The organism is Leifsonia tongyongensis (genome assembly GCF_010686705.1).
In the GTDB taxonomy this organism is placed as follows: domain Bacteria; phylum Actinomycetota; class Actinomycetes; order Actinomycetales; family Microbacteriaceae; genus Diaminobutyricibacter; species Diaminobutyricibacter tongyongensis.
Map to the genome: position 1 here is coordinate 283,800 of NZ_JAAGWY010000004.1, position 57,671 is coordinate 341,470.

Sequence of the window (57,671 nt, forward strand, 5' to 3'; positions counted from 1 at the left end):
CTCGTCAAAGACGGGATCGGGCGCATCCGGATGCGGGTCCACGAGCGCGGCAGCGGGGAGACGCTCTCCTGCGGCACGGGGGCCGCGGCCGCTGCACTCGCGACCCGCTACTGGGCGGGAGACGGCGCGCCGAACAACTGGCGCGTAGACGTGCCGGGCGGCACCGTCGGGGTGCGGATGTTCCCGACAGAGGACGGCGAGCACGTAGCGCTCTCGGGCCCGGCAGAACTCGTGTTCGAAGGCGAACTCGAGCTGGCCTAGGCCTCCTGCATCAGTCGTCCGGCGCAGCCTCGGCGCGACGACGGGCGCGCAGCACCCGGTATCCCTTGCTCGTCGCTGCGCGCGTCACGGTCAGGCTCGACGCGAACGTCGTCTGCATCCAGCGATGCAGGGAATCCGAGCCCAGGTTGCGCTGCACCACGAGCCAGGCGTCGGAGCCGGGCTCCAGCCGCGGCATCCACTGCTCGAGAAGGTTGTGGAGTTCGTTCTTGCCGACGCGGATCGGCGGGTTCGACCAGATCGTGGTGAATCGCACCGAATCGGGAACATCGCCGGGCAGTGCGGCGTTGATATTCGTCAGACCGAGTGTGCGCGCGTTGAGGCGCACCACATCCAGTGCCCGGTTGTTGACGTCGACGGCCCAGACCGTCGCATGAGGGGACTCGAGAGCCAGTGTGAGTGCAAGCGGCCCCCAGCCGCAGCCGAGGTCGAGAAGGTCGCCCCCGGGCGGAGCCGAGGGCACATGGTCGAGGAGCACACGCGTGCCCGTGTCGACGCGCTCCGGGCTGAAGATCCCGTTGGCCGTGGTCAGTTCGTACGTCTGACCGGCCAGCCGCACGGTGAACGGGCGGAGCCCCGGATCGCTCTCGGGCGCAGAGGTGAAGTAGTGATCGCCGCCGGCCATAGAGGAAACGTACAGGACAGGAACGAACTAGGGTTAACCCAGATGCAGGATACCGAATTGAACGAGCCGCTCAGCGGTGATGAAGCACGTGCCACCGACGTCGATGTCGTGGCGCGTGTACTGGCGAACGCCGAGACGCACGCTGCGGGCGTGTCACTGTTCACGAGCGGCGCGCAGGCGCTGCAGCGGTCGGCCGTCGACGACACGTCGCACGATGGCGACCAGTTCGACCGTGAAGACCGTGCGGCGCTCCGTCGCGTCTCCGGCCTCTCGACCGAGCTCGAGGACGTCACCGAGGTCGAGTACCGGCAGCTGCGCCTCGAGAACGTGGTGCTCATCGGCGTGTACTCGCAGGGTTCTCTGCAGGACGCCGAGAACTCGATGCGCGAGCTGGCCGCGCTGGCGGAGACCGCGGGCGCTGTCGTGCTCGATGGGCTGCTGCAGCGACGACCGCATCCCGACCCCAGCACCTATTTCGGAAAGGGCAAAGCCCAGGAGCTCGCGGGGGCCGTTGCCGCGCTCGGAGCCGACACGGTGATCGCCGACACCGAGCTGGCACCCAGCCAGCGTCGTGCGCTCGAGGACGTCGTGCGTGTCAAGGTCATCGACCGCACCGCCGTCATCCTCGACATCTTCAGCCAGCACGCCAAGAGCCGCGAGGGCAAGGCGCAGGTCGAACTCGCGCAACTCGAGTACCTCCTCCCGCGACTGCGCGGCTGGGGTGAGTCGATGTCCCGCCAGGCCGGTGGACAGGTCGGCGGCGCCGGAGCGGGCATGGGTTCGCGTGGCCCCGGTGAGACGAAGATCGAACTCGACCGTCGGCGCATCCATTCACGCATGGCGAAGCTGCGCAAGCAGATCGCCGGGTTCAAGCCGGCACGTGAGGCCAAGCGCGCGAATCGTCGCCGCAACTCCGTGCCGTCCGTCGCGATCGCCGGCTACACGAACGCCGGCAAGTCCAGCCTGCTCAACCGGATCACGAAGGCGGGCGTGCTCGTCGAGAACGCGCTGTTCGCCACGCTCGACTCGACGGTGCGCAAGTCCATCACGGCCGACGGGCGCCTGTACACGCTGGCCGACACGGTCGGCTTCGTGCGCAACCTGCCCCATCAGCTCGTCGAGGCGTTCCGTTCGACGCTCGAAGAAGTGGCGGATTCCGATGTGATCGTCCACGTGGTCGATGCATCGCATCCGGACCCTGCGAGCCAGCTCGCGACGGTGCGCGACGTGATCGGTGAAGTCGGCGCGCGCGACCTGCCCGAGATCGTCGTGTTCAACAAGGCCGACCTGGTCGGCGACGACGAACGTCTGGTGCTCCGCGGGCTCGAGCCCGGGGCGATCTTCGCGTCGGCACGCACCGGCGAAGGCATCGACGACGTGCTGGCCGCGATCGCACGCCTGCTTCCCGACCCCTCGATCGAGCTGGAACTCGTCATCCCGTACGACCGCGGCGACCTGATCTCGGCCCTCCATGAGCGCGGACGGGTCGTGTCGACCGAGTACGTCGCCGACGGCACCAAGGTGACCGCACGCGTCCTGCCCGAGTACGAGGCCGTCTTCAGCGCGTTCGCTGTGGCCTGAGCACACCTGTGTCGTCACATGACGACACACGCCTGTCGGCGACACCTCTCGCTTGCTAATCTGCCTATCAATCGTTGTTGCGCAGGAGAATCTGGGCGACATGGAGCGACAGCCGAGCCCGGCACCCGCCCGCGAAAGCCTTCGGGCTCATGACCCTCCAGGGACGTGCGCGGCAAGCCTGCGGCCACCGTCCTGAGGATCCGGTCATCCCGATCACACCTGGACGGAAGACATGCGATGAGCGACCACGGATCCGCACCGGCACCCGCCGGCGACGCCCCGTGTGCCGGCGGCGTCCCCTTCTCCTTCGAGCTGTACCCGCCGCGTAATGCGCGGGCAGCCGCCGCACTCCCTGCGACGATCGATCGCCTCGCGGCCGCGCATCCCGAGTTCATCTCGGTGACGTACGGCGCGAACGGATCCTCGCGTACATCGTCTCTGGATGTGCTCCGCTACATCCTCGCGAACACCTCCGTGAGCCCGATGGCTCACCTCACCTGCGTGGGTTCGTCGCACGCCGAGGCGAACCGACTCATCCGCGAGTTCCTCGACGCCGGGGTGCGCAGCTTCCTCGCCGTGCGGGGCGATCCGCCCGCCGACGCTGCGCCGGGCGACAGCGGGCTCGGCGACCTGAGGAGCGCCGGCGAGCTCGTGCAGCTGATCCACCGGGTGCAGGCGGAGCGCGTGCCGTACGAGGAACTGCTGGTTCCCGGTATCCCGACCGCCCGCGAGGTGCGGACGGAACGCGAGCATGTGCGCATCGCCGTGGCGGCCTTCCCGAACGGGCATCCCACCTCGCGTTCGGCGAGCCAGGACATCGACACGCTTCTTGCGAAGCAGGCCGCCGGCGCGAATCTGGCCATCACCCAGCTCTTCTTCCACCCGGAGGACTACCTCGCGTTCGCACAGCGCGCCAAGGATGCGGGGGTCGAGTTCCCGATCCTCCCGGGGATCATGCCCGTGACCAGTCCTGCCCGGCTGCGGCGGATGCTCGAACTGAGCGGTGAGGACCTCCCGAGCGAGCTCGCGATCCAGCTCGAGATCGAGCCGACGGAGGAGGGGCAGCGCGAGATCGGGATCGCCTGGGCGAGCCGCGTCGTCGCACAGCTCGTTGCCGGGGGCGCCCCGGGCATCCACCTCTACACCTTCAACCAGCACGAGGCCGTTCTGGCCGTCCTCGAACGCACCGGACTTCTGCACAGCGCCAGCGCCACCTGAAAGAGAGAACCGCATGACCGACACCACTCGATCCGCCTTCCCGGTGGGAACCATCCTCGGCTACCCGCGCATCGGGCGCCGCCGCGAACTGAAGAAGGCCGTCGAGGCCTTCTGGGGCGGAACGATCACCGCCGACGAGCTCGAAGCGCAGGCCGCCGAACTCCGCGGTGTCACCCGCGAGCGCCTCGCGGGTCTCGGACTCGGGCGTGACGACGCCTCCATCCCCGAGAGCTTCAGCTTCTACGACCAGGTGCTCGACGCGGCCGTGACCCTGGGCGCTCTGCCGTCGCGTTTCGCCGGGCTCGCGGATGCATCCGGTCACGTCGACCTGGCGGGCTACTTCACGATCGCTCGCGGCGAGGGGGAGCACGCGCCGCTCGAGATGACGAAGTGGTTCGACTCCAACTATCACTACCTGGTGCCGGAGATCGGTCCGGAGACGTCGTTCCGTCTCGCTTCCGACCGCATCGTGGCCGAATTCGAGGAGGCTCGCGCCGCGGGGTTCGTGACCCGCCCGGTCATCGTCGGCCCGGTGACGTTCCTTCTCCTGAGCAAGCCGAGCGACGAAGCCCCTGAAGGCTTCCGCTCCCTGTCGCGTCTCGCTGACGTCCTCCCGGTCTACCAGGAGCTTCTCGCTCGTCTCGCCGCCGCCGGCGCACCGTGGGTGCAGCTGGATGAGCCCGCCCTCGTGAGCGAGAGCATCGAGGATCCGCGCTCCGAGGTTCTCGACGCCGTGCGTTCCGCCTACGCGGCCCTGGGCGGTGCGGCCGAGCGGCCTGCGATCTTCGTCGCTGCTCCCTACGGCAGCCTCGATGACGCGTTGCCCGTTCTCGCGGCCTCGCCGGTCGAGGCGATCGGGCTCGACCTGGTGCGTGGGACGGTCCCGTCGGGGCTCGACGCAGCCACCGCATCCGCCCTCGCTGGCAAGACCGTCGTCGGCGGGGTCATCGACGGTCACAACATCTGGCGTGGAGACCTCGAAGCCGCGTTCGGCAAGCTGACCTCGCTTCTTGCGCTGTCGCCGGATGTCGCCGTCTCCACCTCGACGTCGCTCCTGCACGTTCCGCACGACGTCGACGACGAGCCGGCGCTGAGCGATCAGCTGAAGTCGTGGCTGGCGTTCGCGGACCAGAAGATCGGGCAGGTCGCGACGCTCGCGGTCGGTCTGGTCGACGGTCACGAGGCGGTTCAGGATGCGCTGCGTGCCGCATCCGCCGCCCTCGCCGACCGCCAGGCCGCACCTGGTGTCCGTGACACGGCCGTCCGCGCCCGCACGGCCGCACTCACCGAGTCCGACTTCTCACGTGGCGACTACGGCGATCGTCTCGCGGCTCAGGAGGAGGCGCTCGGCCTGCCCTTCCTGCCGACGACCACCATCGGGTCGTTCCCGCAGACCGGCGACATCCGCCGTGCGCGCGCACAACTCGCGAAAGGCCTGATCAGCGAGGCCGAATATCTCGGCCTCATGCGCGATGAGATCAAGCGCGTCGTCGACCTGCAGGAAGAGATCGGCATCGATGTCATCGTGCACGGCGAACCCGAGCGCAACGACATGGTGCAGTACTTCGCCGAGAACCTCGACGGTTTCGCGGTCACGCAGAACGGATGGGTCCAGTCCTACGGCAGCCGGTGTACCCGCCCCTCGATCCTGTGGGGCGATGTCTCGCGGCCGAAGCCGATCACGGTCGACTGGTCCACCTACACGCAGAGCCTCACCGAGAAGCCGGTCAAGGGGATGCTGACCGGTCCGGTGACGATCCTGGCGTGGTCGTTCGTCCGCGACGACCAGCCGCTCGGTGAGACCGCTCGCCAGGTCGCGCTCGCCCTCCGCGACGAGATCGGCGACCTGGAGGCATCCGGGATCCGCATCGTGCAGGTGGACGAGCCCGCGCTGCGCGAACTGCTTCCGCTGAAGCGTGCCGCGCACGCCGACTACCTCGACTGGTCCGTTGGGTCGTTCCGCCTCGCCACGGCCGGGGTGCGCGACGAGACCCAGATCCACACCCACCTCTGCTACTCGGAGTTCGGCGTCGTCATCGACGCGATCCGCAACCTCGACGCCGATGTGACGAGCATCGAGGCCGCGCGGTCGCGGATGGAGGTCGTGCACGACATCCAGACCAGCGGCTTCGACCACGGAATCGGGCCGGGCGTCTACGACATCCATTCGCCTCGCGTGCCAAGTGTCGCCGAAGTGACCGAGCTGCTGGAGACGGCGCTGGCCGCCATCCCGGGCCGACAGCTCTGGGTGAACCCCGACTGCGGGCTCAAGACCCGCGGCTACGACGAGACGGTGGCGTCGCTGAAGAACATTCTGGAGGCGACCCGGGTCGTCCGTGAGAAGGCGGGCGTGCCGGCGTAACCCGCCGGTCGCCCGCCGGGTGACAGGATGGGCACCATGGTCGAGATCTCCGACGATGAGTTCGAACGCATCGTCACCGAAGAGTACGACGCCATCCCCGACGACTGGTTCGGGCAGCTGGACAATGTCGCCATCCTCATCGACAACCAGCCGAGCGGACAGTATCCGCGCCTCTACGGGCTCTATACGGGGCATCCGCTGACCCGGCGCGGCGTGTACGGCTACGGTGAACTGCCCGATCGCATCACCCTGTTCAAGAACAACATCCAGGAGCGGAGCGCCGACGTCGACGAGCTCCGGCGCCGGGTGCGGGTGACGCTCATCCATGAGATCGGCCACTACTTCGGGCTCTCCGACGAGCGCCTCCGCGAGCTCGGCTGGGCGTAGGCCGCGCGACCGCGAAATACTCCCGCTGCGGTACATCGCGTGACCCGGGGGCTGACGAGGCGTCGTGTCGATCGGGGCACGATCGAGGCATGAACGAATTCCCCTCCGCCCCTCCGGACTCCGCGCCCTCGCCGGACGGGGCGGCCATCCGCCTGGTGGGCGTTTCCAAGAGCTACGGCGGCGTCGAGGCGATCCGGTCGCTGGACCTCGACCTCGCGCGCGGCGAATCGGTAGCACTCCTCGGCCCCAACGGCGCAGGCAAGAGCACGACGATCGGGATGATGGTCGGTCTCGTGACGGCAGACCGAGGCCGCGTGCAGGTCGCCGGCACATCGCCGCGGACTGCGGTAGCACGCGGCGCCATCGCCGCGATGCTTCAGGACACCGGATTCATGGGGGGAGTCACCGTGGCCGAACTCGTCGGCTTCGCGGCGAGTATCTACCCCCGCTCTCTCGCCGTCGGCCGTGCGATCGACCTCGCCGGTCTGATCGGTCTCGAGCGTCGCCGCGTCGACCGGCTCTCCGGCGGCCAGGCGCAGCGCCTCCGCTTCGCGATCGCCGTGGTGGCCGATCCCGAGATCCTCATCCTCGACGAGCCCACCCGGGCGCTCGACGTGCAGGCGCGCGCCGAATTCTGGGAGGCGATGCGCGCGTTCGCCGCCACGGGGCGAACGCTCGTCTTCGCGACCCACTACCTCGACGAGGTCGACGGGAACGCATCCAGGGTCGTCGTGCTCGCCAACGGCTCGATCGTCGGCGACGGGCGGCCCGACGAGATCCGGAGGCGCACGGGCACGACGATGGTCCGCGTCAGCGTGGCCGACACGGGCTTCGATTCGCAGCGCCGGCTGGAGGAGCTCGCCGGCGTCGCGGAGATCGCGCGCAGCGGCGAGCGTTTCTCCCTCCGCACGACGGACGCGGACGCGACCGTGCGCGAACTGGCCCTGTCCGGCCTGTCGTGGCGTGCCCTCGAAGTGGCGCCGCCCAGCCTCGACGAATCGTTCCTCACCCTCACCCAGGAGGCGTCATGACTCTCTCGCTTCTCCGTCTCGAGACGGTGCGCATGCTGCGCGACCCCAAGTACCTCGCGCTCGCGGTCGCCGCTCCTATCGGCTTCTACCTTCTCTTCGCCACGCTCTTCGGCGGTGGCCCGACGCCACCAGGCGAGCTTCCGGGAACGATCGAGATCATGGTCGCGATGGCGGCCTACGGAGCGATCTGGGCTGTGCTCTCCACCACCGGGCCGAGGATCGCCGAGGAGCGCCAGACGGAATGGCTGCAGCAGCTGCGCTCGATGCCGATCTCTGCGGGCACGGTGCTCGGCTCGAAGGTGGTCGCCAGCGTGCTCACGGCGCTGCCGGCGATCGTCCTCGTCTGCCTGACGGCGGCACTGGCGAAGGGAGTCACCCTGACCGCCGGGCAATGGATTGCCCTTGTCATTGCCCTCTGGCTCGGGAGCACGACCTTCGCAGCCCTGGGCATCGCGATCGGCTTCCTCGTCGGCTCCGACGTCGCCTACCCGCTGAGCTACGGGCTCTACATGGCGATGTCGGCGCTCGGCGGCCTCTGGGTTCCACCGGCCATCCTGCCCACCGGCCTCAGCGACGTCGCATTGTGGATGCCGACCTACCGGCTGGCGACGCTCGGCTGGGAGATCGCGGGCGGGAAGCTGCCCGATCTCACGAGCATTGCGATCCTGGTCGCGTGGACGGCCGGGCTGGCCGGGGTGGCGTTCCTCGCCTATCGCCGTCCCCGCATCCGTCGCCACCGCATCCGTCGCCCACGTGCGTCGCAAACCCCCGTCGTCGTCGTGCCCGCCCCCGATAGGCTTGCACGGTGACGAGCCCGGCCGCGGCGTCCGCCAGCCCCCATCGCATCACCGCGTTCCAGGTCGACGTGCTGATCGCGCTGGTCGTGCTCGCCGTCGTCGTGGTCGGGATCTACGCCGAGCTCGCCGCAGCGCCGCCCGCGGAGTACCCGGCGATCGTCGCCTTCCCCGCCGGTGCCTACCTCCTCGGCCTCGTGGCGACGGCGCCGCTCGTCGTCCGTCGGCGTCACCCGGTCGCGATCTCGTTCGTGGTCATCGCTGCGATCGCGGTCTACCATTTCGCCGGGTACCCTGGCGCATCTCCTGCGCTCGTCCTCTTCGTGACGTCGTATTCGATCGGCGCCTTCGGGCGCTCGACCTGGCGTTCGATCCTCGAGGCTCTGGGCTTCATCGTCGCGTGGCTGATCATTCCGTCGCTGCCGCCGCATCCGGTCGAATGGTTCTCGTTCGCCGTCACGGGGCCCGCTCTGGGCATGGCGTGCATGGTAGCGCTCGGCGCGACGGCCGCAGAGGTCAGGCGGAACAACGCGCTGAGCGTCGCGGCCGCCGCGAGCCGGGCAGAGGCACGGATGCGCGAGGAGCTGGCCGACGAGCGGCTCGGCATGGCACGGGAACTCCACGACGTGCTCGCGCACACGATCTCGGTCATCTCGGTGCAGGCCGGTGTCGCGCTCGACGCGCTCGACGACCGGCCGGATGCGGCCCGTGCGGCGATGCTGACGGTGCGCGGCCTGTCACGACAGGCGATCCCAGAGCTGAGGCGAACCCTGGAACTGCTCCGGCGCGATCCGTCCCTCGGCGATGAGACCGCGCCCCAGCCCGGACTCGCCGAACTCCCCGACCTGCTGGCCGGGATCGAGGCGTCAGGGCTGGTGGTCGAGACGCGCATCTCGACCGAGGGAGCCGTTCTCAGCCCGTTCGTCGAACTCACCGCCTACCGCATCGTCCAGGAGGCGGTGACGAACGTGGTGCGGCATGCAGAGGCGACCACCGTCCGTGTCGACGTGGAGGCCGACCTCGACGCGCGGGCGCTGCTGGTGACGGTCGAGGACGACGGCCGGGGTGCGCAGATCGACGATGCCGGGCACGGGCACGGGCACGGTCACGGTCTCGGGCTGCTGGGGATGCGCGAGCGGGCAGCGTCACTCGGCGGAACGCTCGAAACCGGCCGATCATCGTCCGGCGGCTTTCTCGTGACGGCCGCGCTGCCGATCGGGGAGCCGGCGTGATCCGGGTCGTGCTCGTCGACGACCAGGCGCTCATCCGCGAGGGATTCCGCGCGATCCTGGAGCGCAGTGACGACATCGAGGTGGTCGGCGAGGCCGCCGACGGGCTCGAAGCCGTCGACATCGCCCGCCGGACCCGGCCCGACGTGATCGTGATGGATGTGCGGATGCCGCGCCTCGACGGCATCGCCGCGACCGCCTCGGTCATCTCCGACCCTGCACTGCCGGACACGCGTGTGCTCGTCGTCACGACCTACGAACTCGATGCGACCGTGTTCGAGGCGCTGAGAGCGGGAGCGAGCGGATTCCTGCTCAAAGATCTCGAACCCGACGACCTGCGCCGGGCGGTGCGCGTCGTCGCCTCGGGCGAGTCGCTTCTCGCACCCAGCGTCACGCGACGCCTGATCGCGCGGTTCACGACACTGCCCCGGCGGGACGCTGACGTCGACGAGCGACTGGGACGCCTGACCGAACGAGAGCGGGAGATCGTCGCACTGGTCGCATCCGGCCTCAGCAATGCCGAGATCGGTGAGCGGCTCTTCATCAGCCCGGCGACGGCCAAGACCCATGTGTCGCGGGCGATGACCAAGCTCGGAGCCCGGGACCGGGCGCAGGTCGTGGTCTTCGCGTACGAGTCGGGGATCGTCTCGGCGCCGGGGCCCTGATCGTCAGGCGCTCTGTCTGTCAGGCGCTCTGTCAGACAGCACGGAGCACCGCGACGACCTTGCCGAGCACCTCGGCGAAGTCGCCCACGATCGGCTCGAAGTTGGAGTTGCGGGGAAGCAGCCACGTGTGCCCGTCGCGCTGGCGGAACACCTTGACCGTGGCCTCGTTGTCGAGCATGGCGGCGACGATGTCGCCGTTCTCCGCGGTCTTCTGCTGGCGCACGACGACCCAGTCGCCGTCGCAGATAGCGGCGTCGATCATCGACTCGCCGACGACCTTCAGCATGAAGAGGTCGCCGTTGCCCACCAGCTGCCGGGGGAGCGGGAAGACCTCTTCGACCTGCTGCTCCGCCGTGATCGGCACGCCCGCGGCGATGCGGCCGACGAGCGGGACCATCCTGGCGTCACCCACGGGAGTCTGGTTCTCGAAGTCGAGGCTCTCGGATGGGGCCTGCGGCACATCGATCAGGATCTCGAGAGCCCGAGGCCGGTTCGGATCGCGCCGGAGGTAGCCGCTGAGCTCGAGCTGGTTGAGCTGGTGCGTCACGCTCGACAGGGAGGACAGGCCGACGGCGTCGCCGATCTCCCTCATGCTCGGCGGGTAGCCGCGCTGGCTCACGGAGCGTGCGATCACATCCAGGATGGCGAGCTGCTTCTCGCTCAGGTTCTTACGCCGGCGGGTGCCGCCGCGTTCCCGCCCTGCTCCGTTGTCGTTCGTCACTTTCCCGTCCCTTCGTGACCGCCTCCGCCCCGTTCCGAGGCTGCGCCGGAACGAATGTCGGTGGTGCCTGGTTGAGTGAACTCCAGACAATCGAAACTGTATCCACGATGCAGCGCTGAAACAAACATGTGTTCGAGTGTGTTGCGATATTCGTCACTGAATCAGTGTTTTGCGGATTGGTTGAAGTTTCGAACATTCGAAGATATATTCGGAACACAGCTTCGCATCCGGCCCTCCCGGCCGAGAGTCGGATGCGAATACTCCCAGGAGGTCAGGCCATGACTGCAGCGATTCAGATGCCGACGCACTTCGCCGGTGCGACGTCCCGCACTGTGCCGTCCCGCACTGTGACGTCCCGCCCCGTGCCGTCCCGCACTGTGACGTCCCGCCCTGTGGGCGTGGCGACCACGCACCTCCGGCTGACGCGACGCGGTCGCGCCGTGATCACGACGCTGGCGGCCGTTCCTCTGGTGATCGGCGCCTTCCTCTTCGCGATGAACGGCGGAGGAGCGGTCGCGACCGGTTCGAGTGAGCACACGCAGTTCTCGTACGTGACGGTGCACTCCGGTCAGTCCCTCTGGAGCATCGCCGAGAAGATCGCGCCGAGCGCAGACCCGCGTGACGTGATCGCCGACATCGTCTCACTGAACCAGCTGCAGTCGGCCGTCGTGACCCCCGGGCAGCGCATCGCGATCCCGAGCCAGTACGGCGGGGGCCGTTGAGTACTGAGCGCTGAGCACTGCCCGAGGCAGGGCGGCTGGTGAGCCGCATTAGCATTGTGTGGTGACTTCGCTCTCCAATCTGCCGATTCGCGATGACCTGCGGGGAAAGACTCCCTACGGCGCGCCCCAGAAGACCGTCCCGGTCGCGCTGAACGTCAACGAGAACACGCATCCCATCCCTGATGATGTGGCCGCCGACATCGTGGCAGCAGTCGCCAATGCGGTCCACGGGGTCAACCGCTACCCCGATCGCGAGTTCGTCGAACTGCGCGAAAGTCTTGCCCGCTATCTCGGGCACGATCTGACGCCGGCCCAGATCTGGGCGGCGAATGGATCGAACGAGGTGCTCCAGCACGTGCTCCAGGCCTTCGGCGGGCCCGGCCGTACGGCGCTCGGGTTCGCCCCGACCTACTCGATGTACTCCCTCCTCGCCGCGGGCACCGGCACGCAGTGGCTCGCCGGTCCGCGCGACGACGACTTCGAGCTCAGCGCCGAGACTGCGGTCCGGGAGATCCAGCGGGTGGATCCGGACATCGTCATCCTGTGCGCTCCGAACAATCCCACCGGTACGCCCCTGTCGATCGAGACCATCGCTGCCGTCTACGAGGCCTCTCGCGGCATCGTCGTCGTCGACGAGGCCTACGCCGAGTTCATGCCGACGGGCAGCCCCAGTGCCCTCAGCCTGCTGCCCGGGCGTGAGCGGCTCCTTGTTTCGCGGACGATGAGCAAGGCGTTCGCCTTCGCCGGTGCACGCGTGGGCTACCTCGCCGCGGATGCAGCCGTCACCGACGCGCTGCGACTGGTCCGACTGCCGTATCACCTCTCCGCGCTGACGCAGGCGGCGGCAGTGGCGGCGCTCGCACACTCTGACGAGATGCTCGCCATGGTCGGCGAGATCTCCGCCCAGCGCGATCGCCTCGTCACCGAACTCGCTGCCCTCGGCTATCTGCCGCACCGCAGCGGAAGCAATTTCGTGCTCTTCGGCGGGGTGCGCGACCCCCACGCGACCTTCCAGTCGTTGCTCGCCCAAGGGGTCCTCATCCGTGACATCGGAATCCCGGGTCACCTGCGCGTGACGGCCGGTACGGAAGCCGAGACGACGGCTTTCCTGACCGCGCTCGCCTCACTAGGACATGCAGACGAGGGCACTGTCCCGACGACACTAAACTCGCAGGCATGACCAATCGCACGGCCACGATCCAGCGGGAGACCAGCGAGTCGAGCATCCAGCTCACCGTCGACCTCGACGGGAAGGGACTCGCCGATGTGCAGACGTCGGTGCCCTTCTTCGACCACCTGCTGACCGCGTTCGCGAAGCACTCGCTCACCGACCTGAGGGTGCGTGCGAGCGGTGACGTCGAGATCGACGTCCACCACACGGTGGAAGACGTCGGCATCGTGCTCGGCCAGGCCATCCGTGCGGCGCTCGGCGACAAGGCGGGCATCTCGCGCTTCGGCGACGCCCTCGTGCCCCTCGACGAAGCACTCGTGCAAGCCGTCGTCGACATCTCGGGGCGCCCTTACCTCGTGCACACCGGCGAACCCGCCGGTTTCGAATACCACCTCATCGGCGGCCACTTCACCGGCTCCATGGTTCGGCACGTGTTCGAGGCGATCACGTTCAACGCCGCCCTGACCACGCACATCACCGTCCTCGGCGGCCGCGACCCCCACCACATCGCCGAGGCCGAGTTCAAGGCGTTCGCCCGCGCGTTCCGCCAGGCGAAGGCGCTCGACCCGCTGGTGTCGGGCATCCCGTCGACCAAGGGGGCGCTGTGACACGACCGTCGGTCGTCGTCTTCGATTACGGCACGGGCAACGTCCACTCCGCAGCCAAGGCGCTCGAAGCGGCCGGCGCCGACGTCGAGCTGACCGGCGACCGGGCGAAGGCCCAGGCTGCCGACGGTCTCGTCGTGCCGGGCGTCGGAGCGTTCAAAGCGGTGGCCGAAGCACTGCGCGCCTCGCACGGCGACGAGATCGTCGATCGTCGCCTTGCCGGAGGCCGGCCGGTGCTCGGGATCTGCGTCGGCATGCAGATCATGTTCGAGCACGGCGTCGAGCGTGGCAACGACAGCCCCGGCCTCGGCGAATGGCCTGGCGAAGTGGATGTGCTCACGGCGGACGTGCTCCCGCATATGGGCTGGAACACCGTTGATGCCCCGGAGGACTCCGCGCTCTTCGACGGAATCCGTGACGAGCGTTTCTACTTCGTCCACTCGTACGCGGCCCAAGAGTGGACGCTCGAGGTCATGCCGCCGTTCCCGGTGCCTCGCGTGACGTGGAGCGAGCACGGCTCGCGTTTCATCGCGGCCGTGGAGAACGGTCCCCTGAGTGCGACGCAGTTCCATCCCGAGAAGTCGGGCGAGGCGGGCATCCACCTCCTCCGCAACTGGCTGGGCACGCTGCGCTAGCCGGGAAATCCAGGAAGAAGGATATGAGCGAATTCTCGACCACTCCGCGTCTCGTGCTGCTCCCCGCGGTGGACGTCGCCGACGGCAAAGCGGTGCGCCTGACGCAGGGTGAGGCCGGCTCCGAGACGAACTACGGCGACCCCGTCGACGCGGCAGCGGATTGGGCCGGCCAGGGCGCCGAGTGGATCCACCTCGTCGACCTCGACGCGGCGTTCGGCCGGGGGAACAACTCTGCGCTCCTGAAGACGGTCATCAGCCAGGTGAAAGGTGTGAACGTCGAGCTGTCCGGCGGCATCCGCGACGACGCGTCGCTGGAGGCCGCTCTCGGCATCGGCGCGACCCGGATCAACCTCGGCACCGCCGCCCTCGAGAACCCGGAGTGGGCAGCGAATGTCATCGGCCGGTATGGCGAGGCCATCGCCGTCGGCCTCGATGTGCGCGGAACGACCCTCGCGGCCCGTGGCTGGACCCAGGACGGCGGCGACCTGTGGGAGGTGCTCGCCAGGCTCGAAGACGCCGGATGCGCACGCTACGTCGTCACCGACGTCACCAAGGACGGCACACTCAAGGGCCCGAACCTCGACCTCCTGCGCCAGGTGATGGAACGCACGGAGCGCCCGGTCGTCGCATCCGGTGGCATCTCGAATCTCGACGACATCGCGGCGCTCCGCGAACTGGTTCCGCAGGGGCTCGAAGGAGCGATCGTCGGCAAGGCGCTGTACGCCGGCGCGTTCACGCTGGCCGAGGCGCTGGATGTCGCCGGAGCCTGACGGGCTGCGGCCCCCTCACACCGACTCGGCCGGTCAGCCGTGGGCGGGCCGCCAGGTCGACGCGAACGCGTTCGGCGCCGACGACGGCTCTGCTCCGGCCGAGCTCATCGAGGCGATCCGGGGCTTCCGTGCCGGCGAAGCGGCGGCGGATGCAGTGGTCGACGTCGTCCGCCACGTGCGCCTGCTCATTCCGCTGGTGGCCCAGCTCGGCGAGTCGGGAACGACGGAGGCGGGTCACCTCGTCGACAAATCTCAGGAACTCGCCATCGTCACCGTGGAGGGACCGGACGGCCGCACCGTGCTGCCGGTGTTCTCGTCCGTCACGGCGATGCAGCGCTGGAACCCGAAGGCGAGGCCGGTGCCCGCAGATGGCGTCCGCGTCGCACTGGCTGCGGCAAGCGAGGAGACCGACCTGGTCGTCCTCGACCCGCGCTCCGACACCGAGTTCGTCATCCGCCGCCCCGCCCTCTGGGCGATCGCGCAGTCGCAGCCGTGGCTTCCTGCTCACCTCGACCCGGAGGTGTTCGCTGCGTTCAGCGCCTCGATCGGCTCGGAACTCGGCGTGCACGATGTCTCACTGCGCTCGGGTGACCCGGATGCGCGGCTCGCAGGCGAAGACATCGTCGTGCGGCTGGAGCTCGCGCAGGGTCTCACCCAGGAGGAGCTCGACGCCGTCCTTGCGCGACTCGCGCAGCGCTGGGCGGCCGACGACGTGATCGCCACGCGGGTGGATTCCCTGCGCGTGCAGCTCACCGCATCGGCCTGAGGAAGGCGTCGCGCGTTGACCCTCCGTATGACCGGGGAGGACAATCGGTGCTGTGCGCCCAGCGCTGGGCGCCGGGAGCGAATGCGCTGATGCAAGCTGACTACGACGACATCATCGACCGGGCGGCGGCCACCGCGAAAGCGTGGCTCGCCGGTTTCGAGGAGCGACCGATCCCGCCGACAGCGATGGTCGGCGACGTCCGGCGACATCTCGGCGAGCGGCTGCCGGCGACCGGTTCCGACCAGGATGCGGTGCTCGAGCGGTTGACGGCGGCGGTCGAGCCCGGCCTCATGGCCATCCAGTCATCCCGGTTCTACGGCTGGGTGATGGGCGGCACTTTTCCGGTCGCGCTCGGCGCGGACTGGCTGGTCACGGCCTGGGACCAGAACGCCGGGATGCGCGATGCGACGCCTGGCGTGGTCGCCGCCGAGGAACTCGCGGGCGAGTACCTGCTCGACCTGCTCGGCCTGCCGGCGACCGCCGATGTGGGTTTCGTGACGGGCGCGACGACCGCCAACATGGTCGGTCTCATCGCCGGACGCACGGCCGTCCTGCGCAGGGCCGGATGGGATGTGAACCGGGACGGTCTGGCGGGCGGTCCGCGCATCCGGTTCATCGCGGGCGCCGAACGTCACACCTCGGTCGACCTCGCAGCGCGGTACGCCGGTCTGGGGCTGCCGCTCACCGTGGAGGCCGACGACCAGGGGCGCATCCGTGTCGATCTGCTCCGGTCGCTGCTCGCCGAGGGGGAGGGGCCGACGATCGTGTGTCTTCAGGCCGGCAACCTGCACTCGGGCGCCTTCGACGACTTCACCGGCGCGATCGAGGCTGCGCACGATGCCGGCGCCTGGGTCCACATCGACGGCGCGTTCGGTCTGTGGGCGGGCGCCGCCTCCGGACTGCGTCACCTGACCGCCGGCTACGACGGAGCGGATTCGTGGGCGACGGATGCGCACAAGACATTGAACGTGCCCTACGACTGCGGGATCGCGGTCGTCGCGGACCCGGTCGCGCTGAACGGGGCGTTCAGCATCCATGCCGCCTACCTTCCGCGGCCGGCGGAAGGGTTCGACCCGTACGAGAAAGTACCCGAGATGTCGCGGCGCGCCCGTGGCGTGACGGTCTGGGCGACGCTGGCGTGGCTGGGACGACAGGGTGTGGACGACCTGGTGCAGCGGCTGGCGGACAGCGCTTCAGCCCTGGCTCAGGGCCTCGCCCAGCTGCCGGGCGTGACCATCCTGAACGATGTCGTGTTCACCCAGGTGTGTCTGGCGCTGGAGGACGACGAGGCGATCGCCGCGCTCGCCGCGGCGTTGCGGGCGGACGGAACCATCTTCGCGTCGCCGTCCCGCTGGAGGGACCGCGCCGTGCTGCGCTTCTCCGTCAGCAACTGGGGGACCGACGAGACAGCCGTCGCCCGCACGATCGAGGCCGTCCGCTCGGCCTTGGCGAGCATCCGAGCCGACGTCGGCTAATTGACCGGGCCGGTCCACTTCTCGCCCGGCCCCTTGCCGATTTCATCGGGGATGGGCGATGCCTCACGGAAGGCGAGCTGCAGCGAGCGGAGGCCGTCGCGGAGGCTGCGGGCGTGCTGGTCGCCGATGTGCTGTGCGCTGGCCGTGACGAGGCCCGCGAGGGCGTCGATGAGCTTGCGGGCCTCGTCCAGGTCGAGTTGCGTCTCCGGGGCGTCGGCGAGCCCGCACTTGACGGCGGCGGCGCTCATGAGGTGCACTGCAGTGGTGGTGATGACCTCGACAGCAGGGACGTCCGCGATGTCTCGCGTGGCCTCGTCGACGTAGGCGTCGGCGTCCTCAGGGGTGTAACTGTCGCTCACTGATTTCCTCTGTTAGAATCGTTCGGGCTCCGAGGCTTCTGTCTCGGTACGAAAGTGGAGATTCTCCCACCCGCGCTTGACCGCTACTAGGTTACCGGGTTGTTCGCACTCCGCCGTCGCGCCGCCAGCGCGAGGGTAGCCAGGGTGCCGTGCCAGGCCTGCGAATTATTTCGCAGGTGCTCGTGGTGCGTGAATTTCCTCTTCGCCGCTTTCGTCACCCGACGGGAACGTGGCCGAATGTATCGCTTTGATCAGAGGAGAAACGCATCAGCGATCCCCGTACCAATGACCGTATCCGCGTCCCCGAAGTTCGTCTTGTCGGCCCCAGCGGTGAGCAGGTCGGCGTCGTGAAAATCGAGGTCGCCCTTCGTCTCGCGCAGGAAGCCGATCTGGACCTGGTTGAGGTTGCTCCCAACTCCAAGCCGCCTGTCGCGAAGATCATGGATTACGGCAAGTTCAAGTACGAGGCTGCGCAGAAGGCCAAGGAGGCCCGGCGCAACCAGGCGAACACCATTCTCAAAGAGGTTCGCTTCCGCCTCAAGATCGACAAGCACGACTACGAAACCAAGCGCAAGCGCGCCGAGGGCTTCCTCAAGGCCGGCGACAAGGTCAAAGCCATGATCCTGTTCCGCGGCCGTGAGCAGTCCCGCCCCGAGCAGGGCGTGCGCCTGCTTCAGAGATTTGCCGAAGATGTCGCGGAGTTCGGTTCTGTCGAATCGACGCCGACCATCGACGGTCGAAACATGGTCATGGTCATCGGCCCCCTGAAGAACAAGTCAGAGGCCAAGGCCGAGGCCAATGCACAACGTGCCGCCTCGAAGGCGCGGGCCCACGCCCCCGCCGAGGAGTCGGCTGCTGCCGCAGAGCCTTCTGCGCAGGACGAAGAGAGTTCGCCGGCTATGCCTGCGACGAACGAGGAGAAATAATGCCCAAGCAGAAGACCCATTCCGGGGCCAAGAAGCGCTTCAAGTTGACCGGTAGCGGCAAGGTCATGAAGCAGCAGTCCGGTATGCGCCACAACCTGGAGCTGAAGTCCAGCCGTCGCACTCGCCGTCTCAACCAGGACCAGGTGCTCGCACCCGTTGATGCCAAGCGCATCAAGAAGATGCTCGGCAAGTAACGCCGCCCGACGTTAGGAAAACAAGAAAATGGCAAGAGTAAAGAGGGCCGTCAACGCCCACAAGAAGCGTCGGGTCATCCTCGAGCGCGCCGAGGGCTACCGCGGTCAGCGGTCGCGCCTGTACCGCAAGGCCAAGGAGCAGGTCACTCACTCGCTGGTCTACAGCTACCGTGACCGCCGTGCGCGCAAGGGCGACTTCCGCCGCCTGTGGATCCAGCGCATCAACGCGGCCAGCCGTGCGAACGGTCTCACCTACAACCGTCTGATCCAGGGCCTGGGTCTTGCCGGTGTCGAGGTCGACCGTCGCATCCTCGCCGAGCTCGCGGTCAACGAGCCCGCGACCTTCGCGGCGCTCGTCGAGACGGCCAAGAAGGCACTTCCCGCCGACACGTCGGCGCCGAAGGCCGCCGCCGCGTAGTCGCCGTTCACTGCGTCACCACCTATAGGCTGGTGCCATGCTTGATAACCCGCGTTCGCCGCGTGTTCGGGCCGTGGCGAAACTGGCTAAAAGAGGAGCCCGGTCCGAGACCGGGCTCTTTCTTTTGGAGGGGCCGCAGTCCGTCGCCGAGGCGTTGACGTTCCGGCCCGAGCTGGTCGTCGAGTTGTATGCGACGCCGACGGCTCTCGACCGGTACACCGACATCGCGCAGACGGCGGTCGACGCCGGTGTCGATGTCGAGTTCGTGACGGAGCACGTGCTGGAGACGATGGCCGACACGGTCACACCGCAGGGGTTCGTGGCGGTGTGCCACCAGTTCCCGACCTCGATCCGCGACATCCTGTCGGGGGAGCCGAAGCTGGTCGCGATCCTCGAGGAGGTGCGCGACCCCGGCAACGCGGGCACGATCATCCGTGCCGCGGATTCGGCGGGGGCGGATGCGGTGATCCTGACCGGCCGTACGGTCGACCTCTACAACCCCAAGGTGGTGCGCTCGTCGACCGGGTCGATCTTCCATGTGCCCGTCGCCGTGGGTGCGACACTGGAACATGTGGTCGGCAGGGCCCGAGCGGCCGGGCTGCAGGTTCTCGCGGCCGACATCAAGGGTGACGATCTCCTGGCGGCGCGCAAGGAGGGGCTGCTCGCCCGAGCGACCGCGTGGGTGTTCGGCAATGAGGCCCGGGGGCTCGGCGATGACGACCTCGCGCTCGTGGACCGCGCCGTCACCGTGCCGATCTATGGAAGTGCGGAGTCCATGAACCTGGCGACCGCAGCATCCGTGTGCCTGTACGAGTCGGCATTCGCACAGCGATCCTGAACGTGTGACCCGTGATGAGGTAGTGCGGCATCATGACCATCTTCGGCGACATCGCCCTCGACGGAGCACGGCGCTCGGTCACGGTGGAACGGGAATACGCGACGACGGCGGCCGACCTGTGGAGCGCGCTCACCGAGCCGGGCCGCATCGCGCGCTGGATCGGGAACTACACGACGGAGGCCGACGGGTACCGGCTGCAGCTGGGCGGCGGATTTCCGGACGTCACCGGTCGCGTGCTGGCCTGCGAACCGGAGAAGCGCTTCGTCCTGCTCTGGCTGTTCGCCGGTGAGGCCGAGACGGAACTCGAGGCGACGCTGGCCCCGCACGGCGAGGATCACGTCGTGCTCACCCTCGCGCACCGGCGCGTGCAGGCGATCAACGCATCCGTCTACGGCGCGCTGTGGCAGGCCGCGTTCACTCACCTCGACGGTGAACTGACCGGCGAGCAGGCGCTCGGTGATCGGGGATACCTCGGCGAGGCCGTCGACGCCTCGGCTTTCGATGCCGCGCTCGAGGAGTACCGCCGGCGCGAGGCCGCGCTCACTCCGGCGCGGATGATCCGCCAGGACGGGCGCAGCGGGGTGCAGCTCGAGCGAGTCCTCGATGCGCCCATCGACCAGGTGTGGGATGCGCTGACCGGGCCGGAGCGGATCGGCCGGTGGCTCTGGCCGGTGGTCGAATGGCCGGACGACCCCGCGCGCTCGCGACCGCTCGAGCTCGGGGACACCTTCCTGCTCGGCGACGCCAATGTGCCGGACGGCGTGCACACGATGGAGGTGCTCGCCCTCGAACCGGGCCGCCTGCTCTCGTTCACGTGGGGTCCTGCCCGCTCGGCAGTGACGCTGAGCCTCTCCGAGGAGGTCGACGGCACCCTTCTGGTGCTCGATCAGGATCCGATCCCGGACGTCTTCGGCGCAGGCCGCCTCCGGTCGGCCCCCGATTTCGCCGCCGGCTGGCACTCCCTCGTCGACGGGCTCACGTTGCTGCTCGAAGGCCTCGACGCGCCGAAGCGCGAAGGATTGTGGGAGGCCGCCTACGACGTGTATGCGGCAGAGGACGCCGCAGAGTGACCCGTGCCTCGCACTAAACTTGGGTTCCGTGTCCGAACCCACTGAAATCTCCGAGACCGTCGTCGAAGCCGCCGTCCAGGCCGCGCTGACGGCGATCGCCGATGCGGCCGACTCGGCGGCTCTCAAGGTCGTCCGTGCCGAGCACACTGCAGAGCACTCCCCGCTCGCGCGGCTGAATGCCGGCCTCCGCAACGTGCCCAACGACCAGAAGGCCGCGGCCGGCAAGCTCGTCGGCCAGGCGAGGGCCCGCGTGAACCTGGCGTTCGCCGCCAAGGAGGCGGAGATCGAGGCCGCCGAGGATGCGCAGCGCCTCGCCGACGAGCGGGTCGACGTGACCGCGCTCCCGTCGCGTTGGCAGGCCGGCGCCCGGCATCCCCTCTCCCTTCTCCAGGAGCGCATCGCCGACATCTTCGTCGGCATGGGGTGGGAGGTCGCAGAAGGCCCGGAGCTCGAGAGCGAGTGGTACAACTTCGACGCGCTCAACTTCGACGAGGACCACCCGGCGCGAGCCATGCAGGACACGTTCTTCGTCGAGCCGACCTCGTCGCACCTCGTTCTGCGCACGCACACGTCGCCCGTTCAGCTGCGGGCGCTGCTGGAGAACGACCTCCCGCTGTACCGCATCGCTCCCGGGCGGGTCTTCCGCACCGACGAGCTCGACGCCACGCACACGCCGGTCTTCCACCAGACCGAGGGCATCGCCGTCGACAAGGGTCTGACGATGGCGCACCTGCGCGGGACGCTCGACCACTTCGTCAAGAACATGTTCGGCGAGGATGCGAAGGTGCGTCTGCGGCCCAACTACTTCCCGTTCACGGAACCCAGCGCCGAGCTCGACCTCTGGCACCCCACCTTCAAGGAGGGGCCCCAGTGGATCGAGTGGGGAGGCTGCGGGATGATCAACCCGAACGTCCTGCGCTCGGCGGGCATCGATCCCGATGTGTACTCCGGTTTCGCGTTCGGCGTCGGCGTGGAACGTGCGCTCATGTTCCGCAACGACGTGAAGGATATGCATGACATGGTCGAGGGCGATGTGCGCTTCTCCCAGCAGTTCGGAATGGTGGTCTGATGCGCGTCCCACTCAGCTGGCTCGCCGAGTATGTCGATCTCGAGCCGGGGACGACGGCCGAGCAGGTTCACGCCGCGCTCGTCTCCGTCGGTCTGGAGGAGGAGGACGTCCACACGTTCGAGATCTCCGGTCCCGTCGTGGTCGGGCAGGTGCTCGACTTCGTCGATGAGCCGCAGTCGAACGGCAAGACCATCCGCTGGTGTCATGTGCGCGTGGCCCCGGAGGGTACGCGGGCGGCGGACGGCGGCGACGACGTGCGCGGGATCGTGTGCGGCGCCCACAACTTCGTCGCAGGCGACAAGGTGGTGGTGTCGCTGCCCGGGGCAGTCCTGCCCGGGCCGTTCCCGATCTCGGCGCGCAAGACGTACGGCCACGTCTCCGACGGGATGATCGCGTCCGCTCGTGAGCTGGGGCTCGGCGACGAGCACGACGGAATCCTGCGCCTCGCGACCCTCGAGCTCGACCCTCCGGTCGGCACGGATGCGGTCGGCCTCCTCGGGCTGGACGACACGGCCGTCGAGGTCAATGTGACTCCCGACCGCGGCTACGCCTTCTCGATCCGCGGCATCGCGCGAGAGTTCTCGCACGCGACGGGGGCTGACTTCCGCGACCCTGCGGCCGCCCCTGAGCTGCTGCGCGGCCGTCCGAGCCACACGACGGGCAGCACGTTCCCCGTCTCGATCGACGACACCGCCCCCATCCGCGGGCGCGTCGGAGCATCCGTCTTCGTGACGCGCGTCGTCCGCGACGTCGATGCGACACGGCCGACGCCGGCCTGGATGATCGCGCGTCTCAAGCTCGCGGGCATCCGCTCGATCTCCCTCGTCGTCGACGTGACCAACTACGTGATGCTCGAGCTCGGCCAGCCGATCCACGGCTACGACCTCGACGCCCTCACCGGTGGCCTCACGGTGCGCCGCGCCCGCCCGGGCGAGACGCTCGTGACCCTCGACGGCCAGGAGCGGACGCTCGACCAGGAAGACCTGCTGATCACCGACGACTCCGGGCCGATCGGCCTTGCGGGAGTCATGGGCGGCGCGTCGACCGAGATCGGCTCCTCGACCCGCAACGTCCTCATCGAGGCGGCGAACTTCGACCCCGTGTCGATCGCCCGGACCGCTCGCCGGCACAAGCTGCCGAGCGAGGCGTCCAAACGGTTCGAGCGCGGTGTCGACCCGCAGGTCGCGGCTGCAGCTGCGGCACGGGTGGTCCAGCTGCTCGAGCAGCTCGCGGGCGGCAGCGCGGACGACCTCGGCTCCCTCCACAACACGAGCGTGACCCCGGATGCGATCCAGCTGCCCGCCGGCTACGTCTCGTCGCTGATCGGCGTTGACTTCACCGACGAGGAGATCGAGACCGCACTCGCCGAGATCGGCGGCGCGATCACTGCCACGTCCACCGGCCTCAGCGTCGTGCCCCCGACGTGGCGCCCCGACCTGACGGACAAGTCGGACCTCGCCGAGGAGGTCGCCCGCATCGTCGGCTACGACCGCATCCCCTCCGTGCTCCCCGTCGCGCCTCCCGGACGCGGACTGACCCGCACCCAGCTCCTCCGACGCTCCGTAGCCGAGACGCTTGCCGCGAACGGAGCCACCGAGGTGCTCGCGTATCCGTTCGTGACCGAGCGGGCGAACGACACGTTCGGCTCGCCGGTCGCTGGGCGCGTGCCCGCGGTGAAGCTGGCCAACCCGCTCGACGGCACGGTGCCGTACCTGCGGACGTCGCTCCTTCCGGGGCTGACGGAGATCGCGAAGCGGAACCTGTCCCGCGGCCTGGTCGATCTGGCGCTGTACGAGGTCGGAACGGTGTTCCTCCCCGCCCCTGACGGCACCTTCGGTTCCCGGTCGCTGCCCCCGGGCGCGGCCCTGCCGCCCGAGGACGTCCTGACCGGCCTGAACGCCGGCATCCCCTGGCAGCCCCAGCACGTAGCGGGTCTGGTGCTCGGCAATGCTGTACCGAAGCAGCCGGGCCTGCCCGCCGTCGCGGCAGGAATCGTGGACGTTCTCGCGATGGTCGACCAGATCGGGGCGGCGATCGGCGTCTCGGTCGAGCCGGTGCAGGGATCGCACCAGGCGCTCCACCCGGGCCGCGCGGCCGAGCTGATCGTGCGTCGCGCGCACGATCATGTGCGGGTCGGCTTCGCCGGCGAGCTGCTTCCGGCGCTCGCCGAGGAGGCGGACCTTCCACGCGTCGTCGGCGTCTTCGAGCTCGACCTCGACGCGCTGTTCGAACTCGCCCCGCGCGAACGGGTGGCGTCCGCGATCGCGGCGTTCCCGGCGGCGACCCAGGACCTTTCGCTCGTCGTCGGAGTCGATGTCGCCGCAGGCGATGTCGAGCGTGCCGTCGTCGACGGCGCGGGCCGGCTCCTCGAGCACGCCCGCCTGGTCGACGACTACCGTGGCCCGGGTATCCCGGAGGGGACGAAGAGCCTCACCTTCGCGCTCCGCTTCCGGGCAGACGACCGCACGCTCACCGCGGCCGAAGCGAGCGAAGCGAAGCTCGCGGGCGCGGCGCGGGCCGGCGACCAGTTCGGCGCGCACATCCGCGACTGAATCGCTCAGCCGCCGTGCCCGCCAGCTCGGGACATCCCCGCCCGCTCGAGTCGGCGGCCACGTCCCGACTTGGCGGGCACACATTCCCGAGGTGGCGGGGAGGTGGTGGGAGCCCGCCGGCACCGCCCGAGTTGGAGCGAGCCGAGCAGACCCGCTAGGGTTGCCGCATGCTTTCCGTTCGGCGCACCCTTTCCGCTCGTGGCCTCGTGGCCGCCGGCGCACTGCGTCGACGCCTGGGCGACCGCCGAATCTAGGCGACGCACGCGCGACCCTCGAGGGGGCTTCACGTGGGCGCCGCCGTCCTTCTCCCACGTCGTCCACTCAATAAGGTAGAAGCATGACTCTCTCGGTAGCTGTGGCCGGTGCATCCGGTTACGCGGGCGGAGAACTCCTCAGGATCCTCAGCGGTCACCCCGATTTCGAGGTGCGCACGGTGACCGCGTTCCAGAACGCTGGCCAGCCACTGATCGCCCAGCAGCCCCATCTCCGTTCGTTCGCCGACCTGACGCTGGTCGAGACGACCGCGGCGAATCTCGCCGGTCACGACGTCGTCTTCCTCGCACTTCCGCATGGCAAATCCGGCGAGTTGACCGCCCAGCTCGACCCGGGCGCTCTGGTCGTCGACTGCGGCGCCGATCACCGGCTCACCAGCGAGACCGACTGGGCCGCCTTCTACGGCGGTGACTACTTCGGCGCCTGGGCGTACGGGGTGCCTGAGCTGCCGGTCGCCGGCGGAGGCCACCAGCGCGAACGTCTCGCCGGTGCAACCCGAATCGCGGCCCCCGGCTGCAACGCGAGCGCGGTCTCACTGGCGATCGCTCCCGGGATCGTCGCGAGCCTCGTCGAAGAACAGGACATCGTCTCCGTCCTGGCCGTCGGGCCGTCGGGGGCGGGCAAGAGCCTGAAGACGATGTATCTCGCGAGCGAGATCCTCGGTTCGGCGAACCCGTACGCCGTCGGCGGCTCGCACCGGCACATCCCCGAGATCCAGCAGAGCCTGCGGCTCGCCGGCGCTTCCGACCCGACCGTCTCGTTCACTCCCGTCCTCGTCCCGATGTCGCGGGGCATCCTCGCCACAGTGACGGCACGCCTCAAGCCGGGCGTCACGGCCGACGAGGTGCGTGAGGCATGGGAGAACGCCTACCACGGTGAGCCGTTCGTCCAGGTCCTGCCCGACGGCCAGATGCCGCGCACCGCCGACGTGCTCGGCGCCAACACCGCATTGATCGGCCTCGCCGTCGATGCGGCCGTCGGCCGCGTGATCGCCGTGCTCGCGCTCGACAACCTCGTCAAAGGCACCGCGGGCGCGGCCGTCCAATCGGCGAACATCGCGCTCGGGCTGACCGAGACCACCGGCCTCAACGTGAATGGAGTCGCCCCGTGAGCGTCACGGCAGCATCCGGATTCGCGGCGGCCGGCGTCGTAGCCGGCCTGAAGTCGAGCGGTAAGCGCGATCTCGCGATCGTCCAGAACCTCGGCCCGCTCCAGGCCGCGGCCGCCGTCTTCACCACCAACCGGTGCAAGGCGAACCCGGTGCTCTGGAGCGAGCAGGTCATCGGCGACGGCATCGTCTCCGCGATCGTGCTCAATTCGGGCGGAGCGAACTGCTACACGGGCGCTCGGGGGTTCCAAACCACCCACGAGACCGCGGAGGCGGTCGCCGAACGTCTCGAGGTGTCGGGGGGCGACGTGCTGGTGTGCTCGACCGGGCTGATCGGCGAACAGCTCGACCTCGACCTGCTGAAGGCTGGGGTGTGGGATGCGACGCTCGCCATCACGACCGACAGCGGCGTCTCCGAAGCGGCCGGCCTCGCGGCGGCGGAGGCGATCATGACGACGGACACGCGTGCCAAACAGGCGAGGATGTCGTCCCCCGAAGGATGGACGGTCGGCGGGATGGCGAAGGGCGCCGGGATGCTCGCGCCGGGACTCGCCACCATGCTCGTCGTGATCACCACGGACGCCGTGCTGAACTCGGAGCAGCTCGACACGGCGCTGCGCGCGGCGACCCGGGTGACCTTCGACCGCCTCGACTCCGACGGCTGCATGTCGACGAACGACACCGTCGCACTCCTCGGTTCGGGGGCCAGCGGCGTCGAACCGGCTGCAGAGGCCTTCGCGGATGCGCTCACCAGCGTGTGCCGGGACCTCGCCGAACAGCTGCAGGCCGACGCGGAGGGAGCATCCCACGACATCGCCATCGAGGTCGTGAACGCGGCCTCCGAGGACGACGCGGTCGAGGTCGGCCGTGCCGTCTCCCGCAGCAACCTGTTCAAGGCCGCGATCTTCGGCAACGATCCCAACTGGGGCCGGGTGCTCGCCGCCGTCGGCACGACGAGCGCGGAATTCGATCCGTACGGTATCGATGTGGCGATCAACGGGGTGCAGGTCTGTTCCGCCGGTGAGCCGGACCAGCCCCGCGACCTCGTCGATCTGGCGCCGCGTGCCGTGCACGTCCTGATCGACCTGCACGCCGGACCGGCTACAGCGACGATCCTCACCAACGACCTCACGCACGACTACGTGCACGAGAACAGCGCTTACGCGAGCTGAGCGGCATGGACACGGAGGACGACATCGACACACCTGCCGCCGGCGTGAGCCACGCCGACGCCACCGAGAAGGCTGCGACCCTGATCGAGTCGCTCCCGTGGCTGAAGCGGTTCCACGACCAGATCATCGTCGTGAAGTTCGGCGGGAACGCGATGGTGAGCCCGGAGCTGCAGCGCGCATTCGCCGAGGACATGGTCTACCTGCGCTACGCGGGCATCCACCCGGTCGTCGTGCACGGCGGGGGACCGCAGATCTCGGCCATGCTCGACCGGCTCGGGATCACCAGCGAGTTCCGCGGCGGCTACCGTGTGACGACGCCCGAGGCGATGGACATCGTGCGGATGGTGCTCACCGGCCAGATCAGCCGCGACCTGGTCGGGCACATCAACGAACACGGCCCGCTCGCCGCCGGGCTGTCCGGTGAGGATGCAGGGCTTTTCAAGGGCCGCAGGCGTGGCGCCGTGGTCGACGGGGTCGAGGTGGATCTGGGGCTGGTCGGCGACGTCATCGCCGTGGACCCGGAGGCGGTGCACGCCCAGCTCGCCGCAGGCCGCATCCCGGTCGTCTCGTCCATCGCTCCCGACATCGACCAGCCGGGACAGTCGCTGAACGTGAACGCCGATTCGGCTGCCGCAGCCCTCGCCGTGGCACTGGGCGCCGCGAAGCTGGTGATCCTGACCGACGTGGCAGGGCTGTACAGCGACTGGCCCAATCGTGACTCGCTCGTCTCGGAGATCGACGCTGACGCACTCCGCGCGCTGCTGCCCGGACTCGAGTCCGGCATGATCCCGAAGATGACGGCATGCCTCGACGCCGTCGACGGCGGCGTCGCCAAGGCGGCGATCATCGATGGGCGCATCCCGCACTCCATCCTTCTCGAGGTTTTCACACAGGACGGCATCGGAACGGAGGTGGTGCCGGTATGACCACGGAGACCACAGGCTGGAGCGATCGTTTCGGCCACACCATGATGCGCACGCTGGCGACCCCTCAGGTCATGCTCGCCCGCGGCGAGGGCTGCTACGTCTGGGATGTCGACGGCAAGCAGTACCTCGACTTCCTCGCGGGGATCGCGGTGAACTCCCTCGGCCACGCCCACCCCGTGCTGGTGGATGCCGTGAGCGCCCAGGTCGCGACCCTCGCCCACGTGTCCAACTATTTCGCCACCCCGCCCCAGCTGGAGCTGGCCGAACGGCTCACCCGCCTCACGGGCGCCGGCGAGCGCGGGCGCGTCTATTTCGGCAACTCCGGGGCCGAGGCGAACGAGGCGGCGTTCAAGCTGGCACGCCTGAACCGCGGCAACGGCCACCGCAATCGGGTGCTCGCGCTCCATAATGCGTTCCACGGACGCACGATGGGTTCGCTCGCACTGACCGGCAAGCCGATGATGCGTGAAGCGTTCGAGCCGATGCCGTCGGGTGTCGAGCACATCGACTCGACGATCGAGGCGCTGGAGGCAGCGATCGACGACCATGTCGCCGCCCTGTTCGTCGAGCCGATCAAGGGTGAGGCCGGCGTGCTCGACCTTCCGGAGGGCTTCCTCGAGCGCGCCCGTCAGCTCACGGAGAAGCACGGTGCCCTGCTGATCATCGACGAGATCCAGACCGGGGTCGGTCGCACGGGCAAGTGGTTCGCCTTCGAACACGCAGGGATCGTCCCCGACGCGATCACGATCGCCAAGGGCATCGCGGGGGGCATCCCCATCGGCGCGCTCGTCACGTTCGGCTGGGCGTCCGAGCTCTTCTCCCGTGGCCAGCACGGCAGCACCTTCGGCGGCAACCCGTTGTCCACGGCCGCCGCCAACGCGGTGCTCGCCGAGATCGAACGCGCCGGCCTCGTGCAGAACGCGGCGGTGCGCGGCGAGCAGCTGCGTCAGGTGATCCTCGGTCTCGACTCGCCCCTCGTGCATGTCCTGCGCGGCCAGGGTCTCCTCGTCGGCATCGGCCTGTCCGAGCCGCACGCGCACCGGCTTTCGGATGCGGCCCTGGCGGAAGGGCTCATCATCAACGCGCCCAACGAGTCGAGCATCCGCATCGCCCCACCTCTCGTCGTCGGCGACGCGGAGATCGCCGACTTCCGTGAGCGATTCGGCCGCGCGCTCGCGGCGCTCGGCGCCTGACGCCGCACCCCCTCCATCCGCATCGAACGAAAGCGACCAATGACCAGGCACTTCCTTCGTGATGACGACATCACCCCCGCCGAACAGGCCGAGATCCTCGAGCTGGCGGCCGAACTGAAGCACGACCGCTTCAGCACCCGGCCGCTCGCCGGGCCCCAGACCGTGGCCGTGATCTTCGACAAGTCGTCGACGCGCACCCGCGTGTCGTTCGCGGTCGGGATCGCCGACCTCGGCGGCAGCCCCCTGATCATCAGCACGGCCAACAGCCAGCTCGGCGGCAAGGAGACACCGTCGGACACGGCACGCGTGCTCGAACGGATGGTCTCCGCCATCGTGTGGCGCACGTACGGTCAGGCGGGCCTCGAAGAGATGGCCGCCGGCACCACCGTGCCCGTCGTGAACGCACTCTCGGACGACTTCCACCCGTGCCAGCTCCTCGCGGACCTGCTGACGATCAAGGAGAAGCGGGGAACCCTCGCCGGGCTCACCCTGGCTTTCCTCGGCGACGGGGCCAGCAACATGGCGCAGTCGTACGTGCTCGCCGGTGCGACCGCGGGAATGCACGTGCGGATCGCCTCACCCGAGGCGTACGCGCCTGCGGCGCAGGTCGTGGCGGATGCGGACACCATCGCACAGGCGACCGGCGGTTCCGTGACCCTGTTCACCGACCCCCGCGAGGCCGTCGCGGGCGTCGATGTCGTCGTCACCGACACCTGGGTGTCGATGGGCAAGGAGGAGGAGAAGGCGGAGCGCCTGGCCGTCTTCGGCCCCTACCGCGTGGACTCCGAGCTGATGTCCCTCGCCCGGCCTGACGCGCTGTTCATGCACTGCCTGCCCGCCGACCGCGGCTACGAGGTCACCGCCGAGGTCATCGACGGGCCGCAGAGCGTCATCTGGGATGAGGCGGAGAACCGCCTGCACGCCCAGAAGGCCCTGCTCGTCTGGCTGCTCGCCCGCAACGCGGCCTGACGCCGCCGCGCACCCAAGACCATAAACTCGAACTGGATCATCGAAGGAGAACCATGGCTGAACGCGTTGTGCTCGCATACTCGGGCGGACTCGACACCTCGGTCGGCATCGGCTGGCTGAAGGATGCGACCGGCAAGGAGGTCGTCGCGCTCGCGGTCGACGTCGGCCAGGGCGGCGAGGACATGGAGGCGATCCGCCAGCGCGCGCTCGACTGCGGGGCCGTCGAGGCTGTCGTCGTGGATGCGAAGGACGAGTTCGCGAACGACTATCTCATGCCCGCTCTCAAGGCGAACGCGCTGTACCAGAAGCGCTACCCGCTGGTGTCGGCGCTGAGCCGGCCGGTGATCGCCAAGCACCTCGCCGCGACCGCGAAGGCGCTCGGCGCCGACAGCGTCGCCCACGGCTGCACGGGCAAGGGCAACGACCAGGTGCGTTTCGAGGCCGCTGTCGCAGCACTCGCCCCCGACCTCACGTCCCTGGCTCCCGTGCGCGATTTCGCCCTGACCCGCGACAAGGCGATCGTCTACGCCGCGGAGCACAACCTGCCCATCGAGCAGTCGAAGAAGAGCCCGTATTCGATCGACCAGAACGTCTGGGGGCGTGCGGTGGAGACCGGCTTCCTCGAGGATCCCTGGAACGCGCCGATCGAAGACCTGTACACGTATTCGGAAGACCCGGCGACCCCGCGTGAGGCGGTCGAGGTCGTCATCAGCTTCAGCGAGGGAATACCTGTCGCCATCGACGGCAAGCCGGTCACGCCCCTCGAAGCCGTCCAGCTGATGAACACGATCGCGGGTGGCCAGGGTGTCGGACGCATCGACATCGTCGAGGACCGCCTGGTCGGCATCAAGAGCCGCGAGGTGTACGAGTCCCCGGCCGGCATCGCGCTCATCGCGGCGCACGAGGAGCTCGAGAACATGACGGTCGAGCGCGATGTCGCACGCTACAAGCGCGGCGTCGAGTCCAAGTGGGCCGAGCTGGTCTACGACGGGCTCTGGTTCTCGGGGCTCAAGCGGGCCCTGGATGTCTTCATCGACGAGACGCAGCGTCACGTGACCGGCGACATCCGCCTCAAGCTCCACGCGGGCACAGCGGTGGTGACCGGGCGGCGCAGCGGGGAGAGCCTGTACGACTTCAACCTGGCGACCTACGACACCGGCGACACGTTCGACCAGTCGCTGGCCAAGGGTTTCATCGAACTGTGGTCGCTGCCGAGCAAGATCTCGGCCCGTCGCGACCTCGCCGGCCAGTAGGCCATCGTGGCGAAACACGATTCCGAGAACCGGGCGGCCGAAGCCGGCGCCCTGTGGGGCGGGCGGTTCGCCGGCGGCCCGTCGCCGGAACTCGCCGCGCTGAGCAAGTCGACGCAGTTCGACTGGCAGCTCGCCGCCTACGACATCGCCGGTTCGCGCGCCCACGCCACGGCGCTCGCCGCTGCCGGCTACCTGAGCGAGGCCGAGCTCGGCGCCATGCTCGAGGCTCTGGCCGCGCTCGACACGGCCGTCGCGACGGGGGAGTTCGTGGCCGACGACGCCGACGAGGATGTGCACTCCGCCCTCGAGCGCGGGCTGATCGAGCGCGCAGGGCCGGAGCTGGGCGGCAAGCTCCGCGCAGGCCGCAGCCGCAACGACCAGATCGCCACTCTCGTCCGCCTCTACCTGCGGGACCATGCGGGCGTCATCGCCGAGCAGCTGATCGCGCTCATCGATGCGATCGCTTCGCAGGCGGATGCGCATCCGACCGCCATCCTGCCGGGGCGCACCCACCTGCAGCACGCTCAGCCGGTACTGCTCGCCCATCACCTGCTGGCGCACTGCTGGCCGCTCGTACGCGACCTGGAACGCCTCGCCGACTGGGACAAGCGCGCGAACGTCTCGCCGTACGGGTCGGGTGCGCTCGCCGGATCGACCCTGGGCCTCGACGCGAAGCTGGTCGCCTCCGAGCTGGGCTTCGCGCACAGTGTGGAGAACTCGATCGACGGGACCGCCAGCCGCGACGTCGTCGCCGAGTTCGCATTCATTGCGGCGCAGATCGGCATCGACCTCTCCCGGTTCGCCGAGGAGATCATCATCTGGAACACGCGCGAGTTCGGCTTCGTCACGCTCGACGACTCCTACTCGACGGGTTCGTCGATCATGCCGCAGAAGAAGAATCCCGACATCGCCGAGCTCGCGCGCGGCAAGGCCGGGCGACTCATCGGCAACCTGACCGGACTGCTGACGACCCTCAAGGGGCTTCCGCTCGCGTACAACCGCGACCTTCAGGAGGACAAGGAGCCGGTGTTCGATTCCGTGACCACCCTCGAGGTGGTGCTGCCGGCGTTCACCGGGATGGTCGCGACCATGCGGTTCCACACCGAGCGCATGGCCGAGCTCGCACCGCAGGGTTTCTCGCTGGCGACGGATGTGGCCGAATGGCTGGTGAAACGGCGGGTCCCGTTCCGCGATGCGCACGAGATCACCGGCACCCTGGTCAGGTTCGCCGAAGAGCGCGGGCTCGAGCTGGCGGACCTCGACGACGCACAGCTCGCCTCCGTGTCGCCGCTGCTGACTCCAGACGTGCGCGACATCCTGACCATCGAGGGGTCGGTCGCCAGCCGTGACGGCATCGGAGGCACGGCTCCTGAGCGCGTCCGCGAGCAGCTCTCGGCTCTCACCGAACGGGTGCGGATGCTGACCTCGGCTTTCGTGGCCGCCCGGAGGAACCTGACATGACCGGTCCCGTACGGCGCGAGAAGCATTCCCCGAAGCGGCCGTGGATCATTCCGGCGATCGTGATCGTCGCGGTGCTGGTGATCGTGGTCGGCCTCGTGATCGTGGTCGTGAACGGCTGGCGGATGTTCTAGTGGCCACGACCCCGCCGCGGGAGTTCTTCGCGGCGTCGGCACTGGAGGTCGGCCCGCGCCTGCTGGGGGCGGTTCTGACGCACGAGACGGCGTCCGGCGCCGTCTCGCTGCGCATCACCGAGGTCGAGGCCTACGTCGGTGACGGGGTCGACCCGGGGTCGCACGCGTTTCGCGGTCGCACGCGCCGGAACGCGGTGATGTACGGGCCGCCCGGTCACCTGTACACGTATTTCACCTACGGCATGCATGTCTGCGCGAACGTGGTGTGCTCGCCGGACGGCGTCGCCTCGGCGGTCCTGCTCCGCGGGGGTGAGATCGTCTCGGGGGAGGAGGTCGCCCGCGAGCGGCGCGGTCAGTCCGTGCCGGTCAGGGAGCTTGCGCGCGGCCCGGCCCGGCTCGTCGTTGCCATGGGCATCTCCCTCGATGACGGCGGGGCCGACCTGCTGGAGCCGCCGTTCAGCCTGACGCTCCCCGAGCATCCTGTCGCCGCAGCCAGCGGGCCCCGGACCGGTGTCAGCGGCGCGGGCGGAGGACTCGACTTCCCGTGGCGCTACTGGATCGAGGGCGACCCGACGGTGTCGCCGTACCGCAGGCACCCGAAGGCCTGAGCAGGTCGAAGGTCCGAGCGACTCAAGCGACTCAAGCGACTGCGAGCCGGAACACCCCGGCGCAGACGGACGCCCAGATCAGGCTGACCAGCGTGCCGATGATGAACCGCTCGCGGGCTTCCGCCGCTTCGAGCTCTGTGAACCGGCCGACGCCTTTGATCGCGATGAGCACGGCGATGGCTTCGGGGAAGCCGGCCATGATCGCGCCCGTGGTGGCCAGCCGCTCGAGGTAGCCGATGAAGGTTCCTCCGCGCAGTACCTCGCGCGTGCCGCCGTTCGGGTGGTCCGGGGTCGCGCGTTCGTCGATGACGATGCCGCCGTGCAGTCCGGCCGTCACGCTGCCCCGGGATGCGAGCGCCAGCACCAGCTGGGCGGCCGGACCACCGCCGACGATGCTGAGTGCGAGCACCGACACGCCCAGCAGCACCTTCGCGATGGGCGGGGCTTCGGGGCCGGGCACGGCCACGGCGAGGAACGCGACTGCGAGAGCGACCGCCGAGATGTAGACCAGGGCGCGTCGCGGGTGCCGCAGCGTGTAGGCCGCGCAGAACAGGCTCGTCAACACCAGCACGAGCACGACGGCCCAGAAGGCGATCGGCCCGAGGACGTTCAGGAGGTGGACGTAAGGCATCATTCCTGCGGATCCGTTCGTGTGGTCGTTCGGTCGACGTTCTCCAACAGCCTAGTGAGGGCGGGTACGGCGGCCAGTTCGGGACGCACCGCCGCGGCCCGGGCGCGCGAGCTGGCCGACGGGGCGCTGATGCCCAGCCGTTTCGCCGCATCGGCCTGCGTGAGCCCTGCGGATACGAGGTCGTACAGCTCCCACCCGGCTGCGGTTCGGCGCTCGCGGATGACGAGGACCAGGTTGACGAGCGCCTCGGCGTCCGTCGCACCCGGCCATTCGCCGCCGTTCCCTTCAGCCGCATCGGCACGCACCTCGACCGCGAACCGTGTGGCGGACTTCTTGGCGCGGCCGACCGCTTCACGGGCGGCGATGAAGGCGTCCCCGCTGGCTTCGCGGGTCTCCGACGGCAGAGGGAGGCGCACCGTGCCGATTCCGAGCCCGACGCTCCACGCCCCGTCGCGGGTCAGCTCGAGCACGATGGCGAGCGCCGCTCCGGCATCGTCGGTGAGCACCTGGAGTTCGTCCCCGGCGTTGCGATCGACCGGAAGCAGCAGACGGCCCGCGTGTTCGTCGTTCAGTCGCGCCAGAGTGCTTCCGACGATGTCTGTGCGCGATCGGCTGTCCACCTGGTCTGCGGTGATGACGAACATATACGCCCCTCCCATGAGGTCCCTGAGTCTAATCTATACACCATTAGGTCCTCAAGCCTCATAGGGCAGGAGATAGACCATGGGCTCTCATGTGTCCGACTGAATGGCCGCGAACTGCGCTGCTACTGTAAAACCCGTGTCAGATTCGGCCATTCTCCGCGCGCAAGCCAATGATCCGACCTTCGACGATCTGTGGGAGGAGCTCGTCTGGCGTGGCCTGATCCACGTCTCGACCGATGCCGGAGCGCTGAAAGAGCTGCTCGCCGGCGACCCGATCACCTACTACTGCGGATTCGACCCGACGGCTCCCAGCCTGCATCTCGGCAACCTCGTCCAGCTGCTGCTGATGAGGCGACTCCAGCTCGCGGGCCACCGGCCGCTGGCACTCGTCGGCGGATCGACGGGGCTCATCGGTGATCCACGACCCACTGCGGAGCGCACCCTCAACACGAGGGAGACCGTCGCCGAGTGGGTCGGCTACCTCCAGCAGCAGGTCTCCCGTTTCCTCAGCTTCGAGGGGGAGAACCCGGCCCGGCTCGTCAACAACCTGGACTGGACGGCGCCGATGTCGGCGATCGACTTCCTGCGCGAGATCGGCAAGCACTACCGAGTCGGGACGATGCTGAAAAAGGATGCGGTGGCAGCGCGCCTCAACTCGGACGAAGGCATCAGCTACACCGAGTTCAGCTACCAGATCCTGCAGGGACTCGACTACCTGGAGCTCTACCGGATGCACGGCTGCGTCCTGCAGACCGGGGGCAGCGACCAGTGGGGCAATCTCACGAGCGGGACGGACCTCATCCGGCGCGTGGAGCACGTGAGCGCGCATGCGATCGGAACGCCACTGATCACGAACAGCGACGGGACGAAGTTCGGCAAGAGCGAAGGCAACGCCGTCTGGCTCGACCCGAACCTGACGAGCGCCTACGCGCTGTACCAGTTCTGGGTCAACACCGACGACTCCGACGTCATCGACCGGCTGAAGGTGTTCACGTTCCTCACGCGGGCCGAGATCGAGCAGCTCGAGGCTGCGGTGAGGGATGAGCCCTTCCGGCGGGAGGCCCAGCGCCGGCTGGCGTATGAGGTCACGAGTCTCGTCCACGGGGAGGAGGCGACGGATGCGGCGATCGCGGCGACCGAGGCCCTGTTCGGTCGCGGGGAACTCGCGGAGCTGGATGCGGTGACCCTCGAGAGCGCGTTGCGTGAGCTGCCGAATACCACGACCGTGCCGACGGCGACTGTCGCCCAGGCGCTCGTCGACACCGGCCTCACAGCGAGCCTCGGTGAGGCCAGGCGCGCGATCGCCCAAGGGGGCGTCTACGTGAACAACGACAAGGTGGCGGATGCCGACGCTCCGATCAGCGAGTCATTGCTGGCCGGACGCATGGCGGTCCTTCGCCGCGGCAAGAAGACCCTCGCAGGAGTATTCCTCGAGTAGTACCGGGAGACCGGCCTTCGATGGTGGCGCGTATCGGCTTCGGCCGGTCCGCGCCTTCGTCGTTTCTGGGCGCGAAATCTGCACGCGGCTGGCTGGGAAATCGTCGGGATCCGCGTGATCACGCGGATGTGGAGGGGTGCCGGCAGGCGTTGGGCCGGGCGACACGCCCGGGCTGCACGCCAGATTTGCCAGCCCCCGGGGACCTGCGTAAAGTACTTACTTGTCACCCCAAAGGTGCGGGAAGCGGAAGAGCTTCTCGGCCTCAAGCGGGACCAATCCAAAGCATAAAGCAGAGCTCCTCTTGAAGGAGTTTGTCTCAGCGCCTAGGATGGAAAACCCACTCACTGAGCAGGTCTAACTGGCTCGGATCGTGTGAAACGGTGTGTCCGAATACGGATCGCCGAGATAACGCGAAACGGCCGATTTGACAAAGCGAATGAGAGTGGTAAGGTAGAGAAGTTGCCCCAAAGAGCAGGCCGAGAGGCTGAAAATTGGGAGCGTCCGATCCTTGAGAACTCAACAGCGTGCACAATGTCAAATGCCAAAAACCTCGACTCGTAGCTTCGGCTACGTGAGAGATTCCTTTGGAAACAGATTAAACAACAAAGCAAGTCAGTAATGATTTGTTCTGTCAGTTTCAAACTTGCAGCGTGGTTCACCCATTCCGGTGGCCCGCAGCACTAGATGTGCCGAAGCGCTTGCGCTTCGAGCAATCAAACATTTATGGAGAGTTTGATCCTGGCTCAGGACGAACGCTGGCGGCGTGCTTAACACATGCAAGTCGAACGGTGAAAGAGGAGCTTGCTCCTCTGGATCAGTGGCGAACGGGTGAGTAACACGTGAGTAACCTGCCCTTGACTCTGGGATAACCTCGGGAAACCGAAGCTAATACCGGATACGACCCTCGGAGGCATCTCCAGGGGGTGGAAAGAATTTCGGTCAAGGATGGACTCGCGGCCTATCAGGTAGTTGGTGAGGTAACGGCTCACCAAGCCGACGACGGGTAGCCGGCCTGAGAGGGTGACCGGCCACACTGGGACTGAGACACGGCCCAGACTCCTACGGGAGGCAGCAGTGGGGAATATTGCACAATGGGCGCAAGCCTGATGCAGCAACGCCGCGTGAGGGACGACGGCCTTCGGGTTGTAAACCTCTTTTAGTAGGGAAGAAGCGAAAGTGACGGTACCTGCAGAAAAAGCACCGGCTAACTACGTGCCAGCAGCCGCGGTAATACGTAGGGTGCAAGCGTTGTCCGGAATTATTGGGCGTAAAGAGCTCGTAGGCGGTTTGTCGCGTCTGCTGTGAAAACCCGAGGCTCAACCTCGGGCCTGCAGTGGGTACGGGCAAACTAGAGTGCGGTAGGGGAGAATGGAATTCCTGGTGTAGCGGTGGAATGCGCAGATATCAGGAGGAACACCGATGGCGAAGGCAGTTCTCTGGGCCGTAACTGACGCTGAGGAGCGAAAGCGTGGGGAGCGAACAGGATTAGATACCCTGGTAGTCCACGCCGTAAACGTTGGGCGCTAGATGTGGGGACCATTCCACGGTTTCCGTGTCGCAGCTAACGCATTAAGCGCCCCGCCTGGGGAGTACGGCCGCAAGGCTAAAACTCAAAGGAATTGACGGGGGCCCGCACAAGCGGCGGAGCATGCGGATTAATTCGATGCAACGCGAAGAACCTTACCAAGGCTTGACATATACCGGAAACGGCTGGAAACAGTCGCCCCGCAAGGTCGGTATACAGGTGGTGCATGGTTGTCGTCAGCTCGTGTCGTGAGATGTTGGGTTAAGTCCCGCAACGAGCGCAACCCTCGTTCTATGTTGCCAGCACGTAATGGTGGGAACTCATAGGAGACTGCCGGGGTCAACTCGGAGGAAGGTGGGGATGACGTCAAATCATCATGCCCCTTATGTCTTGGGCTTCACGCATGCTACAATGGCCGGTACAAAGGGCTGCAATACCGTAAGGTGGAGCGAATCCCAAAAAGCCGGTCTCAGTTCGGATTGAGGTCTGCAACTCGACCTCATGAAGTCGGAGTCGCTAGTAATCGCAGATCAGCAACGCTGCGGTGAATACGTTCCCGGGCCTTGTACACACCGCCCGTCAAGTCATGAAAGTCGGTAACACCCGAAGCCGGTGGCCTAACCCTTGTGGAAGGAGCCGTCGAAGGTGGGATCGGTGATTAGGACTAAGTCGTAACAAGGTAGCCGTACCGGAAGGTGCGGCTGGATCACCTCCTTTCTAAGGAGCAACTGGCACTCTTCGGAGTGTCCAGGCGCCAGATCTGAACATACGTTTCAGCTGGTAGCTCATGGGTGGAACATTGACATTGGTGCGGAGCCGAACGGCTCGAAGTCAGTACGCTCTTCGGAGAAGGAACGCTTTGAACCGGAAAGCACCGCACATGCACGCTGTTGGGTCCTGAGGGACCGGACCTCATCCGTATGGATGAGAACCTGGACCTCTGGACCTTTTCTTGCGCTCATAACTCGAGTCGCAGAGAAGGTACCGCCCGTACTTTGAGAACTACACAGTGGACGCGAGCATCTTAGATTGATCCTTCGGGATCAATCACAAAAGATTTTAGGAACATCCTTTCGAGGATGTTCTGACTAATCATTGGTCAATTTTTCTTATGAGAAATCGATTCAAACTCATGTGATTTCAAGATTCTAAGAGCAAACGGTGGATGCCTTGGCATCTGGAGCCGAAGAAGGACGTAGTAATCTGCGATAAGCCTCGGGGAGTTGATAAACGAACTTTGATCCGAGGATTTCCGAATGGGGAAACCCCGCTGGGCCCGTAAGGTGACCCAGTGACTCCCGCCTGAATATATAGGGCGGGTAGAGGGAACGTGGGGAAGTGAAACATCTCAGTACCCACAGGAAGAGAAAGCAAAAGCGATTCCGTTAGTAGTGGCGAGCGAAACCGGAAGAGGCTAAACCGATCATGTGTGATAGCCGGCAGGCGTTGCATGGTCGGGGTTGCGGGACTTTTCAGCTGCTTCTGCCGAACAGCAAGGGTTAGAACGTTGTATAGACGAATGGCATTGAAAGGCCAGTCACAGAGGGTGCCAACCCCGTAGTCGAAATGCAGCAATCACCCGAGAAGTATCCCAAGTAGCACGGGGCCCGAGAAATCCCGTGTGAATCTGTCAGGACCACCTGATAAGCCTAAATACTCCCAGATGACCGATAGCGGACAAGTACCGTGAGGGAAAGGTGAAAAGTACCCCGGGAGGGGAGTGAAATAGTACCTGAAACCGTTTGCTTACAAACCGTTGGAGCCTCCTTGTAGGGGTGACAGCGTGCCTTTTGAAGAATGAGCCTGCGAGTTAGCGATATGTGGCGAGGTTAACCCGAGTGGGGTAGCCGTAGCGAAAGCGAGTCTGAATAGGGCGATTCAGTCGCATGTCCTAGACCCGAAGCGAAGTGATCTATCCATGGCCAGGTTGAAGCGACGGTAAGACGTCGTGGAGGACCGAACCCACTTCAGTTGAAAATGGAGGGGATGAGCTGTGGATAGGGGTGAAAGGCCAATCAAACTTCGTGATAGCTGGTTCTCTCCGAAATGCATTTAGGTGCAGCGTTGCGTGTTTCTTGCCGGAGGTAGAGCTACTGGATGGCCGATGGGCCCCAAAAGGTTACTGACGTCAGCCAAACTCCGAATGCCGGTAAGTGAGAGCGCAGCAGTGAGACGGTGGGGGATAAGCTTCATCGTCGAGAGGGAAACAACCCAGACCACCAACTAAGGTCCCAAAGCGCGTGCTAAGTGGGAAAGGATGTGGAGTTGCACAGACAACCAGGAGGTTGGCTTAGAAGCAGCCACCCTTGAAAGAGTGCGTAATAGCTCACTGGTCAAGTGATTCCGCGCCGACAATGTAACGGGGCTCAAGCACGCCACCGAAGTTGTGGCATTGACATTAGTGGTAGGCCTTCGTGGTCCAGCCGTGTTGATGGGTAGGAGAGCGTCGTGTGGCCAGCGAAGCGGCGGTGTAAACCAGCCGTGGAGGCTACACGAGTGAGAATGCAGGCATGAGTAGCGAAAGACGGGTGAGAAACCCGTCCTCCGAAAGACCAAGGGTTCCAGGGCCAGGCTAATCCGCCCTGGGTAAGTCGGGACCTAAGGCGAGGCCGACAGGCGTAGTCGATGGACAACGGGTTGATATTCCCGTACCGGCGAAGAACCGCCCAAACTAATCCAGTAATGCTAAGTGTCTGAATCCCCTTGATCGAAGCCTTCGGGCCTAGACGAGCGGGCCTAGCACACGACCCTATGTTGGTGCGGTTAGCGTATTAACAGGTGTGACGCAGGAAGGTAGCCGAGCCGGGCGATGGTTGTCCCGGTCTAAGTGTGTAAGCCGAGGGATAGGCAAATCCGTCCCTCATATAGGCCCAGGCACGATGGGTAGTCTTAATTGACGAAATCGGTGATCCTATGCTGCCAAGAAAAGCATCGACGCGAGGTTCCAGCCGCCCGTACCCCAAACCGACTCAGGTGGTCAGGTAGAGAATACCAAGGAGATCGAGAGAATCGTGGTTAAGGAACTCGGCAAAATGCCCCCGTAACTTCGGGAGAAGGGGGGCCTGATGCGTGAAGGGATTTACTCCTGGAGCGTTTGAAGGCCGCAGAGACCAGTGGGAAGCGACTGTTTACTAAAAACACAGGTCCGTGCTAAGTCGCAAGACGATGTATACGGACTGACGCCTGCCCGGTGCTGGAAGGTTAAGAGGAAGGGTTAGCTTCGGCGAAGCTCAGAATTTAAGCCCCAGTAAACGGCGGTGGTAACTATAACCATCCTAAGGTAGCGAAATTCCTTGTCGGGTAAGTTCCGACCTGCACGAATGGCGTAACGACTTCCCAGCTGTCTCAACCGCGAACTCGGCGAAATTGCACTACGAGTAAAGATGCTCGTTACGCGCAGCAGGACGGAAAGACCCCGTGACCTTTACTACAGCTTGGTATTGGTGTTCGGTGTGGCTTGTGTAGGATAGGTGGGAGACTGTGAAGCGGGCACGCTAGTGTTCGTGGAGTCATTGTTGAAATACCACTCTGGTCACTCTGGATATCTAACTTCGAACCGTAATCCGGTTCAGGGACAGTGCCTGGTGGGTAGTTTAACTGGGGCGGTTGCCTCCCAAAAAGTAACGGAGGCGCCCAAAGGTTCCCTCAACCTGGTTGGCAATCAGGTGTCGAGTGTAAGTGCACAAGGGAGCTTGACTGTGAGACTGACAAGTCGAGCAGGGACGAAAGTCGGGACTAGTGATCCGGCAGTGGCTTGTGGAAGCGCTGTCGCTCAACGGATAAAAGGTACCTCGGGGATAACAGGCTGATCTTGCCCAAGAGTCCATATCGACGGCATGGTTTGGCACCTCGATGTCGGCTCGTCGCATCCTGGGGCTGGAGTAGGTCCCAAGGGTTGGGCTGTTCGCCCATTAAAGCGGTACGCGAGCTGGGTTTAGAACGTCGTGAGACAGTTCGGTCCCTATCCGCTGCGCGCGTAGGAAATTTGAAAGGATCTGACCCTAGTACGAGAGGACCGGGTTGGACGAACCTCTGGTGTGTCAGTTGTTCCGCCAGGAGCACCGCTGATTAGCTACGTTCGGGATGGATAACCGCTGAAAGCATCTAAGCGGGAAGCCGGCCTTAAGATGAGATTTCCATGCCTTCGGGCGAGAGGCTCCCAGCTAGACTACTGGGTTGATAGGCCGGATGTGGAAGTGGGGACTAAAGACCCATGGAGCTGACCGGTACTAATAAGCCGATATCTTGATAATCATTACTCTCATACATGTTGTAAGGCTGGTATGAGGGGCCATGAGAATGCTTGCGTCCACTATGTGGTTCTCGATGTACGGTCGAGAACCGAACAATCAGCAATGATTGTCCGTTCACTTTGATACATCAATAGTGTTTCGGCGGCCATAGCGAGAGGGAAACGCCCGGTTACATTCCGAACCCGGAAGCTAAGACTCTCTGCGCCGATGGTACTGCAGGGGGGACCCTGTGGGAGAGTAGGACACCGCCGGACTTCTTTGTGAAATGGCCACCCAGTGATGGGTGGCCATTTTGCGTTTAAGTCACCCCAGAATTCATCGGGACACAGCCGTACGCTTGGAAAGCTGCGCCCCACAGATACAGGAGAAGACGTGAGCGACTCACCGTCAGACGAGCAGAAACCCAACCGCGAAGGCGACCGGCCCCAGCGGGACGGCCAGCGACGAGACAGCTCACGTCACACCGGTGACCGACCCCAAAGCGGGCGCACGCAGGGCGGACGCACCCCGGGCGGACCCGCCAAACGCTCCGAGTCGAAAGGTGCTCAGCCGTGGAAGCGGGACGGGAAACCGACCGACGCGAAGAGTGGCCAGCCGTGGAAGCGGGACGGGAAGCCGAGCAGCGGACCGCGGGACAACCACGGGGCGCGCGACGGCGACCGTGGGAAGAAGCTCTGGACGCGGGAAGGCAAGCCGGCACGCGGCGACCGGGATGCCCGTGACCACGAACGCGCCCTCACCGAAGAAGAGCGGCTTGCCCGCGAACTGCGGTCGGTGCGTACGCGGCACGACGACCCCGAGATCCCCGAAGCCATCCAGGCACGCGACCTCGACAAGGTCGCACGCGCTGAACTGAAAACCCTCAGCAAGGACAATGCGGACTGGGTGGCGCGCCACCTGGTGATGGCCGCACAGCTCATCGAAGACGACCCCGAGCTCGCCCACCAGCATGCGCTGTCCGCTGCTCGCCGCGCGGGACGTGTCGCGGTGGTCCGTGAAACGCTGGCGATCACGGCGTATGCGACCGGCGACTTCGGATTGGCGTTGCGCGAGCTGCGCACGTTCCGTCGCATCAGCGGGTCGAACGACCAGCTGCCACTGATGGTGGACAGTGAAAGGGGTGTCGGGCGCCCGGATCGGGCACTCGAGCTCGGGCGGTCCGTCGACCGGGCGTCCCTTCCCACCGAGGTACAGGTCTCCCTGGCGATCGCGATGTCCGGTGCGCGCCTCGACCTCGGACAGAACGACGAGGCGCTCGCGGAACTGGAGATACCCCAGCTCGACCCCAACCGGGCGTACTCGTGGAGCCCCGAACTGTTCCATGCCTACGGTGACGTGCTCGACGAGCTCGGCCGCGAAGAGGACGCATCCACCTGGCGTGACCGCGCGGCACGGGCCGAACAGGCGATGGGCATCGCACGCGGCACGGGAGACGAGGAGACGGTCGATGTCGTCGAAGAGGAGATCGAGCAGGACGAGGGCGACACGATCATCGAGTTCGAGGACGAAGACGTGGAGATCGTAGAAGGCGAAGACTGGCACGATGGCGATCTTCCGGCGACGCAGTAGCGACGGAGCGACACCGCTCGACGGCGTCGACGTCATCCTCGCCGACCTGGACGGGGTGGTCTACGCAGGTCAGCGGGCGATCCCGCATGCCGTGGAGAGTCTCAACGCGGCAGCCGAAACCGTGCGCGTCGGGTACATCACCAACAATGCGTCCCGCACCGACGCATCCGTCGCTGAACACCTCACCCAGCTGGGCCTCCACGTTCAGCCCAGCGACATCGTGACGTCGCCGCAGGCGGCCGTGCGGCTGCTCGCGCGACACGTGGCGCCGGCCTCGAGCATCCTGGTCGTCGGCGGGGACGGCCTCGTTCACGAGGTCGAGAAGGCCGGCTTCAGTGTGGTGCGCTCCGCCGACGACGAACCGGCCGCGGTCATCCAGGGCTTCCATCCGGACCTGGGCTGGAAAGACCTGGCAGAGGCTTCGTTCGCGCTGCAGCGCAGCACGGCGGAGGAGCGGCCCTGGGTCGCGACCAACACGGACTGGACCATCCCCGTCGCGCGCGGGATCGCCCCCGGCAACGGCACGCTCGTCTCCGCCGTCCACACCGCCACCGGACGACTGCCCCTCGTTGCCGGCAAACCCGAAGTCGCGATTTTCGAAGAGGCGACGGCGCGATTCGCCGCCACCTCGCCGCTCTTCATCGGCGATCGCCTCGACACGGACATCCTCGGTGCGAACCGTGCCGGAATCCCCTCCGTGCACGTGCTCACCGGTATCGACAAGGCCAAGCAGCTCATCGCCGCCGACGCGAACTCGCGGCCGACCTACATCCTCGCGGACCTCCGCGGGCTCGCGGAGCCGTACCCGACGACGCGTTTCTCGAAGGACAACTCGACGGCGACGGTCGGTGACGCCACCGTGCGGATCACCGGCAACGACGTGCTGATCGTGTCGGAAGGATCATCCGAGCTCAACCTGCTCCGCGCAGCCACCGCTGCGATCTGGGCATCCGGACGGGCGATCTACGGGCTCAACGTTCCCGAACAGCTGTACACCTGAGACCCGACGGCGCCGGCAGGCGCTAGCGTAGAAGACGTGACCTCCGACGACGAGACCCCGACTGCGATCGACGACGCCCTCATGCCGCGCCTGCGCGTCATCGAAGACCAGCCGCTGAGCACGCGGGCGGAGGCGTACGCGCAGGTGCACGACGAACTGCAGAAGCTGCTCGAGGGTGGGGACGTTCCGCGCACCCATGGCTGAGGCCAGGCTCGACGTCGCCCTGACCGAGCGCGGCCTCGCCCGCTCCCGGTCGCACGCGGCCAAACTGATCGCCGACGGCCTGGTGTCCGTCGACGGACAGGGCGTCGTCAAGCCGTCCGCCAAGGTCAACGACGACCAGCTCATCGAGGTCGCCGAGACCGATCAGTACGTGAGCCGCGGCGCCCACAAGCTCATCGGCGCGCTCGACACGTTCGGCGTCCCGGTACGCGGACGTGTCGCGATGGACGTCGGCGCGTCGACGGGCGGCTTCAGCCAGGTGCTGCTGGAGCGGGATGCGCGGCTGGTGATCGCGATCGACGTCGGTCATGGACAGCTCTCTCCTGAACTGGCGCGCGAGCCGCGCCTCCGCTCGTTCGAGGGTGTGAACGCGCGGACCCTCACCCCTGACGCACTCGCCGGATTGCTCGGCGAACCCATCCGGCCCGACCTCGTCGTCGGAGACCTGTCGTTCATCTCGCTGCGGACCGTGCTGCGCGCGCTCGTCGAGACGGCGGCTGAGGGCGCCGACTTCGTTCTGCTGGTCAAGCCGCAATTCGAGGTGGGGCGGACGGGCATCCGCGAAGGGATCGTCCACGACCCGGCGCTGCGGGCCGATGCCGTGGCGAACGTGCTCTGGTCGGCCCAGGATCTCGGGATCGGGACCGCGGGCATCGTCTCCTCCACAATCGTGGGCAGCCAAGGAAATCATGAGTATCTGGTCTGGCTGAGCGCGACGAAGGGCCGCAATCCGACAGAATGGTTGGACGACATCAACGCGATCGTGGGAGCGTGAAGCATATGGATGCACCGGCACGGTACATCCTCGTCGTGGCGCACACAGGCAGGCAGGATTCGCTCGATGCGGGAGTGGCCGTCTGCTCGCAGCTCCTCGAGGCGGGCGCGACGCCGGTGCTCAGCGCAGACGAGCGTCGTGACCTCCTGGCCGCCGAACCGAGCCTGGTCGAGGTCGCGGTACTGGGCACCGACGTTCGTGCTGAGGAGCTCGAGCTGGTCATCGTCCTGGGCGGCGACGGAACGATCCTGCGAGCGGCCGAACTCGTCCGCGGGTGCGGCGCCCCGCTGCTCGGGGTCAATCTGGGTCACGTCGGCTTCCTCGCCGAGAGCGAGCGCGACGACCTGCGCGAAGCGGTCGCACGCGGTCTCGCCAATGACTACACGGTCGAAGAGCGCATGACGCTCTCGGCGCGCGTCAAACTCGACAACCAGGTCGTCTACGAGAGCTGGGCGCTCAACGAAGCGACGGTCGAGAAGGCCAGCCGGGAGCGGATGCTCGAAGTCGTCATCGAGGTCGACGGCCGCCCGATGGAGAGTTTCGGCTGCGATGGCGTCGTGATGTCGACGCCAACCGGCTCGACGGCGTACTCCTTCTCTGCAGGCGGTCCGGTCGTCTGGCCCGGTGTAGCGGCGCTGCTGCTCGTCCCGCTGAGCGCGCATGCCTTGTTCGCGCGTCCACTCGTGGTCGACGCGGAGTCGTCGCTCGCGATCGAAGTGCTCGACCGGGCCGGCGGTGCGGGCATCCTGTGGTGCGACGGGAGACGGGCGTTCGACCTCCCTCCGGGTGCGCGCGTCGTCGTGCGGCGATCGCCGGTGCCGGTGCGGCTTGCCCGCCTGCATCCGGGGCCGTTCACCGACCGGCTCGTGCACAAGTTCAATCTCCCGGTGGCGGGATGGCGGGGGCCCGTCGGTCGTGAGTGAGGTGAGACGGTGATTGAGGAGATCTCGATCAAAGACCTGGGAGTGATAGCCGACGCGGCCCTTCCGCTCGGACCGGGATTCACCGCCCTCACAGGTGAGACCGGGGCAGGCAAGACGATGGTCGTCTCCGCGCTCGGCCTGCTGCTCGGTGAACGCGCCGACACCGGCGCGGTGCGGCTCGGCAGCCCACAGGCGTGGGTAGAGGGCCGCTGGCGCGTGCGCGACACGGGCGACATCGTCGACCGGGTGCGCGATGCCGGGGGAGACGTGGACCCGCTCGGTACGGGAAGCGCCGAGCTCGTCCTGAGCCGGTCGGTGTCGGCAGAGGGTCGCAGCCGTGCCGTCGTCGGCGGACGGAGCGCGCCGGTCAGCGTGCTCACCGAACTCGGCGAGCAGCTCGTCGTCGTGCACGGGCAGTCCGACCAGGTTCGTCTCCGATCGGCCGTGGCGCAGCGAGAGGCGCTCGACCGGTATGCCGGGGCCGCGCTGGCGACCGCACTCGAGAGCTACCAGCACGTCTTCTATCGCTGGAACGAGAATCGCGCCCAGCTCGAGGAGCTCGTGGCCGACCAGGACAGGCGTGCCCGCGAAGCGGAAGACCTGCGGCTCGCGATGGCGGAGATCGAGACGGTCGCCCCACAGCCGGGTGAAGACGACGAGCTCGCGGAACGGGCAGAACGCCTCTCCAACCTGGAAGACCTGCGGATCGCTGCGGCGAGTGCGCGCGAACTCCTCTCGGCCGAGGAATCGGAAGGAGCGGACGCGCTCGGCCTCCTCGACTCGGCCCGGCGCAGCCTCGAGAGGGTGTCGTCGCACGACGCAGAACTCGTCGGCGTCGCAGAAGCCATCGCGAACGCCAACTACCTCGTCTCCGACCTTGCGGCGCAGCTGTCGACATACCTGGCGGGCCTCGACACCGACGGCGCACGCGAACTGGAGATCGTGCAGGAGCGGCGTGCGGAGCTGACCACGCTCATCCGCAAGTACGGTCCGACGCTCGACGACGTCATCCGCAACCTGGAGACCGGCAGTTCGCGGCTCTTCGAGCTCGACGGGGACTCGGAGCGCATCGACCAGCTGCGGAACGAGGTCGACGACGACCGGGTGCTGCTCGAAGAGCTGGCCGCCGGGTTGTCAGCGCTGCGCGGGTCGGCGGCCGAACGGCTCGGCGCCGCTGTCTCCGACGAGCTCTCCGCCCTGGCGATGGCCGACGCCCGCGTGATCGTCCAGGTCGCCCAGCGCGACGAGTACACCGCGACCGGACGAGACCTGGTCTCGATCCTGCTGCAGCCGCACGCCGGCGCAGAACCGCGAGCGCTCGGCCGCGGCGCCTCCGGAGGTGAGCTCTCGCGCGTCATGCTCGCGATCGAGGTCGTCATCGCGGGCAGCGACCCGGTTCCCACCTTCATCTTCGACGAGATCGATGCGGGCGTCGGGGGAGCATCCGCGATCGAGATCGGCAGGCGACTCGCCCGGCTCGCAGAGAACGCGCAAGTGATCGTCGTGACCCACCTCGCCCAGGTCGCAGCCTTCGCCTCGAACCACCTCACCGTCGTGAAAGGCAGCGACGGATCGGTCACCGCATCGAGCGTGCGGCAACTGGGAGGCGAGGAGCGGATCGCCGAGATGGCGCGGCTCCTCTCGGGGCTTCCCGACTCCGAGAGCGGGCTGGCGCACGCGCGCGAGCTCATCGAGATGGCTTCGTCGTCGGTCTGAGCCCAGCGTGGTCTGATAGGATAAAAGCCCGTGGTGGATAAAACAGACGCGGGCAAATCGAACGGCACTACCAAGCACATCTTCGTGACAGGTGGTGTCGTTTCTTCGTTGGGCAAAGGCCTCACGGCAGCAAGCCTGGGCAATCTCCTGACTGCCCGAGGCCTCCGGGTGGTGATGCAGAAACTCGACCCCTACCTCAACGTGGACCCCGGAACGATGAACCCGTTCCAGCACGGAGAAGTCTTCGTCACCGACGACGGCGCAGAGACCGACCTCGACATCGGCCACTACGAGCGCTTCCTCGACATCAACCTCAGCCAGTCCGCCAACGTCACCACCGGCCAGATCTACTCCACCGTCATCGCCAAAGAGCGCCGCGGTGAATACCTCGGCGACACGGTGCAGGTCATCCCGCACATCACCGACGAGATCAAACGCCGCATGCGCCTGCAGGCCGGCGACGACCCGCAGCCCGACGTGATCATCACCGAGATCGGCGGCACCGTCGGCGACATCGAATCGCAGCCGTTCATCGAAGCCGCCAGGCAGGTGCGGCACGAACTCGGCCGGAAGAACTGCTTCTTCGTGCACGTCTCGCTCGTGCCGTTCATGAACGCCTCGGGTGAGCAGAAGACCAAGCCGACCCAGCACTCCGTCGCGGCCCTCCGCTCCATCGGCATCCAGCCCGACGCACTCGTGCTGCGCAGCGACCGCCCGGTCTCCGACTCCAACAAGCGCAAGATCGCCCTGATGTGCGACGTGGACGAAGCGGCGGTCGTCAACGCGATCGACGTGCCCAGCATCTACGACATTCCCACGATGCTCCACAACCAGGGCCTCGACTCCTACATCATCGACCAGCTCGGGCTCGACGCCGGAGACGTGCGATGGGACGGCTGGGCCAGCCTGCTGCAGGCCGTTCACGAGCCCAAACACGAAGTCACGATCGGCCTGGTCGGCAAATACATCGACCTCCCCGACGCGTACCTCTCCGTCACGGAGGCGCTCCGCGCCGGTGGCTTCGCCCACAACGCAAAAGTGAAGCTCAAGTGGATCGCCTCCGACGAGTGCGGCACGGCAGAGGGCGCAGCCCACCAGCTCTCCGACGTCGACGCGATCTGCGTGCCCGGCGGATTCGGTGTGCGCGGAATCGAAGGCAAAGTCGGTGCGCTGCGATTCGCACGCGAGAACGGCATCCCGGCCCTCGGCCTGTGCCTCGGGCTCCAGTGCATGGTCATCGAATACGCACGCCACGAGACCGGGCTGACCGGCGCATCCTCGTCCGAATTCGACCCGGACACCGAGTTCCCGGTCATCGCGACGATGGCCGAACAGGTCGAGATCATCGCGGGCGGCGACCTCGGCGGGACGATGCGGCTCGGGCTCTACCCCGCGACGCTCGCCGAAGGCTCCATCGTCTCCGAACTCTATGGCTCGAGCGAGGCGTCCGAACGTCACCGCCACCGCTACGAGGTCAACAACGGCTACCGCGAGCAGATCGCCGACGCGGGACTCTGGTTCTCCGGAACCTCGCCCGACGGTCACCTGGTGGAGTACGTGGAGCTGCCGCGGGACGTGCATCCGTTCTACGTGGGAACGCAGGCGCACCCCGAACTGCGGTCGCGGCCCAACCGGGCGCACCCGCTGTTCCGCGGGCTCGTCGGTGCGGCTCTCGACCGCCAGAAGGCAAGCCGGCTGTTCGAAGTCACTCAGGACGCCTGAGCCGGTGGGCGCTGGCGAGGCATTGTCCGACGAGGCGGAGACGCCCGACATCGTCGCGGCCGAGACGGTCTTCGCGGGCAAGGTGTGGAACATCCGCCGGGAGACCTTCCGGTACAACGGGGACGAGATCGTCCGCGAATTCGTCGATCACACCGGGGCCGTTGCGGTGCTCGCACTCGACGATGACGACCGCGCGCTCCTGATCAGGCAGTACCGGCATCCGGTGCGCACCCGCGACTGGGAGATCCCGGCCGGGCTCCTCGACCTGCACGGTGAGCCTCCGCTTGCGGCGGCGAAGCGCGAACTCGCCGAAGAAGCCGACCTCGAAGCCGACGACTGGAGCGTGCTCGCCGAGTTCTACACGTCGCCCGGCGGGAGCGACGAGGCGATCCGGGTCTACCTCGCGCGCACCGTGCGGGCGACGGCCCAGGTGTTCGACCGCACCGAAGAGGAGGCGGACATCGAGAAGCGGTGGGTCCCGCTCGACGACGTGGTGGATGCGGTGCTCGCCCGCCGCCTCCAGAATCCGTCGCTGGTCATCGCGGCGCTCACCGCTCGCACGGCACGCGAGACGGGATGGTCGCAGCTGGGCGCGGCCGACAGCCCCTGGCCGCGGCATCCGAAGCTCGGAGCCACACAGTCGTGAGTGTCGCGACGGCTGTGGACTCGTACCTGCGGCACGTCTCGATCGAGCGCGGGCTCTCCATCAACACCGTCGCCGCGTACCGCCGCGACCTGGGCGTCTACGCGGGCTGGCTCGCGGAGCAGGGCATCGACGACCCGGCAGCGATCACGCCTGCCGACGTGTCCGCTTTCGCGCGCCACCTCGGAACCCGCGAGGAGACACCGCTCACGGCGTCGTCGATGGCACGGATGCTCTCCACCGTGCGCGGCTTCCACCGGTTCATGCTCGAAGAGCAGCTGGTGCCCGCCGATGTCGCGCACGAGGTGAAGCCTCCGAAGCTCGCCAGCCGCCTGCCCAAGGCGATCACGGTCGACCAGGTCGCGGCCCTGCTCGCAGCCACCGACGGGGACGACCTCCAGTCGCTGCGCGACAAAGCGCTGCTCGAACTGCTCTACGCGACGGGTGCGCGCGTGAGCGAAGCCGTCGGGCTCAACGTCGACGACGTCATCGACGAGGACATCGTGAGGCTGACTGGCAAAGGATCCAAACAGCGGATCGTCCCGCTCGGCAGCTACGCCCGCGCGGCGCTCGACGCCTACCTCGTGCGGGCGCGCCCGGCGCTCTCCGTGCGGGGCACAGCCACGCCGGCGCTGTTCCTGGGGATGCGCGGGCAGCGGGTCTCGCGCCAGAACGCCTGGTTGATCATCCGCTCAGCAGCCGAGCGCGCGCACCTCGAGGCGGAGGTGTCGCCCCACACGCTACGCCACTCCTTCGCGACGCACCTGCTCGCCGGCGGAGCGGATGTGCGCGTGGTGCAGGAACTGCTCGGGCACTCCTCGGTGGCGACGACGCAGATCTACACGCTGGTCACGGCGGACACGCTGCGCGACATGTACACGACGGCGCACCCCCGCGCCCGCTGAGGCCACGCGGTCCCCGCAAAAAGGGGGCTTGCGGATCGCGGCGATGCGGCCCGCGAACCGGGGACACCGCCGATAGACTGTGCGTTTGAAGGACCGCACGAGAGGGACGAGGAACACGCAGGTGACGCGCAGCAACGAGGTTCGAGTAGAGCTCCCCGTCCTGGATGAAGCGTCCCTTCCCGCCCCGCTCGGCCCCACCGGCCGCACGCTGCGCTCGTTCCCTGTGCCGAAACCGCTGAAGAGCCACGGCCCGGCACGCATCATCGCGCTCTGCAACCAGAAGGGCGGCGTCGGCAAGACGACGACCAGCATCAACCTGGGCGCGAGCCTCGCCGAATACGGCCGCCGGGTGCTCGCCGTCGACTTCGACCCGCAGGGTGCGCTCTCCGCGGGTCTCGGTGCCCAGACCCACGACGTCACCACCATCTACGACCTGCTGCTGACGCGCACCAAAGACGTGAGCGAGGCGATCCAGCACACCTCGACGCCGGGGCTCGACATCATCCCGGCGAACATCGACCTGTCGGCCGCCGAGGTGCATCTCGTCAACGAGGTCGCCCGCGAGCAGATCCTCGCCAGTGTGCTGCGCAAGGTGAGCGACGACTACGACGTGATCCTCATCGACTGCCAGCCCTCGCTCGGCATCCTGACCGTGAACGCGCTCACCGCGAGCCACGGCGTGCTCATCCCGCTCGAATGCGAATACTTCGCCCTGCGCGGAGTCGCCCTGCTCATCGAGACCATCGACAAGGTTCGGGAGCGTCTCAACCCGGCCATCCAGCTCGACGGCATCCTGGCGACCATGTACGACTCGCGCACCCTGCACTCGCGCGAAGTGCTCGAGCGGGTCGTGGATGCGTTCGGCACCAACGTTCTCGAAACCGTCATCTCGCGCACGGTCAAGTTCCCGGATGCTTCGGTGTCCGCGACGCCGATCACCCAGTTCGCACCGGAGCACGCGGCCGCCGAGGCCTACCGGCAGCTCGCCAGAGAGCTGATCACGCGTGGCGCAGTCGCCTAGCCCGACAGGCTTCCGCGTCGACCTCGGCACCTTCGAGGGGCCGTTCGACCTGCTGCTCAGCCTGATCACCAAACACGAACTCGACATCACCGACATCTCGCTCAGTCGGGTCACGGACGAGTTCATCAGCTACCTGCGCGCCATCGACTCGGAGAAGAACCTCGACGAGGCGAGCGAATTCCTGGTGGTGGCAGCGACGCTGCTCGACCTCAAGGTCGCCGGTCTCCTGCCGCAGGGTGAACTGGTGGATGCCGAGGACGTGGCACTGCTCGAGGCGCGCGACCTCCTTTTCGCGCGGCTCCTCCAGTACCGGGCGTTCAAGGAGGCGTCGGCGTGGTTCCAGGCCGGCCTGGAAGCCGAGGCGACACGGCACGCGCGAACGGTCCGACTCGAGGACAAGTTCCGCCAGCGCACACCCGAGCTCGTCTGGACGCTGTCAGCCGACGACTTCGCGGCCCTCGCGACCCTCGCGCTGACGCCGCGGGAGCTGCCGACCGTCGGACTCGATCACCTCCACGCACCGCTGGTGAGCATCCGGGAGCAGGCGGCGCACGTCGTCGGGATGCTGCGCTCCGGCGAGACGCTGACGTTTCGCCAGCTGATCGCGGGCGCCGAGCAGAAAGGCGTCGTGATCGCGCGGTTCCTCGCGGTGCTCGAGCTCTACCGCCACGCGGCCATCGCGTTCGAACAGGTCGAACCGCTCGGCGAGCTCACCCTCAGATGGACGGCCGAACACTGGTCACAGGAGAATCTTGCTAACCTCGGAGCCGACTATGACGGATGACACACTGATCGTGAACGAGGTGGAGGCGCCGGCGGTCGAGATCGAGCGCGCGCTCGAAGCCATCCTCATGGTCGCCGACGAGCCGCTCAGCCTCGTGATGCTTGCCACTGCCGTGAGCGCGCCGGTCAAACGTGTGCGCGCCGCGATCGACGCACTGGTGCGCGACTTCGACGGGGAGGACGGCGGCGTCCGCCGCGGATTCGAGCTGCGCGAAGTCGGCGGAGGCTGGCGCATCTACGTGCGCAGCGAGTACGACGAGGTGGTCTCCGACTACGTGCTCACGCAGAATCCGACCAAGCTGTCGCAGGCGGCGCTCGAAACGCTCGCCGTGATCGCGTACAAGCAGCCCATCAGCCGGGGGGCGATCGCCTCCATCCGTGCCGTCAACGTCGACTCGGTCGTGCGCACGCTGCTCGGGCGCGGACTGATCACCGAACTCTTCACCGACAGCGAGACCGGCGCGATCAACTACGGCACCACCGACCTGCTGCTGACCCAGCTCGGGATCAACTCGGTCGACGAGCTGCCCCACATCTCGCCGCTGCTCGCCGACGGCGCGGACGGGTTTGACGGCGATGTCCGCTGACCGGGGCGGCGCCGGGGCTGGTGCCGGGGCTCGGGCTGGGGCGGCGTCGAGCGGTGCCGCCGGCGAGGGCGAGCGCCTGCAGAAGGTGATGGCGGCGGCCGGTGTCGCCTCCCGTCGTGTCTCCGAACAACTCATCTCGGCCGGCCGCGTCACTGTGAACGGCACGGTCGTGACCGAACTCGGCCGACGCGTCGACCCCCACCACGACCTCGTCGCCGTCGACGGGAGCGCCGTGCAGCTCGACCCCTCGCGCCGCTACCTGATGCTCAACAAGCCGGCCGGCGTGGTCAGCTCGATGCGCGACGAGCAGGGGCGTCCCGACCTCTCGCGGTTCACCGAGCCCTACGAGGAGCGGCTGTTCAACGTGGGGCGGCTCGACGCGGAGACGAGCGGACTGCTCATCCTCACCAACGACGGCGAACTCGCGCACGTGCTCGCGCATCCGTCGTTCGGAGTGATGAAGACCTACGTCGCACGGGTCAAGGGAGTCGTGACGCCGCAGACGATCGCGACGCTGACCCGCGGAGTCGTCCTCGAAGACGGACCGATCGCGGCGGACAAGGCGCGGCTGCTCGAACGCAGCGCGGCCACCCAGGACAGCCTGGTCGAGATCACCCTCCACTCCGGCCGCAACCGCATCGTGCGGCGGATGCTCGCAGAGGTCGGGCATCCCGTCATCGAGCTCGTCCGGCGCCAGTTCGGGCCGCTTCACCTGGGGACGCTTCGAGTGGGCCAGGTGCGTGACCTGACTAAGGTAGAACTCGGCCAGTTGCTCACGATCTCGCGCGAGAAACCGGCCGAACGCTGACGACCTGAGCGTGCTGCCGGGTCTCCCGACGTCGCCGGAAGGCGCACAGCTGGCACTGAGAGGCATCGTGAACGACACGTCATCCCGGCTCACCGGACCCGTCCGCGTCGTAGGCGCCGGCCTGCTTGGCGCCAGCGTCGGCCTCGGCCTCCGCGCACGGGGTGTGGATGTGGTGCTCGACGATGCATCGCCGGCCAACCTCAACCTGGCGGTCGACTACGGCGCCGGGCGTGCGAGCGACGGTGAAGAGTCGCCTGCGCTCATCGTCGTGTGCGTGCCGCCGGACGTCACGGCGTCGGTCGTGCTCGCCGAGCTGGCAGCGCATCCGGATGCCGTGGTCACCGACGTCGCAAGCGTCAAAGTCGCGCCGATGGCGGAACTCGAGGCGTCGGGCCGTGATATCAGCCGCTACGTGGGGTCGCATCCGCTGGCCGGACGGGAGCGAGGCGGGCCGAGCTCCGGACGAGCCGACCTGTTCGTGGGCCGGCCATGGGTCGTCTGCACCCGCCCGGACGTGTCGCGGGCGAGCGTGTCACTCGTGGAGGCCCTCGTGCTCGACCTGGGGGCGACGCCGATCGAGATGAACACGGTCGCGCACGACGCGGCGGTCGCCCTTGTCTCGCACACGCCCCAGATCGTGTCCAGCCTGATGGCGAAACGCCTGTCGGGCTCGTCGGACGCGGCGCTGGCGCTCGCGGGCCAGGGCGTACGCGACGTCACCCGCATCGCGAGCAGCGAGCCGGAACTGTGGGTGCAGATCCTCGGGGCGAACGCGCCCGCGGTGGTCGAGATCCTGCGTGCCTACCGCGACGACCTGGACCGGGTCCTCGCGGCTCTCGGCGACCTGGACGCCCCGGGCGCGCGCCGCTCGCTTGCCGAAGAACTCGCCGGAGGGAACGCCGGAGTCTCGCGCCTGCCCGGCAAGCACGGGCAGGACCGCCGGTTCGCATCCGTCGTCGTGATGGTCGATGACAAACCCGGTGAGCTGGGGCGGCTCTTCACGGAGATGGGTGAGATCGGGGTGAACCTCGAAGACCTGCGGCTCGAGCACTCGCCGGGCGCGCAGATCGGTCTCGCCGAGATCGCCGTGCTGCCCGAAGCGCTGCAGCGCACGATCGACGACCTGACCGCGCGGGGCTGGAGGATCGCAGGATGAGCGCCGCCGGCATGAATGCCGAGGGGCACAGCGCCGAGGGGCCCTGGGGCGACCTGGTGGTCGTCGCGGTCGACGGACCCGCAGGGAGCGGGAAGTCCAGCGTGAGCAAGGCGGCCGCACGACGGCTCGGGTTCGCCTACCTCGACACCGGCGCCGCCTACCGTGCGCTCGCGTGGTTCGCGCTGCAGCGTCGGGTGGATCCGACGGATGCGCGTGCCGTCGCCGACACCCTGCCGGACTTCGACTACCGCATCGGCACGGACCCGGACGGGTACCACGTGATGGTGGGGGAGCACGACGTGACCGACGCCATCCGCGACCCGGATGTGACCGCGGTCGTCAGCGCCATCGCACGCGTGCCCGAGGTGCGCGTGAGGCTGACGGAGCTGTTCCGCGCGATCATGGCGGGGACCTCGCGCGAGGGCATCGTGGTCGAAGGACGCGACATCACGACCGTGGTCGCGCCCGATGCACCTGTGAGAATCCTGTTGACCGCAGATGAACACGTTAGAATGGCGAGGCGTTCTGCCGAGCTGACCGGCCATTCCGCCGCAACGGTGGGGGAGCAGCTCCGCAATCGCGACCGGGCCGATTCCCGGGTCGTCGACTTCATGAACGCCGCCGAGGGTGTGACCACCGTCGATTCAACAGACCTCGACTTCGACCAGACCGTGGATGCGGTCATCGCAGTCGTCCAGAGAGAAGCCCATGCCTAAAGACATCGAACCAGACGAGTTCGAAGCGACCGAAGACGACCTCGTCGAACGCCTCACCGATCTCGACGAGGAACTCGCCCACCAGCGCGCCGAGGCCCTCCGCAGCGGGCTCGAAGACTACGAACTCGACGAGGGTGACCTCGACATCCTCGAAGCGGCCACCGACGACCCCAACGCGATCACCTACCTTCCGGCGCTGCCGGTGCTGGCGATCGTGGGACGCCCCAACGTGGGCAAGTCGGCGCTGGTCAACCGCATCCTCGGCCGTCGTGAAGCGGTCGTCGAAGACACTCCCGGCGTGACGCGCGACCGCGTCTCGTACAAGGCGGAATGGAACGGACGCCAGTTCACCATCGTCGACACAGGCGGCTGGGAGCCCGACGCGAAAGGCATCAACGCGTCCGTCGCGGCACAGGCCGAAGTCGCGATCGACCTGGCCGACGCCGTGCTGTTCGTGGTTGACGCCAACGTCGGTGCGACCTCGACCGACGAGCACGTCGTGCGGCTGATGCGCAAGACGAAGAAGCCGGTGTTCCTTGCGGCCAACAAGGTCGACGACGCGCGGCAGGAGCCGAATGCGGCCGTGCTATGGTCGCTCGGGCTGGGCGAGCCGATGCCGGTGTCCGCGCTGCACGGGCGTGGCGTTGCCGACATGCTCGACACCGTGCTGAAGGTCTTGCCGCCCGTCTCCGCTGTCGCGAAGCAGGAAGTCGGGGGGCCGCGACGCGTCGCGATCCTCGGCCGGCCGAACGTCGGCAAATCCAGCCTCCTCAACCGGGCCGCCGGCGAAGAGCGGGTCGTCGTCAACGAGCTCGCAGGCACGACGCGCGACCCCGTGGACGAGCAGGTCGAGATCGCCGGCAAGGTGTGGCGCTTCGTCGACACGGCCGGTATCCGTCGTCGCGTGCACCTGCAGCAGGGCGCCGACTTCTATGCATCGCTGCGCACCAGCGCTGCGCTCGAGAAGGCCGAAGTCGCTGTGGTGATGCTCGACGTGTCCGAGCCGATCAGCGAGCAGGACGTCCGCATCATCGACCTCGTGCTCGAATCCGGCCGCGCACTCGTGCTGGCGTTCAAC

54 protein-coding genes and 3 rRNA genes (2 of these 57 cut by a window edge) are annotated in these 57,671 nt (G+C 67.3%); 52 read left to right on the top strand and 5 right to left on the bottom strand.

Annotated features, from left to right (window positions below):
• Nucleotides 1–261 carry the end of a diaminopimelate epimerase gene (gene dapF / locus G3T36_RS16905; protein ID WP_163291003.1) on the top strand. The gene continues 621 nt to the left of window position 1, outside the view, so only the last 261 of its 882 coding nucleotides appear in the window; its start codon lies off the left edge, out of view; the stop codon is at nucleotides 259–261.
• A gap of 10 nt (nucleotides 262–271) precedes the next feature.
• Here the strand turns inward: dapF and G3T36_RS16910 are convergent, their stop codons facing one another.
• A complete protein-coding gene (locus G3T36_RS16910) occupies nucleotides 272–904 on the bottom strand; it encodes a class I SAM-dependent methyltransferase (RefSeq protein ID WP_163291004.1) in 633 nt (210 codons plus the stop codon).
• 42 nt (nucleotides 905–946) lie between these two features.
• On the opposite strand from G3T36_RS16910, the gene hflX reads away from it, so the two are divergent.
• The 8 genes from hflX (at nucleotide 947) to G3T36_RS16950 (ending at nucleotide 10,171) form a co-directional block, all read left to right on the top strand.
• Entirely contained in the window at nucleotides 947–2,485 is a 1,539-nt protein-coding gene (gene hflX / locus G3T36_RS16915; protein ID WP_163291006.1) for a GTPase HflX, read from the top strand.
• Between the two features lie 237 nt (nucleotides 2,486–2,722).
• Entirely contained in the window at nucleotides 2,723–3,703 is a 981-nt protein-coding gene (locus tag G3T36_RS16920) for a methylenetetrahydrofolate reductase (protein ID WP_163291008.1), read from the top strand.
• Nucleotides 3,704–3,716: 13 nt separating this feature from the next.
• Entirely contained in the window at nucleotides 3,717–6,065 is a 2,349-nt protein-coding gene (gene metE / locus G3T36_RS16925) for a 5-methyltetrahydropteroyltriglutamate--homocysteine S-methyltransferase (protein WP_163291009.1), read from the top strand.
• A gap of 36 nt (nucleotides 6,066–6,101) precedes the next feature.
• Nucleotides 6,102–6,452, top strand: coding sequence for a metallopeptidase family protein (locus tag G3T36_RS16930; protein ID WP_163291010.1), 351 nt, complete (start codon nucleotides 6,102–6,104; stop codon nucleotides 6,450–6,452).
• Nucleotides 6,453–6,541: 89 nt separating this feature from the next.
• Nucleotides 6,542–7,483: an ABC transporter ATP-binding protein gene (locus G3T36_RS16935; RefSeq protein WP_163291012.1), complete on the top strand. Its 942-nt coding sequence runs from the start codon at nucleotides 6,542–6,544 to the stop codon at nucleotides 7,481–7,483.
• Nucleotides 7,480–8,292 carry an ABC transporter permease gene (locus G3T36_RS16940; RefSeq protein WP_163291013.1) on the top strand — a complete coding sequence of 271 codons (813 nt, stop codon included), beginning with the start codon at nucleotides 7,480–7,482 and terminating at the stop codon, nucleotides 8,290–8,292. Before G3T36_RS16935 ends, G3T36_RS16940 begins: the two co-directional genes overlap by 4 nt.
• Nucleotides 8,289–9,509 (top strand): histidine kinase, encoded by a 1,221-nt coding sequence (locus G3T36_RS20190; protein WP_163291015.1) that lies wholly within the window; start codon nucleotides 8,289–8,291, stop codon nucleotides 9,507–9,509. Before G3T36_RS16940 ends, G3T36_RS20190 begins: the two co-directional genes overlap by 4 nt.
• Nucleotides 9,506–10,171: a response regulator gene (locus tag G3T36_RS16950; protein ID WP_163291016.1), complete on the top strand. Its 666-nt coding sequence runs from the start codon at nucleotides 9,506–9,508 to the stop codon at nucleotides 10,169–10,171. The genes G3T36_RS20190 and G3T36_RS16950 overlap by 4 nt, the downstream gene beginning before the upstream one ends.
• 31 nt (nucleotides 10,172–10,202) lie before the next feature.
• On the opposite strand, the gene lexA is transcribed toward G3T36_RS16950, so the two are convergent.
• Complete coding sequence (gene lexA / locus G3T36_RS16955; RefSeq protein WP_163291018.1) at nucleotides 10,203–10,892, bottom strand: transcriptional repressor LexA; 690 nt, start codon at nucleotides 10,890–10,892, stop codon at nucleotides 10,203–10,205.
• Nucleotides 10,893–11,170: 278 nt separating this feature from the next.
• Between lexA and G3T36_RS16960 the strand changes: the two genes are divergently transcribed.
• The 7 genes from G3T36_RS16960 to G3T36_RS16990 all read left to right on the top strand — a co-directional run bounded on the left by G3T36_RS16960 (nucleotide 11,171) and on the right by G3T36_RS16990 (nucleotide 17,036).
• Entirely contained in the window at nucleotides 11,171–11,614 is a 444-nt protein-coding gene (locus tag G3T36_RS16960) for a LysM peptidoglycan-binding domain-containing protein (protein ID WP_338031620.1), read from the top strand.
• Between the two features lie 61 nt (nucleotides 11,615–11,675).
• Nucleotides 11,676–12,794, top strand: a complete 1,119-nt coding sequence (locus G3T36_RS16965; RefSeq protein WP_163291020.1) for a histidinol-phosphate transaminase — start codon at nucleotides 11,676–11,678, stop codon at nucleotides 12,792–12,794.
• Nucleotides 12,791–13,393, top strand: coding sequence for an imidazoleglycerol-phosphate dehydratase HisB (gene hisB, locus G3T36_RS16970; RefSeq protein ID WP_163291022.1), 603 nt, complete (start codon nucleotides 12,791–12,793; stop codon nucleotides 13,391–13,393). The genes G3T36_RS16965 and hisB overlap by 4 nt, the downstream gene beginning before the upstream one ends.
• Nucleotides 13,390–14,025 carry an imidazole glycerol phosphate synthase subunit HisH gene (hisH, locus tag G3T36_RS16975; protein WP_163291023.1) on the top strand — a complete coding sequence of 212 codons (636 nt, stop codon included), beginning with the start codon at nucleotides 13,390–13,392 and terminating at the stop codon, nucleotides 14,023–14,025. The genes hisB and hisH overlap by 4 nt, the downstream gene beginning before the upstream one ends.
• Before the next feature lie 23 nt (nucleotides 14,026–14,048).
• A complete protein-coding gene (priA, locus tag G3T36_RS16980) occupies nucleotides 14,049–14,795 on the top strand; it encodes a bifunctional 1-(5-phosphoribosyl)-5-((5-phosphoribosylamino)methylideneamino)imidazole-4-carboxamide isomerase/phosphoribosylanthranilate isomerase PriA (protein ID WP_163291025.1) in 747 nt (248 codons plus the stop codon).
• Nucleotides 14,779–15,561, top strand: a complete 783-nt coding sequence (locus tag G3T36_RS16985) for an SseB family protein (protein ID WP_163291027.1) — start codon at nucleotides 14,779–14,781, stop codon at nucleotides 15,559–15,561. The genes priA and G3T36_RS16985 overlap by 17 nt, the downstream gene beginning before the upstream one ends.
• A gap of 89 nt (nucleotides 15,562–15,650) precedes the next feature.
• Nucleotides 15,651–17,036, top strand: a complete 1,386-nt coding sequence (locus tag G3T36_RS16990; RefSeq protein WP_163291029.1) for a pyridoxal phosphate-dependent decarboxylase family protein — start codon at nucleotides 15,651–15,653, stop codon at nucleotides 17,034–17,036.
• Here G3T36_RS16990 and G3T36_RS16995 read toward each other — a convergent pair.
• Nucleotides 17,033–17,395 carry a DUF1844 domain-containing protein gene (locus tag G3T36_RS16995; RefSeq protein ID WP_163291031.1) on the bottom strand — a complete coding sequence of 121 codons (363 nt, stop codon included), beginning with the start codon at nucleotides 17,393–17,395 and terminating at the stop codon, nucleotides 17,033–17,035. The two genes, G3T36_RS16990 and G3T36_RS16995, sit on opposite strands and share 4 nt — an antisense overlap.
• 266 nt (nucleotides 17,396–17,661) lie before the next feature.
• On the opposite strand from G3T36_RS16995, the gene infC reads away from it, so the two are divergent.
• The 16 genes from infC to G3T36_RS17070 all read left to right on the top strand — a co-directional run bounded on the left by infC (nucleotide 17,662) and on the right by G3T36_RS17070 (nucleotide 33,556).
• A complete protein-coding gene (gene infC / locus G3T36_RS17000; RefSeq protein ID WP_163291128.1) occupies nucleotides 17,662–18,321 on the top strand; it encodes a translation initiation factor IF-3 in 660 nt (219 codons plus the stop codon).
• Nucleotides 18,321–18,515, top strand: coding sequence for a 50S ribosomal protein L35 (rpmI, locus tag G3T36_RS17005; protein ID WP_163291033.1), 195 nt, complete (start codon nucleotides 18,321–18,323; stop codon nucleotides 18,513–18,515). Before infC ends, rpmI begins: the two co-directional genes overlap by 1 nt.
• 28 nt (nucleotides 18,516–18,543) lie before the next feature.
• Nucleotides 18,544–18,933 carry a 50S ribosomal protein L20 gene (rplT, locus tag G3T36_RS17010; RefSeq protein ID WP_163291034.1) on the top strand — a complete coding sequence of 130 codons (390 nt, stop codon included), beginning with the start codon at nucleotides 18,544–18,546 and terminating at the stop codon, nucleotides 18,931–18,933.
• Between the two features lie 37 nt (nucleotides 18,934–18,970).
• Entirely contained in the window at nucleotides 18,971–19,771 is an 801-nt protein-coding gene (locus tag G3T36_RS17015) for a TrmH family RNA methyltransferase (protein ID WP_163291035.1), read from the top strand.
• 32 nt (nucleotides 19,772–19,803) lie between these two features.
• Nucleotides 19,804–20,841 carry an SRPBCC domain-containing protein gene (locus G3T36_RS17020; protein WP_163291036.1) on the top strand — a complete coding sequence of 346 codons (1,038 nt, stop codon included), beginning with the start codon at nucleotides 19,804–19,806 and terminating at the stop codon, nucleotides 20,839–20,841.
• 28 nt (nucleotides 20,842–20,869) lie between these two features.
• Nucleotides 20,870–21,910: a phenylalanine--tRNA ligase subunit alpha gene (pheS, locus tag G3T36_RS17025; protein WP_163291037.1), complete on the top strand. Its 1,041-nt coding sequence runs from the start codon at nucleotides 20,870–20,872 to the stop codon at nucleotides 21,908–21,910.
• Nucleotides 21,910–24,462 carry a phenylalanine--tRNA ligase subunit beta gene (gene pheT, locus G3T36_RS17030; protein WP_163291038.1) on the top strand — a complete coding sequence of 851 codons (2,553 nt, stop codon included), beginning with the start codon at nucleotides 21,910–21,912 and terminating at the stop codon, nucleotides 24,460–24,462. Before pheS ends, pheT begins: the two co-directional genes overlap by 1 nt.
• Before the next feature lie 337 nt (nucleotides 24,463–24,799).
• Nucleotides 24,800–25,846, top strand: coding sequence for an N-acetyl-gamma-glutamyl-phosphate reductase (argC, locus tag G3T36_RS17035; protein WP_163291039.1), 1,047 nt, complete (start codon nucleotides 24,800–24,802; stop codon nucleotides 25,844–25,846).
• Nucleotides 25,843–27,015 (top strand): bifunctional glutamate N-acetyltransferase/amino-acid acetyltransferase ArgJ, encoded by a 1,173-nt coding sequence (gene argJ, locus G3T36_RS17040; RefSeq protein ID WP_163291040.1) that lies wholly within the window; start codon nucleotides 25,843–25,845, stop codon nucleotides 27,013–27,015. Before argC ends, argJ begins: the two co-directional genes overlap by 4 nt.
• 5 nt (nucleotides 27,016–27,020) lie before the next feature.
• A complete protein-coding gene (gene argB, locus G3T36_RS17045; RefSeq protein WP_163291041.1) occupies nucleotides 27,021–27,941 on the top strand; it encodes an acetylglutamate kinase in 921 nt (306 codons plus the stop codon).
• Nucleotides 27,938–29,134, top strand: a complete 1,197-nt coding sequence (locus G3T36_RS17050) for an acetylornithine transaminase (protein WP_163291042.1) — start codon at nucleotides 27,938–27,940, stop codon at nucleotides 29,132–29,134. Before argB ends, G3T36_RS17050 begins: the two co-directional genes overlap by 4 nt.
• A gap of 39 nt (nucleotides 29,135–29,173) precedes the next feature.
• A complete protein-coding gene (argF, locus tag G3T36_RS17055) occupies nucleotides 29,174–30,103 on the top strand; it encodes an ornithine carbamoyltransferase (RefSeq protein ID WP_163291043.1) in 930 nt (309 codons plus the stop codon).
• A 53-nt stretch (nucleotides 30,104–30,156) separates the two neighbouring features.
• A complete protein-coding gene (locus tag G3T36_RS17060) occupies nucleotides 30,157–31,356 on the top strand; it encodes an argininosuccinate synthase (protein WP_163291044.1) in 1,200 nt (399 codons plus the stop codon).
• Between the two features lie 6 nt (nucleotides 31,357–31,362).
• Nucleotides 31,363–32,817: an argininosuccinate lyase gene (gene argH / locus G3T36_RS17065; protein ID WP_338031622.1), complete on the top strand. Its 1,455-nt coding sequence runs from the start codon at nucleotides 31,363–31,365 to the stop codon at nucleotides 32,815–32,817.
• A complete protein-coding gene (locus tag G3T36_RS20030; RefSeq protein WP_275690027.1) occupies nucleotides 32,814–32,948 on the top strand; it encodes a hypothetical protein in 135 nt (44 codons plus the stop codon). The genes argH and G3T36_RS20030 overlap by 4 nt, the downstream gene beginning before the upstream one ends.
• A complete protein-coding gene (locus tag G3T36_RS17070) occupies nucleotides 32,948–33,556 on the top strand; it encodes a DNA-3-methyladenine glycosylase (protein WP_163291045.1) in 609 nt (202 codons plus the stop codon). Before G3T36_RS20030 ends, G3T36_RS17070 begins: the two co-directional genes overlap by 1 nt.
• 31 nt (nucleotides 33,557–33,587) lie before the next feature.
• On the opposite strand, the gene G3T36_RS17075 is transcribed toward G3T36_RS17070, so the two are convergent.
• Both G3T36_RS17075 and G3T36_RS17080 read right to left on the bottom strand, forming a co-directional pair.
• Nucleotides 33,588–34,190 (bottom strand): hypothetical protein, encoded by a 603-nt coding sequence (locus tag G3T36_RS17075; RefSeq protein WP_163291046.1) that lies wholly within the window; start codon nucleotides 34,188–34,190, stop codon nucleotides 33,588–33,590.
• The gene (locus tag G3T36_RS17080) at nucleotides 34,187–34,846 is read right to left on the bottom strand and encodes a DNA-binding protein (RefSeq protein WP_240148606.1); all 660 of its coding nucleotides are present in this window, start codon (nucleotides 34,844–34,846) and stop codon (nucleotides 34,187–34,189) included. The genes G3T36_RS17075 and G3T36_RS17080 overlap by 4 nt, the downstream gene beginning before the upstream one ends.
• 88 nt (nucleotides 34,847–34,934) lie before the next feature.
• Here G3T36_RS17080 and tyrS point away from each other — a divergent pair, with 88 nt between their 5' ends.
• The 20 genes from tyrS to der form a co-directional block, all read left to right on the top strand.
• Entirely contained in the window at nucleotides 34,935–36,269 is a 1,335-nt protein-coding gene (gene tyrS / locus G3T36_RS17085) for a tyrosine--tRNA ligase (protein WP_163291047.1), read from the top strand.
• 720 nt (nucleotides 36,270–36,989) lie between these two features.
• Nucleotides 36,990–38,511: ribosomal RNA gene (locus tag G3T36_RS17090) — 16S ribosomal RNA — on the top strand.
• A 421-nt stretch (nucleotides 38,512–38,932) separates the two neighbouring features.
• Nucleotides 38,933–42,047 (top strand): 23S ribosomal RNA (locus G3T36_RS17095).
• A 137-nt stretch (nucleotides 42,048–42,184) separates the two neighbouring features.
• A 5S ribosomal RNA gene (rrf, locus tag G3T36_RS17100) occupies nucleotides 42,185–42,301 on the top strand.
• Together the 16S, 23S and 5S rRNA genes form the textbook arrangement of a ribosomal RNA operon.
• 118 nt (nucleotides 42,302–42,419) lie before the next feature.
• Entirely contained in the window at nucleotides 42,420–43,616 is a 1,197-nt protein-coding gene (locus tag G3T36_RS19555; RefSeq protein ID WP_193571311.1) for a hypothetical protein, read from the top strand.
• A complete protein-coding gene (locus G3T36_RS17110; RefSeq protein WP_163291048.1) occupies nucleotides 43,591–44,616 on the top strand; it encodes an HAD-IIA family hydrolase in 1,026 nt (341 codons plus the stop codon). Before G3T36_RS19555 ends, G3T36_RS17110 begins: the two co-directional genes overlap by 26 nt.
• A gap of 36 nt (nucleotides 44,617–44,652) precedes the next feature.
• Nucleotides 44,653–44,820 (top strand): hypothetical protein, encoded by a 168-nt coding sequence (locus G3T36_RS17115; protein ID WP_163290748.1) that lies wholly within the window; start codon nucleotides 44,653–44,655, stop codon nucleotides 44,818–44,820.
• The gene (locus G3T36_RS17120; protein ID WP_163291049.1) at nucleotides 44,813–45,613 is read left to right on the top strand and encodes a TlyA family RNA methyltransferase; all 801 of its coding nucleotides are present in this window, start codon (nucleotides 44,813–44,815) and stop codon (nucleotides 45,611–45,613) included. The genes G3T36_RS17115 and G3T36_RS17120 overlap by 8 nt, the downstream gene beginning before the upstream one ends.
• Before the next feature lie 5 nt (nucleotides 45,614–45,618).
• On the top strand, nucleotides 45,619–46,536 hold the full coding sequence (locus G3T36_RS17125) for an NAD kinase (RefSeq protein ID WP_163291050.1): 918 nt from the start codon (nucleotides 45,619–45,621) through the stop codon (nucleotides 46,534–46,536).
• A gap of 9 nt (nucleotides 46,537–46,545) precedes the next feature.
• Nucleotides 46,546–48,252: a DNA repair protein RecN gene (recN, locus tag G3T36_RS17130; protein ID WP_163291051.1), complete on the top strand. Its 1,707-nt coding sequence runs from the start codon at nucleotides 46,546–46,548 to the stop codon at nucleotides 48,250–48,252.
• A 33-nt stretch (nucleotides 48,253–48,285) separates the two neighbouring features.
• On the top strand, nucleotides 48,286–49,974 hold the full coding sequence (gene pyrG, locus G3T36_RS17135; RefSeq protein ID WP_420811056.1) for a CTP synthase: 1,689 nt from the start codon (nucleotides 48,286–48,288) through the stop codon (nucleotides 49,972–49,974).
• A 4-nt stretch (nucleotides 49,975–49,978) separates the two neighbouring features.
• Entirely contained in the window at nucleotides 49,979–50,620 is a 642-nt protein-coding gene (locus G3T36_RS17140) for an NUDIX domain-containing protein (RefSeq protein ID WP_163291053.1), read from the top strand.
• A complete protein-coding gene (gene xerD / locus G3T36_RS17145) occupies nucleotides 50,617–51,522 on the top strand; it encodes a site-specific tyrosine recombinase XerD (protein WP_163291054.1) in 906 nt (301 codons plus the stop codon). The genes G3T36_RS17140 and xerD overlap by 4 nt, the downstream gene beginning before the upstream one ends.
• Before the next feature lie 160 nt (nucleotides 51,523–51,682).
• Nucleotides 51,683–52,543, top strand: coding sequence for a ParA family protein (locus tag G3T36_RS17150; RefSeq protein ID WP_193571359.1), 861 nt, complete (start codon nucleotides 51,683–51,685; stop codon nucleotides 52,541–52,543).
• Complete coding sequence (locus tag G3T36_RS17155; RefSeq protein ID WP_163291056.1) at nucleotides 52,527–53,327, top strand: segregation/condensation protein A; 801 nt, start codon at nucleotides 52,527–52,529, stop codon at nucleotides 53,325–53,327. The genes G3T36_RS17150 and G3T36_RS17155 overlap by 17 nt, the downstream gene beginning before the upstream one ends.
• Nucleotides 53,317–53,913 (top strand): SMC-Scp complex subunit ScpB, encoded by a 597-nt coding sequence (scpB, locus tag G3T36_RS17160; RefSeq protein WP_163291057.1) that lies wholly within the window; start codon nucleotides 53,317–53,319, stop codon nucleotides 53,911–53,913. The genes G3T36_RS17155 and scpB overlap by 11 nt, the downstream gene beginning before the upstream one ends.
• On the top strand, nucleotides 53,903–54,721 hold the full coding sequence (locus G3T36_RS17165; RefSeq protein WP_163291058.1) for a pseudouridine synthase: 819 nt from the start codon (nucleotides 53,903–53,905) through the stop codon (nucleotides 54,719–54,721). Before scpB ends, G3T36_RS17165 begins: the two co-directional genes overlap by 11 nt.
• A 67-nt stretch (nucleotides 54,722–54,788) precedes the next feature.
• A complete protein-coding gene (locus G3T36_RS17170; RefSeq protein WP_163291059.1) occupies nucleotides 54,789–55,877 on the top strand; it encodes a prephenate dehydrogenase in 1,089 nt (362 codons plus the stop codon).
• A gap of 11 nt (nucleotides 55,878–55,888) precedes the next feature.
• Nucleotides 55,889–56,593: a (d)CMP kinase gene (cmk, locus tag G3T36_RS17175; protein WP_163291131.1), complete on the top strand. Its 705-nt coding sequence runs from the start codon at nucleotides 55,889–55,891 to the stop codon at nucleotides 56,591–56,593.
• Nucleotides 56,586–57,671 carry the 5' portion of a ribosome biogenesis GTPase Der gene (der, locus tag G3T36_RS17180; protein ID WP_163291060.1) on the top strand. Its footprint extends 432 nt past the window's final position, so 1,086 of the gene's 1,518 nt are visible here — the first part of the coding sequence; it begins with the start codon at nucleotides 56,586–56,588; the stop codon falls past the right edge of the window. The genes cmk and der overlap by 8 nt, the downstream gene beginning before the upstream one ends.

Bases quoted from the DNA above. Each gene is read 5' to 3' on its own strand.
- G3T36_RS16910 (WP_163291004.1), bottom strand. From the start codon at position 904: ATGGCCGGCGGCGATCACTACTTCACCTCTGCGCCCGAGAGCGATCCG.
- hflX (WP_163291006.1), top strand. From the start codon at position 947: ATGCAGGATACCGAATTGAACGAGCCGCTCAGCGGTGATGAAGCACGT.
- G3T36_RS16920 (WP_163291008.1), top strand. From the start codon at position 2,723: ATGAGCGACCACGGATCCGCACCGGCACCCGCCGGCGACGCCCCGTGT.
- metE (WP_163291009.1), top strand. From the start codon at position 3,717: ATGACCGACACCACTCGATCCGCCTTCCCGGTGGGAACCATCCTCGGC.
- G3T36_RS16930 (WP_163291010.1), top strand. From the start codon at position 6,102: ATGGTCGAGATCTCCGACGATGAGTTCGAACGCATCGTCACCGAAGAG.
- G3T36_RS16935 (WP_163291012.1), top strand. From the start codon at position 6,542: ATGAACGAATTCCCCTCCGCCCCTCCGGACTCCGCGCCCTCGCCGGAC.
- G3T36_RS16940 (WP_163291013.1), top strand. From the start codon at position 7,480: ATGACTCTCTCGCTTCTCCGTCTCGAGACGGTGCGCATGCTGCGCGAC.
- G3T36_RS16960 (WP_338031620.1), top strand. From the start codon at position 11,171: ATGACTGCAGCGATTCAGATGCCGACGCACTTCGCCGGTGCGACGTCC.
- hisB (WP_163291022.1), top strand. From the start codon at position 12,791: ATGACCAATCGCACGGCCACGATCCAGCGGGAGACCAGCGAGTCGAGC.
- priA (WP_163291025.1), top strand. From the start codon at position 14,049: ATGAGCGAATTCTCGACCACTCCGCGTCTCGTGCTGCTCCCCGCGGTG.
- G3T36_RS16985 (WP_163291027.1), top strand. From the start codon at position 14,779: ATGTCGCCGGAGCCTGACGGGCTGCGGCCCCCTCACACCGACTCGGCC.
- G3T36_RS16990 (WP_163291029.1), top strand. From the start codon at position 15,651: ATGCAAGCTGACTACGACGACATCATCGACCGGGCGGCGGCCACCGCG.
- rpmI (WP_163291033.1), top strand. From the start codon at position 18,321: ATGCCCAAGCAGAAGACCCATTCCGGGGCCAAGAAGCGCTTCAAGTTG.
- rplT (WP_163291034.1), top strand. From the start codon at position 18,544: ATGGCAAGAGTAAAGAGGGCCGTCAACGCCCACAAGAAGCGTCGGGTC.
- G3T36_RS17015 (WP_163291035.1), top strand. From the start codon at position 18,971: ATGCTTGATAACCCGCGTTCGCCGCGTGTTCGGGCCGTGGCGAAACTG.
- G3T36_RS17020 (WP_163291036.1), top strand. From the start codon at position 19,804: ATGACCATCTTCGGCGACATCGCCCTCGACGGAGCACGGCGCTCGGTC.
- pheT (WP_163291038.1), top strand. From the start codon at position 21,910: ATGCGCGTCCCACTCAGCTGGCTCGCCGAGTATGTCGATCTCGAGCCG.
- argC (WP_163291039.1), top strand. From the start codon at position 24,800: ATGACTCTCTCGGTAGCTGTGGCCGGTGCATCCGGTTACGCGGGCGGA.
- argB (WP_163291041.1), top strand. From the start codon at position 27,021: ATGGACACGGAGGACGACATCGACACACCTGCCGCCGGCGTGAGCCAC.
- G3T36_RS17050 (WP_163291042.1), top strand. From the start codon at position 27,938: ATGACCACGGAGACCACAGGCTGGAGCGATCGTTTCGGCCACACCATG.
- argF (WP_163291043.1), top strand. From the start codon at position 29,174: ATGACCAGGCACTTCCTTCGTGATGACGACATCACCCCCGCCGAACAG.
- G3T36_RS17060 (WP_163291044.1), top strand. From the start codon at position 30,157: ATGGCTGAACGCGTTGTGCTCGCATACTCGGGCGGACTCGACACCTCG.
- G3T36_RS20030 (WP_275690027.1), top strand. From the start codon at position 32,814: ATGACCGGTCCCGTACGGCGCGAGAAGCATTCCCCGAAGCGGCCGTGG.
- G3T36_RS17075 (WP_163291046.1), bottom strand. From the start codon at position 34,190: ATGATGCCTTACGTCCACCTCCTGAACGTCCTCGGGCCGATCGCCTTC.
- G3T36_RS17080 (WP_240148606.1), bottom strand. From the start codon at position 34,846: ATGGGAGGGGCGTATATGTTCGTCATCACCGCAGACCAGGTGGACAGC.
- tyrS (WP_163291047.1), top strand. From the start codon at position 34,935: ATGGCCGCGAACTGCGCTGCTACTGTAAAACCCGTGTCAGATTCGGCC.
- G3T36_RS17110 (WP_163291048.1), top strand. From the start codon at position 43,591: ATGGCGATCTTCCGGCGACGCAGTAGCGACGGAGCGACACCGCTCGAC.
- G3T36_RS17120 (WP_163291049.1), top strand. From the start codon at position 44,813: ATGGCTGAGGCCAGGCTCGACGTCGCCCTGACCGAGCGCGGCCTCGCC.
- G3T36_RS17125 (WP_163291050.1), top strand. From the start codon at position 45,619: ATGGATGCACCGGCACGGTACATCCTCGTCGTGGCGCACACAGGCAGG.
- scpB (WP_163291057.1), top strand. From the start codon at position 53,317: ATGACGGATGACACACTGATCGTGAACGAGGTGGAGGCGCCGGCGGTC.
- G3T36_RS17165 (WP_163291058.1), top strand. From the start codon at position 53,903: ATGTCCGCTGACCGGGGCGGCGCCGGGGCTGGTGCCGGGGCTCGGGCT.
- cmk (WP_163291131.1), top strand. From the start codon at position 55,889: ATGAATGCCGAGGGGCACAGCGCCGAGGGGCCCTGGGGCGACCTGGTG.